Raw genomic sequence first — 57302 nt, 5'->3', positions numbered from 1 at the left:
AGTACCGCCAGGCGATCATCGACGGCGGGGTGAAGATCGTCGAGATCGCCGGCGGCAATCCGGCCACCCACCTGCCGTTCCTCAAAGACGCGGGCATCAAGGTGCTGCACAAGTGCACCAGCGTCAAGCACGCCCTCAAGGCACAGCAGGTCGGTGTCGACGGTGTGAGTATCGACGGCTTCGAATGCGCCGGTCACCCCGGCGAGAACGACACCCCCGGCCTGGTCCTCATCCCGGCCGCGGCTCGTGAGCTCGAGATCCCGATGATCGCCTCCGGCGGGATCGCCGACGCGCGCGGCCTGGTCGCGGCCATGGCGCTCGGCGCCGACGGTGTGAACATGGGCACGAGGTTCCTGTGCACCGTGGAGTCACCCATCGCGCACGCCGTGAAGGAGAAGATCGTGGCCAACACCGAGCTCGACACGAAGCTGATCTTCCGCACCATGCACAACACCGCCCGGGTGGCCGACAACGCCGTGAGTCGCCAGGTGGTCGAGATCGAGCGTGGTGGCGGCACTTTCGCCGATGTGCGTGACCTGGTCGCCGGTGCGCGCGGGCGCAAGGTCTACGAGGAGGGCGACCTCGACGCGGGCATCTGGAGCGTCGGACAATGCCAGGGTCTCATCCACGACATCCCCACCTGCGCCGACCTGATCGACCGGATGGTGCGCGAGGCCGAGCAACTGATCGCGGACCGCCTGGCCGGCTCGATCGTCGAGGCGGTGGCCCGATGAGCGCGAGCGTTCTCAGCACCGAGGAACACGGCGTCCTGCGGATCACGATCGACCGCCAGGCGCGGATGAACGCCATCGATCTGGCGACCATGACCGAGCTGTGCGACCTGGTCACCGCGGCCGCGACGACGCCGTCGGTGCGGGTCATCGTGCTGACGGGGGCGGGGGCGGCGTTCTGCACCGGTGCGGATCTCGCCGCGGCCAGCGCGGCGGGTGGCAACGAGGCGTCCCCGGAGGTGGTGATGGATCGCGCCAACGACTTGATCCGGGCCATCGTCGATTCGCCGCTGCCGGTGATCGCGCAGGTCAACGGTCCCGCCGCCGGTGTCGGCACGTCCATCGCCTTGGCCGCCGACCTCATCTACGCCGCCGAGGAGGCCTACCTGCTGCTGCCGTTCACCTCCATCGGGCTGATGCCCGACGGTGGCGCGACGGCCGTGGTCGCGGCATCCATGGGCCGCGCCCGCGCCGCCGAATTCGCCCTGCTCGGCGCCCGGTTGCCCGCTACCGAGGCCGCCACCGCGGGCCTCATCACCCGCGCGATTCCGTCAGAAGAGCTCGGCGCACACGTAGAAACCGTCGCCGCCAAGCTCGCCGCCGGACCGCGGCGGGCGCTGCAACTCACCAAGGCCGCGCTCAACGCGGCCACCCTCGCCGGACTGGATGCCGCCCTGTCCAGGGAGAAGACCGGCCAGTCCGAACTGCTCACCTCCGCCGATTTCCTCGAGGGAATGACCGCGATGCTCACCCGCCGGGCGCCACGATTCGACGGCGCCGTCCACCCCATCACCGATCCGGCCTGAGTCCGGCGTTCCGCAGGAGACGAGATGTCAACCGCTACCGAACCGATGCGCTCGCGACGCAATCACTGGATGAACCAGATCGCGATCCACGCCACCACGATTCCCGATTCGCCCGCGCTGCGGTTCCTCGGTAAGACGACCACCTGGGGCGAACTGCACGACCGGGTGCAACGCCTTGCCGACGCGCTCGCACGCCGAGGTGTCGGCCAGGGCGACCGGGTGATGATCCTGATGCTCAACAACGCCGAGTACATCGAGTCGGTGTTCGCGATCAACACTCTCGGCGCCATCGCGGTGCCGGTGAACTTCCGCCTCACCCCGCCCGAGATCGTCTACCAGGTCACCGACAGCGGTGCGCGCACGATCATCACCGATGCGGTGCTCGCCCCGCTGGTCGGCGCCGTCGCCGCGCAGACCGACGCGCTGGCCACCCGCATCGTGGTCGGCGGCATCACCGGTGACGGCGTCCTCGGCTACGACGACCTGCTGGCCGAACAGGGCGACCCGCACGAGCCGATCGATGTCCCCGAAGACAGTGCCGCGCTGATCATGTACACCTCGGGTACCACCGGTAATCCCAAGGGCGCGGTGCTCACCCACCTGAACATGAACTCCCAGGCCCTCACCTGTATCCGGGCCATGCAGTACCGCGCCGACGACATCGCCTTCTGCGCCTCACCGCTGTTCCACATCGCCGGATTGGGCAGTGTCGCCGCGTGTTTCGTGCTCGGCGCGCTCACCGTGATCCACCCGCTCAAGGCCTTCGACGCCACCGAGGTGCTCGACGCCTGGGAGCGCGAACGGGCCACCTCGGTGTTCCTCGTGCCCGCCCAGTGGCAGATCGTGTGCGCCGATCCCACCGTGGCGCAGCGGGATCTGCGTTTGCGCGTGATCAGCTGGGGGGCCGCCCCCGCCTCCGACACCGTGCTGCGCGCGATGGCCGAGACGTTCCCGAATGCACTGAACGTCGCGGTGTTCGGACAGACGGAGATGTCACCGATCACCTGTGTGCTCGACGGCGAGGACGCGATCCGCAAACTCGGTTCGGTCGGCAAGCCGATCCCGACCATCGCCACCCGCATCGTCGACGACGAGATGAACGATGTCGGCCCCGGCGAGGTGGGCGAAATCGTCTATCGCGGACCGACCTTGATGCGCGAGTACTGGAACAACCCGCGGGCGACCGCCGACGCGTTCGCCGGCGGCTGGTTCCACTCGGGCGATCTGGTGCGCCGCGACGAGGAGGGCTTCGTCTACGTCGTCGACCGCAAGAAGGACATGATCATCTCCGGCGGCGAGAACATCTACTGCGCCGAGGTGGAGAACGTGCTGTTCGCCCATCCCCGCATCCGGGAGGCGGCGGTGATCGGCCGGGCCGACGACAAGTGGGGCGAGGTGCCCGTCGCCGTCGTGGTCACCGAGGACGACGGCGACATCACCCTCGCCGAGCTCGCCGACCACCTCGACGCGCACCTGGCCCGCTACAAACACCCCAAGGCGCTTGTCGTGATCGACGCCCTGCCGCGCAATGCGGGCGGCAAGGTCGTCAAGCACGAACTGCGGGCCCGGCACGGTTCGGCCCAGGCGGTCAGCGGCTGAGGAACTCGTCGATCGCCGGCCAGGTGATCTGCGCGGCGGTCGCACTGGCGAGCAATCCCAGGTGACCGCCGCGTACCTCGACGAATTCCACCTCCGCGTTCGGCAGCACGTCCAGGCCGCGCCGCACCGACGACGCCGGCACCACCGCGTCGCCGCGGCTGCCGAGCAGCAGCACGGGGCAGGTGACCTTGGCCAGTTCGATCACCAGATCCGAGCGCAGCCGGATGTAGCCCTCGGCGAGTTCGTTGCGCAGCACCAGGCTGCGGTGGATCTGCCAGTAGGAACGCCCCGGATAACCCGGCATCGAGGACATGAACCGCTCGGTCGCCTCGAGCCGGGCCAGCGCCTCGGTGTCGAGCGCGTTGCGGATCAGGTAGGCGGGCTTGGTGATCTCGCGGTCCAGTGCCTGCAACCGGAAGCCCAGACGCACGAATTCCTGCGGGATACCACCCATGATCCGGGTGGCCAGGGCCATCTCCTTGCCACCGGTCACCTTGGCGGCCAGGCGCATCGGCGCCAGCAGCGGGGTGCGGCGCTGGTCGATGGGGGCCGCGAGCGCGGTGATGGACGCGATCGGCAGGTCGGCGTTGGCGGCGGCGGTGAGCAGCGAGAAGACCCCGCCCAGCGACCAGCCGATGAGGTCTACCGGCCGGTCGTGTTCGGCGGCGACCCGTGCGACGGCCTCGGGCAGGATGTCGTCGATCCAGTCCTCGAGGCCGAGATTCCGGTCGGCGTAACCGAATTGGCCGTAATCGATCACGTACGGCTGTCGCCCCTGCTCGATCAGGTGGCGGACCAGGCTCTGACCGGGTCGCAGATCGAAGCACGCCGGGGTCACCGCCAGCGGCGGCACGAGCAGCACCGGATTTCCCCCGGCGTGGCCGGCCTCGTACCGCTTCAGATGGCGGTGCGGTCGCTCGTACACCGTCGTCGACGGGGTGGGCTCGCCGGATTCGAGCCCACCGCCGAACGAGACGGCCCACACATTCCGTACCGCGCGCGGTACATCGGTCACAATCCCCACCGATAACCCCTTATCTCACCGGCTGCCGTCGGCAGTCCCTACGGGCCAGTATCTTACCAGTGAGTAAGTTCAGGGTTCGGTCAGGCGGCGCGCTGGTCCCGCTTCGCCGGGTTCGCGAGCTCGCGCCCGGTCACCGCCTTGGTGATCGGGCGCGCGAACAGGACTCGCACCACAGCCCTGGCCAGGTCGGCGAGGCCGTGGCGACCCGCAGGGAGACCGAGAACGCTCAGCACGGTCCTGGTCTGTGAGGGTGTCACCGGCAGACCGGCGAAGCGGTCCGCCAGCCAGTTCAGGCTCAGCGGGGCCGAGCCGGCCAGCAGGCTCAGGTGCTCGCTGAGCCGGTCGCGCAGGTAGGTCACGTGCGCGCCGTTGGCCCGGTAGCGCTGCACGAGCGCGTCGATGTCGTCGACCGCGATGATCTGGTCGTGCACCGCTTGGGTCACCAGCAGCGGCGCCGCGGGTGCCCGGTCGCCCAGGGTGAGGTCGGCGAACATCTCGAGCATCGCCTCGAGGGCGAGCAGTTCGGTCATGGGCGCACCGGAGTGCCGGTCGATGCTGTACCTGGCCAGCCGCAGCACCGCACCCACCGTCGTCGACTCCGCCGCCTTGTCGAGCACCGCGCGGCCCTCGTCGGAGAAATAGGTGTCGACCAGTTCGGCGAACGCCGGATACACCCGCCGCAGCGCCGCGACCACCAATGTCGGCAAGCCAGCGTGCAAGCCGCCGTTGAGCCGGTGGAAGGTGGAGACGAGGTCACCGACCGGTGAGCCGAGTACCGCGCCCGCGATATCGAGTTCGGGCGCGTACGTGGGCGCCATCTCGGCGGCCCACGCCGAGGCGAGGCCACCTCCCGAGTAGCCCCACAAGCCCACCTGGGCGTCGGACGCGAGGCTGCCCGGTTCGAAGGCCAGGGCCGCGCGAATGCCGTCGAGGGCGCGGTAGCCCGGTTCGCGTGGCGCACCCCACGCGCCGAGCATGCCCTCATGGTCGGGCACCGACACCGCCCAGCCCCGGGACAACGCGTCGGCGAAGAGCAGCAGTTCGATGTGGGCACAGGTGCCGATCGCCCGCGAGCCACGACGCAGCGAGTAGGACGGAAAGGCGCGCGGCGCGATGGCGTCGATCGCGCACTGGAACGACACGAGTGGCGCGCCGTCGACGACACCGTCGGCCGGGGCGATCACCGTGGTGACGGCGGCCTCGGGTACGCCGTTGAGATCGTTGCTGCGATACAGCAGCTGCCAGGCCCGCGCCCGCAGCGGAATCAGCCCGAACGCCGCCAATTCCACCGGACGCCAGCGCAACAGCGTGCCCGGCGCCGATCTGTCGAATCCGTCGCGTGGCACATAGAACGGATCGGCGTCGGGCAGCAGCACCTCGGTGGGGGCAGCCCAGCTCTCCGGGATCACGCGGTGACCCGGCGGGCCGGTTCGCTGCGATAGCGCGAGACAGGGCCGTCGATGCCGAGCGCCCGCCACACCAGTTTGGCGACGGGGTTCATCAGGCCGATGTCGGTGGCCAGCGCGCGCACGTCGGTGAACACGTCACGCTTGGTGTGCCGGGATTCGGTGCTACCCCAGTACGCCTCGCGCATCACCTCGCCCGGAACGTGGAACTTGTCCACGAATTCCTTCGGCGGGGTGGCGATCATCGACAGCATCACCCGCATCACGACGGGGAACAGCACCGAGAGCAGCGACCGGGTGGCCGGATGCATCGCGGGCACGTTCTTGCGCAGATACTCGTGCGCGAAGGAGATGTGGCGCGCCTCCTCCGCGACATGGATCTGCATCACCCGATGCACCATCGGATGCAGGTCGAAACCCCCGCGCAGCAACGACTTCTGCAGGTGATCGATCGGCTCCTCACCGCCGAGCACCAGGGTGAAGAACAACTCGGGGAAATACTTCACCGCGGGCCAGATGACCATCGTCAGCTTCCGGTCGATCGGGCCCATGCCGATCACATCGCGATAGCCGATGCGGTTGATCATCTCCTGGAACATCATCGTGTGGTTGCACTCTTCGGCAGCCTCGTGCGTGACGTACCGGAATTCCGGATCACCGTTCGGTACCGAGATCAGGTACTGCATGAGGCCACGGATGAGCAGCTGCTCGAAGTCGATACCGACCTTGGCGATGCCCGCCTGCCGCCACATACCCATGGCGATCTGGAGTTCCTCGGGCTGGGCCCGGTACCAGGGGTGGCGACCCAACGGATCCTCGGTGGGCATGATCCAGCGGCGGTCGTCGGAATGCACCGCCATTTCCGGTGCGTCCCAATCGATGTCGACATAGGGATCGAAGTGCTTGCTCACCGATCCCTCGGACAAGCCCTGCAGAATATCGTGGTAAGTGGACAACGTCATCGGTGTCTCCTAGCGGTGGTTCCACTGCTCAGTTTAGTGGTACCGGCGGTTCCATTCAAGTGTAAATGGAACTTCGTGTCACATATACCTTGGCGCGCCGTCACCGGATGCGGAATAGGGGCGAATCACTTTCGGTACCAACACTTTCCGACCGCGAAATACGCACTGATAAGGTGTGTGCGGATTCGCCGGAAGCGCAGCACAGCGGGACGGGGACAGGCCGCACTCGCACGGTTGCACCACCGGCAACAGTCTCGCCGGAGGGACCGGCGAGGTTCCGGCCACCAGGCTCTTCGGCCGGTGAGACGACAAAGGAACCGATGACCCCGACAATCGCGGTGTTCTTGTTCGGTATCGCAACATTGGTGTTGCTCGGCGCTGTCGCGGTGGCTCTGGTCGCGCTGCGCAACGAGCGTCACGTCCGCGCCCGGCTGTCCTCGGCCGAACGCGAGCTCTACGCGCACGACGAGGCGATGACACGCCTGATCGAGGCGACCCTGCCGAGGATCACCGAAGCGATCCGCCGCCACGACGAACCCGACGTCACCGCCGAGGTCCCCGCCCAGCTGCGGGACTCGCCGTTCGCGCACAAGATCGCCCGGATCGCGGCCGAGCACGCCGACGATCTCGCCCTGGTGCGCGAGGAAACCCGCCTCACCGTGGAACACGAGGCGCAGGAACGCGCCGACGACCGGGTGGAGGCCGTCCGCGCGGAGACCCGCGCGCAGGTCGCCGCGGAAGCCCGGGCCGCGACGGGCAACGCGGTGCGCGCCTTCGGCACCACCGTGGTGAGCCTGGGTGCCGATGTGGGCCAGGTGGTCAGCAACGCGCTGCGCGAGAACCGCAACGACGAGGTGTACGGCACCCTGAGCCGCATCGACCACACCGTGCAGCAGATGATCCGGCAGGCGCAGTCCTACGTGCTCGTCTCCGGCGGCCTGCCCGGCAGGCGCTGGCCGCAACAGACCGTCGACGATGTGGTCGCGGGCGCGACCAGCCGGGTCCGCGACTACCTGCGGGTGCGGGCGGGACATTGCGACCGGGTGGTCATCAGCCGCGCCGTCGAGCCACTGGTGCACACCGTGGCCACCCTGCTCGACAACGCCCTGCGCTACTCGCCGCCTTCGTCGTTCGTCGATGTCGCCTTCCAGCAGGGGCACCACGGCGTCACCCTGATCATCGACGACGCGGGCGTGCGGATGAGCCAGGAACAGATGGAGGAGGCGCGCCAGATCCTGTCGGGCGAGCGCGTGATCGACATCAACGCACTCGGACCATCACCGAAGATCGGCTTTCCCGGTGTGGCGGCGCTGGCACGACGCTACGGCTTCGCGGCCTACGTCGACGGTCCCAACGTCTACGGCGGCACCCGCGCGATGGTCTTCATCCCCTCCGCGCTGCTCGTCGACAAGTCCGAAACCCGCTCGAACGAACTCGAGCAGGCCGATGCCGCACCGGAACCCGTTGTGCGAGAGGATGTTTCCGAGCCACGGGAAGTCGAGGCGGTGGCTGTGGCGGCCCCACCCGAACACACGGCACCCGACACGACCCCCGGCGGTTTACCCAAACGCACGCGACGAGTCGTTGCCCCCGCCACCGGCCGGGCCGCGGGCGCGGAATCGCCCGGCAGGCCGGAACTGGTCACCGCCTGGCACAGCGGATCCCGGCACGGTCGCGCCGCGGCCGAACGTTCCATCGACGGACAGGACAGCTGATGAGCACTTCCCTCACCGACAGCACCAACCGCCTGGCTTGGCTGTTGGACGATCTGGAGCTCGACGGCGTGCGGTTCGCGGTCCTGTTATCCGACGACGGTCTACGGGTGGCCCACTCGCCCGGTATCAGCAAGGACGAGGCCGAACGGTTCGCCGCCGCGGCCTCCGGGTTGCGCTCGCTCGGCAAGGCACTCGGCGAGTTCTGCGGTGGTTTCGCGAATACGGTGCGCCAGAACATGACCGAATACGACGAGGGGATGATCCTGATCACCGCTGCCGGGGCAGGCACCCTGCTCGGTGTCGCGACGACGGCGGATGTCGATCTCGGACTCGTCGCGCACCGGATGAACGATCTGGCCGAACGGGTCGGGCGCGAGCTGGGTGCCGCGCCCCGGCGCGACGAGTTCCGTCGATCGGAGACGTCGCTGTGACGCTCGAGACCTCCTTCGGCCTCACCCCGATCTCCCCCGACTCGAACAGCGGGCAGGCCAGGGTGGCGTTGTACTCGGAGGAGTTCGCGGCCGACCCGCAGAGCTCCTACCGCGACATGCGGCGCCGCTTCGGCTCGCTGGTCCCGGTCGATCTGGTGCCCGGCGTGCCCGCGACCCTGGTGATCGGCTATCGCACCGCCGTCCAGATCCTCAACGATCCCGACCACTTCCCCGCCGACGCCCGCATGTGGGAACGCACCGTGCCCGAAGACTGCCCGGTGCTGCCGATGATGCGCTACCGCCCCAATGCCCTGCGCACCGCGGGCGCCGAGCACGCCCGCTACCGGCAGGCCACCGTGGCCAGCCTGGCCGGGGTCGACCTGTACCGGTTGCAGCGCACCGTCGAGCAGTTCGCGATCCCCCTGATCAACACGTTCTGCGGCGACGGCAGTGCGGAACTGCTGAGTCAGTACGCCTTCCCGCTCGCCTTCGCGGCTCTGAACTCGATGCTCGGTGTCCCCGAGGACATCGGCGCCCGAGCGGCCGCGGGTATGGCGGCGATCTTCGAAGGCGGCGCGAGCGCGGCGCAGGGCGGTCAGATGCTCGAGGACGCGCTGTACGAACAGATCCGGCACAAACAGCTCGACCCCGGTGACGATGTCACCACCCGCCTGGTGCAGCACCCGGCCCGGCTCAACGACGAGGAGCTGATGAACCAGCTGCTCACCATGTACGGCGCGGGTATCGAGCCGATGTTGAACCTGATCCTCAACACGGTGCGGCTGATCCTCACCGATCAGCGCTTCGCCGGCAGCATCCTCGGTGGCAGCCTGTCGACGCGCGACGCGCTCGACGAGGTGCTCTACACCGATCCGCCGATGGCGAACCACTGCATCACCTACCCGCGTCAGCCGATTCTGGTCGAAGGGGTGTGGCTGCCCGCGCATCAGCCGGTGCTCATCAGCATGGCGGCCTGCAACACCGATCCGGCCATCGGCACGGGCGAGTTCCTCGACAACCGCGCCCACCTGGCCTGGAGCACCGGCCCGCACGGCTGCCCCGCCAAATCTCCCGCCTATCTGATCGTCCAGGAGGCCATCGATCAACTGCTCGATGCGCTGCCCGAGATGAAACTCGCGGTGCCCGAGTCGGAGCTGACGTGGCGTCCCGGTCCCTTCCACCGGGCGCTGACGGCGCTGCCTGTCACATTCCCGGAAACCGCGCCGATGCCGATCTTGAACTGACCGGTCGCCGGTAGAAGAAATCTGCAGTGATGACTGTAGACATTTTGGTGGAGCAGTTGTACAGTCGCTGATGTACACGAGCTTCGACATAACCGGCAGTCACAGGAGGTGGTGGTCACTGAGCAGTCACTTACCAGTCCCGCGTCCCGGAGAGTGTCGGGGTGCGGAGTGAATGTGAAGTCAATCCCTCGTTTGTAGATCCCAGGCCCGGCGCCCAACGCGCCGGGCCTGCCGGTATCGACCGAGAGGCGCAGTGCAGCACGTGAACACCCACGACGGCATCAGTGCCGCCGACCGACTCGAAGACGACGACTACCCCGCCTACAGCATGGGTCGAGCTGCCGAAATCCTCGGCGTCACCCAGTCGTTCCTGCGCGCCCTCGACGCCGCCGAACTGCTGACTCCACAGCGCTCCGCGGGCGGCCATCGCCGCTACTCCCGGTATCAGCTGCGCATCGCGGCGCGAGTACGCGAACTCGTCGACGCGGGCAACACCCTCGAATCGTCCTGTCGCATCGTGATTCTCGAAGACCAGCTCGCCGAGGCCCATCGGATCAACGCCGATCTGCGCGAGGCGCTCGACAACCGTCCCATCGACAGCTGACAGCGTGCGCGCCGATTCCCGAGTGCACCCGATCTGCGACCGGTATGTGGACGATTTCGCCGCCGCGGACCCGGTGACAGCGACCCTGCTCGGCATCACCGGCCACGACGATCGGCTCACCGACTACTCCCCCGCCGGGTACGAAGCCCGCGCCGAACTCGCGCGCCGGGCCGTACATGCCATTGCCTCGACCACGCCCGCCGACGACGAGCGGGTGGCGGCGGCGGTGTTCGCCGAACGCATCGGCCTCGAGGTCGAGCTGCACGATGCGGGTCTGCGGCTCGGCGCCCTGAATGTCATCGCCTCGCCGGTCCAGGATCTGCGCATGGCGTTCGACGTGATGGCCGACGCCACCGCCGAGGACTGGGCCGTGATCGGTGATCGCCTCGCCGCGGTTCCGGAGTGTGTCGCAGGCATGCGTGATTCCCTGCTCACCGCACAGCAGCAGGGTCGTGGCGCGGCGCTGCGGCAGGTCCTCGGCACGGCCGGACAGGTCGAGACGTGGGCAGCCGGGTTCTTCACCGCCTTCGCCGCGCCCGCCGCCCACGTGCCGGGCGCCCCGGATCTGTCCGGTGTCGCCGCGGCCGCCGACCGGGCATCGGGTGAGCTCGCCGGGTTCCTGCGGACCGAGCTCGCGCCACACGCTCCCCGGGCCGACGCGGTGGGCGCGGACACCTACCGGCTGTGGTCGCGGCACTTCACCGGTGCCGAGATCGACCCGGGTGCGGCATACGCCTGGGGATGGGCGGAATTCGGGCGCATCCATGACGAGATGGCGACCGTGGCCGACCGGATCGCACCGGGCGCCTCCCTCGCCGAAGCTGCCGCGGTCCTCGACGCCGACCCCCGGTACCACCTGCACGGGCACGCCGCCCTGGCCGGCTGGTTGCAGGAAACATCCGATGGGGCACTGAACGCGTTGCGCGGCGAACACTTCGAGATTCCTGACGAACTGATGGCCCTGGACTGCCGGATCGCGCCGCCGGGTGGCGGAGTCGGTGCCTACTACCTCGGCCCGAGCGAGGATTTCGGCAGGCCCGGCCGTATGTGGTGGTCGGTGGAAGCGGGCCGGGAGCGGTTCAGCACCTGGCGGGAGATCAGCACCGTCTACCACGAGGGTGCGCCGGGTCATCACCTCCAGGTCGCCACTGCCGTGCGGGAGGCGAAGTCGCTCAACAGGTTCCAGCGACTCATGTCGTTCGTGGACGGGCACGGCGAAGGATGGGCGCTCTACGCCGAGCGTCTCATGCAGGAATTGGGCTTTCTCGACGACGACGGCGCCTTGTTCGGCATGCTCTCCGAACAGCTCTTCCGCGCGGCTCGGGTCGTCCTCGACATCGGCATGCACCTCGAGCTGCCGATCCCGCCGGGCACCGGTTTCCACGACGGCCGATGCTGGACCCCGGACCTCGGCCGGGAATTCCTGCTCACGAGGACTCTCAAAGACGCCGCGACCGCCCGTGACGAGATCGACCGCTACCTGGGCTGGCCCGGCCAAGCCGCCGCCTACAAACTCGGCGAACAAGCCTGGCTCGCGGCCCGCGACGACGCCCGGCGCCGCGCGGGTGCGGAATTCGATCTGAAGCACTTCCACACCCGTGCCCTGAAGCTGGGCGGCATGGGGTTGGCCACCCTGCGCGCCCAGCTGGCCACGGCTTGATCGGAGCTATCCGAGAACGGGCGACAGATCGAGACCGGCCAGCCGCTGCTGGTCGGACAGGATGTCGATCGCGGTGATCCGGTCGTCGACGACGGTGAAGCCGATGACCGAGAACGGGTCGCCGTCCACGGTGTTCACCAGCCCGCAGCGGCCGTCGACCAGCGCCGGGTACACGGTGCACAGGGTGGCCATGCGCCGGAACGTCTCGGCCTGGCCCGCGACAGCGGCGGCACCCCGGATCACCCGCATCGCTTCGCCCGCGTCGGCCCGCAACACCACCTCGGGGTCGAGCAGGCGGAGCAGTTCGTCGAAATCGCCACCACGCGCGGCGGTGAGGAAGGCGTCGACGACGCGGCGCCTGCGCGTGACATCCGGGTCGGGGCCCGGCGTTGCGCCCTGTACTCGGCGGCGCGCCTGGCTGGCCAGTTTCTTCACCGTCTGTGGCGTGCGGTCGACGATGGGAGCGATCTGGTCGTAGGGCATGGCGAACATGTCGTGCAGTACGAAGGCGAGCCGTTCGGCGGGGCGCAGTGATTCGAGTACGACCAGCAGGGCCATGCCGATCGAGTCGGCGAGCACCACTTCCTGTTCCGGGTCGGCGGCGGTCTCGCTCGTGATCACCGGATCGGGCAGGTGGTCGTTGTCGAGCGGTTCTTCGCCGCGACTCTTCCGTGAGCGCAGCATGTCGAGGCAGACCCGTCCGACGACGGTGGTGAGCCAGCCACCGAGGTTGTCCACCTCGGTGGTGTCGGTGCGGGCCAGGCGCAGCCAGGCCTCCTGCACCGCGTCGTCGGCCTCGGTGAGCGAGCCGAGCATCCGGTAGGCGACCGCCCGCAGGTGGGCGCGGTTGTCCTCGAACTGTTCGGCCAGCAACTGTGCGTTCTGCACGGGTCCTCCTCGATGTCGTCCCACCGCTTTGACGAAAGCGGGACGCCGAGTGTGACCGTAGTGCCGTGACCAGCGTTTTTCTACGACCGGGTCACGTTCTGCCCGTGGCTTACGTCAGTGCGTCAGAACACGATCCGCCGCGGCAGGAAGCTGCGGCCGAAAGGAGAACATCATGGTCGAGGTGCACGGCTTCGTCGCCGAAGGATACGAACAGGTGCGGGCCGAATTCGCCGCCGTGGTGGCCGAGGAGGGTGACCCGGGCGCACAGTTGGCAGCGTTCGTGCGTGGTCGCCGGGTGGTCGACCTCTGGTCCGGGTCCGAGGTGTCCGGTACATCGCTGACCGGGTTGCATTCCACCAGCAAGGGCGCCGCCGCCCTGGTGATCGCGCTGCTGATCCAGGACGGTGTGCTCGATGTCGACCGGCCCGTCGCCGACTACTGGCCGCGGTTCGCCCGGTCGGGCAAGGAGCGGATCACGGTGCGCGACATGCTGGTTCACCGCTCGGGCGTGGTCGGGGTCGACGGTGGATTCACCGTCGCGGAACTGGCCGACGACCGGGTGATCGCCGAACGGCTCGTCGGGCAGCGGCCCTACTTCGAGCCGGGCACCGTGCACGGGTACGGCGGGTTCGTCACCTACGCCGTCGTCGGCGAGGTGGTGCGTGCCATCACCGGCGCCACGGTGCGGGAACTGTTCGAGCAGCGCATCCGCGCATCCTTCGACCTCGACATCCACCTCGGTCTGCCCGTCGAACTGGAGCACCGCTACCTGCCGATTCTGCCCTGGCGCGCCACACCGGAGGCCGAGGCGGCCTTCGCCGCGAATTCGCCTGCGCCGCAAAGCATCGCAGGCATCGCCTACAACCTCAATGCCCACGGCTTCACCGCCGCCGATGTGATGGCGCTGCCCAACGACAGCACCGTGCGCAGGCTCGGACAGGCCTCGGCGGGCGGGGTCGGCAGCGCGGCGGGTATCGCGGCGATGTACGCGGCGGCCACCACCGGGATCGACGGACGCGAACCACTGCTGTCGCTGGAGACCATCGCGACGGTGTCCACCATCCACTCCGGCGGTCGCGACCTGGTGCGCGGTGACAGCGCACCGTACGCGCTCGGTTTCGAAGCCAAGAGCCTGCTCACTCCGTTCCTCGGCGCCTACGCCATCGGGCACACCGGTTCCGCCGGATCGGACGGGTTCGCCGACCCGCACAGCGGCTTGACCTACGGCTACACCCGCCGTCGCGCCGCCTTCGCCTTCAACGCCCCCGAGAACGCCCGGCTCGCCGCCGTCCTCCACCGGGCCGCGACCCACGTCGCGGCCGCAGCCTGACCGATCGACCTTCCCACACAGGAGAACCCACTCATGACCACTCGCCTGACCCGCATCGCGAAATTCGCACGCTGGGTGCCCGTTGCCGCAGTCCTCGCCGAAACCGCCGTCGGCGCGTACTGGGATCTCGCCCGGATCTCCTACGTGCGCGAATCCTTCGACCATCTCGGCTACCCGATGTACTTCGCCACCGTCCTCGGTGTCGCGAAAACGGCCGCGCTGGCCACCATCCTCACGCCCGGCCACCCGCGCACGAAGGAATGGGCCTATGCCGGACTGGTCTTCGTCTACGGCGGTGCGGCGGCCTCGCACCTGGCCGTCGGCGACGGACCCGACAAATGGGCCATGCCCCTGTTCTTCACCGCCGCCACCTTCGCCGCCCGCGCCTGGCTGCCCACCGGTGGATCCACCACCGCGGCCCTGCGCTCCCTCACCGGCTCCCGAACCCGCATCGCCTGAGAATCACACCCACCGGAAAGGAAACCATCATGTCCGACCGTTCCCGCCTGCCCAACCCCCAGCAGCTCGTCCCCGCCCTCGCCGAGGTCGGCGCCGCACTGTTCAAAGCCGTCGGCAACGGGGCTGTGCCCCGCTCGACCATCAGCCTGATCCAGTTGCGCGCGGGCCAGATCGTCGGCAGCACGTATCTGACGGCCCTGCACACCGGAAACCTGCGCGCCGCAGGGGAATCCGAGGACCGCATCACCGCCGTTGCCACCTGGCGTGACGCACCGTCGTTCACCGAACCCGAACGGGCCGCACTCGCGCTCACCGAGGCCGTCCTGATCCCGGGGACGCACGGCGAACGGGTCACCGACGAGCTCTACACCGCCGCCGCGAAGCATTACGACGAGACGGCGCTGGCCACACTCGCCATGGCGGTCGGGCAGGTGAACTTCTTCGTCCCGCTCGCTCTCATCGGCAAGCCGCTGCCCGGCCGGCCGCCGGCCGAGCAGTGGACCCCCGTCACCGCCTGATCCGGCACCTCAGAACAGGCTGGTCTGCGCCGGTTCCGGGGTGACGCTGATCGCCGGATCGAGTTCGATCCGGCGCCCGACGAGGCGGGAGTCGTTGACCAACACCAGTTCAGCGGCTCCCGCCGGATCACGGCAGGCCAGGGTGTGGCCGTGGGCGGCCACCGCGTCGAACACGTATTCACCTGCCGCGGTGGTGATTTCGATCGGGTCGGGGAACCGGCCGCTGGCCTGGATGGTCGCGTAGAAGTCGCGGCCACCGGACCAGGCGATATCGGTGCGGACGATGTCGTCGGGCAGGGCGCTCGCCGCGTGCGCGGCGGCCTCGGCCACCCCTTCTTCCACCGCCGCCCACGGCCGCAGGGGGCGGGCGAGGATCCGTGTCTTGGTCACGCCCGGCACCGACTGCCGGAGTCCGGCCCGCTCGGTCACCACCCGCTCGAGTTCGCGCACATGCAACCCGTCGGGCGAATCGGTGATGAAGCGGGCGGCAAGCGCGCCCTGTTCGAACAGGCGACGGTGCCTGCGCACCGCCGAGGCCGTCCCGACCTTGGCCATCCCGTCACCGAAGTACGCGATGTAGAGGTGGTGCGGGCGGGCCATGTAATCGCGCACCTGTTCGGGCAGGGTGGCGAGCGGACCGCGATGACTGTGCACCACCGACCATCCCTCCCGGATCCGGCACCGTTCGCACTGGTGGCCGGTGTCGATCCGCGCCTCGTACGGGCAGGTCCGGCGCCCGGGTTCGCCGCCGAACGCACGGTAGCCGAGGCAGTAGCGGCCCTCGGTGACCCGGAACGCGAGCCGGGTGCCGACACCGGGCAGCAGGTCGACGGTGCCGTCCGCGCGCAGCAATTCGTAACACCATCGCCCCTGCTCGTCCCAGCGCGTGCCGCAGTACAGGGCGGTGGAGGTCATCCGGCGAATCTAGGCGATGGGCTCAGACGGCGTCGAGGAGGTCCTCGAGATGGATGGGAACATGGCGGACGCGCACTCCGGTGGCGTGGTAGATCGCGTTGCCGACGGCCGCCGCCGACCCGACGATGCCGATCTCCCCGATTCCCTTGCTGCCCATGGGATTCACGTGCGGGTCGTGTTCGTCGATCCAGCTGACGTCGATCTCGCCGATGTCGGCGTTGACCGGAATGTGGTAGCCGGCCAAGTCGTGGTTGACGACCTCGCCGAAACGGGTGTCGAAGACACTCTCCTCGTGCAAGGCCATGCCGATGCCCATGGTGATGCCACCGATGAACTGCGAGCGGGCCATGCGCGGGTTGATGATGCGGCCCGCGCCGAACACACTCACCACCCGGGGCACGCGGATCTCGGCGGTGTCGGTATCGACCCGCACCTCGACGAAATGCGCCCCGAACGCGTGCGTCGAAAAGTTCTCCCGCGCCGGGTCTTTCGAGGTTTCCACCGTCGTCTCTGCACCGTCGGCCGGGTTGTCGCCGTAGCGGCGGCGGAAGTCCTCGGCAGCGGCGACCACCGCCGATCCCCACGACGCCATGCCGCTCGAACCACCCGCGACGGTTCCGACGGGCAGTCGGGAATCGCCGATGCGCAGGTCGATGCGGTCGCCGGTGACACCGAGGGCATCGGCGGCGATCTGGCCGAGTGTCGTCCAGGTGCCGGTGCCGATGTCCATGGCGTCGATGGCCACCTCGTAGCGTCCGCCGGTGAAACGCACCCGGGCGCTGTTGCCCGGATTCACATCGGCCGGATAGGTGGCCGCCGCGACGCCCGAACCGACCAGCCAACGTCCGTCCCGCTGCGATCTCGGCGCCGGGTCGCGGTCGGCCCACCCGAATCGCCGCGCCCCCGTCTGAAGGCATTCGACCAGCCCACGACTGGAGAACGGACGCCCCGATTCCGGGTCGACCTCGGGTTCGTTGTGGATCCGCAGCGCGATCGGGTCCATACCGAGCGCGACGGCCAGCTCGTCCATCGCCGTTTCGGCCGCGTACATCCCGGGGCAGTGTCCCGGCGCCCGCATCCACGACGACACCGGCACGTCCAGCGCCGCGAACCGGTGGGTGGTTGCACGGGTACCGGCCGCGTACATCACCCGCGACACGATCGCGGTCTGTTCGGCGAATTCCTTGACCTTCGAAACCTGTTGGACCACATCGTGACTCAGTGCCGTCAAGGTCCCGTCGTGATGGGCGCCGAGCCGGATCCGCTGCACGCTCGGAGTGCGGTACCCGGCGAGGGAGAACAGCTGCTGGCGGGTGAGTGCCAGTTTCAGGGGCTTGCCGCCGGTGAACCGCGCAGCCATGGCCGCGAGCACGATATTGGCGTGCGGTTCGCCCTTCGACCCGAATCCACCACCGACGTACGGTGCGATGACGCGCACCTGTTCGGGTTCCAGCCCGAACAGCGGCGCCAGCGTGGAGCGCACCACGTGCGGGCCTTGGGTGGAGTCGTAGAGGACCAGCCCGTCCTCGGTCCAGTGCGCGATGGTGGCGTGCGGTTCCATCGGATTGTTGTGCACCATCGCGGTGGTGTAGGTGTGGTCGACTGTTACCGGGGCCAGCTCGAGCGCATGCTCGACATCGCCGATGGTGGTGTCGGTGGCGAAGCCGCCACTCACGTCCTCGGGTGCGTACAGGTCGTCGCGGTCGGCGTCGAAGACCACGTCGGCGGGGCTCTCGTCGTAGCTGACCCGCACCCGTGGGGCCGCCTCGCGCGCGACCTCGGGGCTGGTGGCGACAACCACCCCGATCAGCTGACCACGGAAGGCGACCTCGTCGTTCTGCAGGATGAACAGTTCGTTGTCGTCGTCGTCGGCCAGCCGTGGGGCGTTGAGATGGGTGAGCACCGCGACGACACCGTCCATCGTCTCGGCCTCGCGGGTATCGATCGCGCCGATCCGGCCGCGCGCGATGGTGGCCTGAATCGGGAAGGCGTGCAAGGCATCCCGGAGTGGATGTTCCATCGCATACGGCGCCCGGCCGCGCAGTTTGGCCGGTCCGTCGACACGGGTCGGGGAACTGCCGATCGCGGATGTCATCGCGCCCCCTGCTCGGTCAGGTCACGCAAGGTCGCGACGAGGACTTTGCGTGCCAGTGGGATCTTGAAGGCGTTGTGCCGTTGTGGACGTGCGGCCGCGAGTTCGGCGTCGGCGGCCTCGGCGAAGCTCGTCTCGGTGGCGGGGCGACCGCGCAGCGCGGCTTCGGCGGCGTGGGCGCGCCAGGGTTTGTGCGCGACACCGCCGAAAGCGATGCGGCAATCGCGAACCTGCCCGTCGGCGATATAGACGGCCGCGGCTACGGAAATCAGTGCGAAGGCGTAGGACGCCCGATCGCGCACCTTGCGGTAGGTGGAGTTGGCGGCCCAGTCGAGGGCGGGCAGGTCGACGGCGGTGATGAGGTCGCCGTGGGCGAGCACGGTGTCGCGTTCGGGTTCGGCACCGGGCAGTCGGTGCAGGTCGACCAGCGGGATCTCGCGTTCACCGTCGGCACCGAGTACCCGGACCGTCGCGTCCAGCGCGGTCATGGCCACTGCCATGTCGGAGGGGTGGGTGGCGAGGCACTGGTCCGAGGCACCGAGCACGGCTTGGTCGCGGTCGTATCCGCCGATCGCCGAACAACCGCTGCCGGGCGTGCGTTTGTTGCACGGCGTCGTCACGTCCTGGAAGTACGGGCAGCGGGTGCGTTGCAGCAGGTTTCCCGCGGTGGTCGCCAGATTGCGCAGCTGGGGTGACGCGCCTGCGAGCAGCGCGGCCGAGAGCATCGGGTAGCGGGCGCGGATGATCGGGTGGGCCGCGAGGTCGGCATTGCGCACCGTGGCCCCGACCCGCACCGCACCGTCCGGGCGTTCGGTGATGTCGTCGAACGGCAGCCTGCTCACGTCGACGAGCAGGCCGGGCGCGGTGATGCCGAGCTTGAGGTGATCGACGAGATTGGTTCCGGCGCCGAGGAATACGGCGTCCGGCTCGGCGAGCATCGTCGCCACCGCCTGCTCCGGCCCGATCGCACGTTCGTAGCCGAAGTCCCTCATCGGGCGGCCTCCGTGATCGCGGCGACGATATGCGGGTACGCACCGCACCGGCACAGGTTGCCGCTCATCCGCTCCCGGATCTCGTCGTCGGTGAGCTCGACCGGACCGGTGAGGTCGGCGGTGACATGGCTGGGTGCGCCCGCCTTCACTTCCTCGAGCATGCCGACAGCCGAGCAGATCTGGCCCGGTGTGCAGTAACCGCACTGGAAACCGTCGTGCTCGAGAAAAGCCTGCTGCACCGGATGCAGGTCGTCGCCGTCGGCGAGCCCGTCGGCGGTCACGATGGTCGCCCCGTCGTGCGCCACGGCCAGCGCCAGACACAGCGTGGCACGACGCCCGTCGAGCAACACCGTGCACGACCCGCACTGCCCGTGATCGCACCCCTTCTTCGGAGATGTCACACCGAGCTGTTCACGCAGGACGTCGAGCAACGTGGCCCGCGTATCGACACCGACCTCCCGCGTATGCCCGTCCACGGTCAAACTGATCTGCGCACGCATCGAACGGCCTCTCGTCGTGGGACACCGACCTCACCACCGACCACCGCGGCACGCCCCAACGGGCCCGCCACCAGCTGCTACCCGAACAGGTGTGCTCCAGCACACACCGCCACCGTAGCAAAGAGACACCCGCGGCCCGCTACACCCACCGCCGCACGTCGGCGTCGAGGTCGCGTGAAGCGCGCGTCGTCACCATCGCCTCGACACCAGACCGTAACGGCGCGTATCCGGCCGATCGCTCACATCCGTTGTGGTGCGGCGATTCCCAATTGACTCAATCCGAGTTCGAGCGTGCGAGCGGTGAGCCGGCACAGGGCGATCCGATTGGCTCGGATCGGTTCGGCGGCGGTGACGACGGGACAGGAGTCGTAGAACGCCGTGTACGCGCGGGCCAGGCCGTAGAGGTATCCGGCCAGCCTGTGCGGTTCCAGCGACTCGACGACCTCGTCGAGCACGGTTCCGTATCCGTCGAGCACCAAGGCGAGTTCCCGCTCTGCCGGCTCCAGGGGCACGCTGACATCGACTGCGGCATGGGCTGTCGCGCCCGCCCTGCGCAGGATCGAACAGATCCGAGCATGGGCATACTGCAGGTAGACACCAGTATTGCCGTTCAGCGAGGTCATCCGCACGGGGTCGAAGGAGTAGTCCTTGACTCGGGAAGTGGACAGGTCGGCGTATTTCACGGCACCGATACCGGCCTGCTCGGCGATGGTGTCGAGCTCGGTCGGGGACAATTCCGGGTTCTTCTCCGCGACGACGGCCCGCACACGTGCGACGGCCTCGTCCAGGAGGTCCATCAACCGAACTGTCCCACCAGCACGGGTTTTGAACGGCTTACCGTCCGGGCCGAGGATGGTTCCGTAGGCGACGTGGTCGACCTCGATGGTGTCGGTGAGCCAGCCGACGCGTCGTGCCGCTTCGAAAATCAGCTGGAAATGCAGCGCTTGACGGGAGTCGGTGACGTACAGCAATCGGTGTGCACGCAGGGCAGCGATGCGGTACCGGATGGTGGCCAGATCGGTGCTGTCGTAGCCGTAGCCACCGTCACGCTTGCGGACCATCAACACGGCGGGCTTGTCGTCGGGCCCGTCGACCTGCTCGGACAGGACAACGACCGCGCCCTCACTGTCGACAGCCACACCTTTGTCGACCAGTTCGGTCACCGTGTCGGCCAGCTGGTCGTTGTAGAACGATTCGCCGACGTAGTCGTCCGGTGTGAGCAGCACCCCGAGCCGGTCATAGATCGCGCCGAACGCCTTTTCCGACTCCGCCACGATTTCCCGCCACCGGTCGACGGTGCCGGGATCACCCGCTTGCAGGGCGACCACCCGCGTGCGTGCCCGGTCTGCGAACTCCGGGTCACCGTCGAATTGAGCGCGGGCAGCTTTGTACAGACTGTCGAGTGCGGATACCGAACTCGTCCGGTCGTCGAGTTCTTCAGTGTGCCACGGTGACTCGGGGTGCTCATCGATGTATTGGATGAGCATTCCGAACTGCGTGCCCCAGTCGCCCAAGTGGTTGGCCCGGATCACATCGGCACCGAGGAACCCGAAGACCCGAGCCAGGCTGTCCCCGATGATCGTGGTGCGCAGATGCCCCACATGCATCTCTTTCGCCACGTTCGGTGCCGAGTAGTCGATCACCACTCGGCGACCGTCCTCGGTGGCCGGGATGCCGAGCCGTTCGTCCACCAGTCGTGCCACGACGGATTCCCACACCGCGGCGTCGGACACGGTGATGTTCAGAAATCCTGGACCCGACACCTGCACGTCAGCGATCAGACCGTCGGTGCGATCGATGCCGGAAGCGATGTCGCTACCGAGCTGAGCCGGTGGCACCCCGAACCGCTTCGCCAGCGGCAACGCGGCATTGGACTGGTAATCGGCGCGGTCGGATCGTCGCACTACCGGGTCCGCTTCCGCCGTCTCCGGGCGGACTCGGGCGATCGCCTCCGACACAGCGGCAGCGACACGTCCGAGCAGCGGCACACAACCGGCAGAGCTCACCTTCGGTTCCTTTCGGAAGGGGATAGTGTGCGCCTATCCTCGCAGACTCTTCGGGCGCCGGTCCCCGACCAGGCAGCGAACGATCAGCTTGCAGAACATCGTCGAACTACCGCCTGGCAGAAGTCAGGCGACGAGTTCGGCGGTGCGGCGTTGGAGGTCGGCGAGGACGGCGCGCAGGGATTGTTCGGCGCGGATGCGTTGCCAGCCGAGCATGTCGTGGGGGCTGAATCTGGCTTCTTCGAAGAGGGTGACGAGTTCGTGGGCGGAGGAGTCCTGTAGGACGCCGGTGGTGAAGGCGCGGGCCAGGACCTCGTTGGGGGTGTCGGAGATGAGGGGGGCGGCGGCGCGGTCGGCGGACAGGCCGCGTTCCATGGCGGCGTAGCAGGCGATGATGGCCTCGCGGGTGTCCTGGCCGGGGGCGATCATGGCGGCCAGACCCATTTCGGCGGCCCGGGTGAGCGAATCCACTTCGGGCGCGGGCAGTTCGGTGTCGGGCGGGGGGACGTGGTCGGGGACGCGGCGCGCGGAACCGAACGCCGCGGCCAACCCGACCATCGCGATCGCCACGAGCAGCAGGGCGAGCGCGGTCGCGACCACCAGGGTGAGACCACTCAGATCCGGTGTGCTGAAAGGCGATTCGGGAGCAGTGGCATCGAGCGAGGTCGGACGGTCGCGTATCGGCGCGTCCTCGGGCGGCGTCTGCTCGGTCTTCGCGCCGGGCAGCAGGAACAGGGCGACGATCCCACCCGCGAACACCAGCGCCGAGGCGCCGACGGCGACCGGAAGGAGAACCGACAGCCGTCCGACCCGCAACCGTGGCAGCCCGCCACCGGTCTCGATCTGCGGCATCGCCAACGGCAAGCGGTGCTGACTGATCAGGACCCCGGCCGCCAGAATCACCACCGAGACGAGCAACAGCACCGGCATCACCGCGACCGTCAGCGCGGAGGGTCGCTCCCCCGCCACCGAGACGACCCCGGGAACCCGACCGCGCAGGGCGATGACGGCCCCGGTCATCAGGGCGATCACCAGCACCGATCGCAGGATCGGCAGCCAACTCGTCACACGCACACTCGGTCTTTCGCAGGCGAAATTCGGCCGGACAGCCGCCCTGAAACCTAGGACCCGCCCTCACCCGGAAAAACCGTTAACCGAAGTCATTGGAAGATTCACGACACTTCCCGCGCGACCCCATGCTCACCCACAGGAATCGACCGTCGGGCAGGCGCTAGTCCGGGGGTAGCTCGCCGCGCAGACGAGCACGAAGGACGGCGTTGGCGTCCTCGAGCTCGAGGATGCGACCGATCCCGGCGATGTTCACCCCCGCGGCGGCGAGCGCGACGATGCGCTGCAGGCGCGCCAGGTCGTTGCTGCTGTAGCGACGGGTACCGCCGTCGCTACGCGCCGGGGTGAGCAGCCCGTGTCGTTCGTAGAGCCTCAGCGTCTGCACACCGACCCCTGTCAGTTCTGCTGTCACCGAGATCCCGAACACGGCCTGCGCCGGGTCGGGTAGCGGGGATCCCGCGTGCGGATCCAGCGACATCTCACTCCTCCCTTGCACTCTCATGCCGAGAGTGCTAAAACAAATCTATGCCACATGGCATAGGTTACCTGACCTACGAGAGAGAAATGGAGTGAGTTGGAGGTGGCGACCATGCTGATGCGTACCGATCCTTTCCGCGATCTGGACCGTTTCACGCAGCAGGTGCTCGGCACTGCGGCCCGGCCGACGGTGATGCCGATGGACGCCTGGCGTGAGGGCGACGAGTTCGTCGTCGAATTCGACCTTCCCGGCATCGACCCGGGCTCGCTCGACCTGGATATCGAACGCAACGTTGTCACCGTGCGAGCGTCGCGGCCCGAACTCGACTCGAGCCGCGAGATGATCGCCGCGGAGCGCCCGCGCGGGGTGTTCAGCCGCCAGCTGTTTCTCGGCGAGGGCCTCGACACCGACAGCGTCCGCGCCGAATACACCGACGGTGTGCTGCGCCTGACGATCCCGGTGGCCGAGAAGGCCAAGCCGCGCAAGATCGAGATCGCACACTCCAACGGACACCAGCGCCAGGCCATCAACGCCTGACCTGTCCGGACGCTGCTCTGCGAGGAGGCGCGTCATGACCCCGCCGACACAGCGCGGACCCCCGCCGCAACGGCGAGAACGCCTCGAATGTGACGTCGCTCTTCCACCTCGGGGTGGGCCGGTCCGGCAGCCGGCCCACCCCTCGCCTACTGAGGCAGGCCACCGCATTTCGCCGTGGAACAAACGTCCCGGCCGAATTTCGTGATGGAAGCCACAAGTTAGCTGGCACTATTGCCAGCGACACAGCGAGCGACAGAAGATGGTCTTCTGACCAACCTGATGTCGAGGAATCGCCGTGTCGCACTTCGCTACCCGCCTCAACGAGCTCTTCCGCAATCCACCCGAGCAGGTCGCGGACCGGTGCACCAACCGCCAGGTCGCACGCTCGTTGCAGGCGGCGGGGCATCGCATTTCGGCACCGTATCTGTCGCAGCTACGGTCGGGCGGCCGCAGCAACCCTTCGTGGAGAACCGTTGCCGCACTGGCCGATTACTTCCAGGTGGAACCTGACTACTTCTTCGTCCGCGACCTGAACGGGTCGAGCGTCGACGACAGCACTCTGCTCGCGCGCTTGCAGCTCGACCGGCCACGCTTGTTCCTCGTGCAGACGATCGGTCTGTCCCGCGACTCGATCGACCTGCTCGTCACCATGGCCGAGCATCTGCGCGCGAGCGAGCGATTGCTGGATGTTCACTTCGACAGCTGAGCGCACCTGACCGCCGCCGCACCGAATCGGTGCGGCCGAGCGGCCGCTTTCCGGGCCCGACGTGGCATGATCACCACCGACCGCATCGGCCGCGGCAATGGCGCCGCACACCTGGAACCGGCTTCGCTATGAACCTCGACGACCACGCAGACGAGTGGGCTCGGCGCCTGGCCGAGCTCGGTCCGGTCTCGCGGGATTCGCTCGTCGAACAGGTCCGCCGCATAGTCGCCGAGCTCCGCGAGGCACCGCACGAGTCCGCGTTCGAAGCGGCCGAACAAGCCGCGCGAGCGATAGCCGACCTCGGCCTCACCGACCCGTCCGTCATCGCCGCGTCGGTTCCGGTACTACGTGCGGTCGCCGAATCGGCGAGACCGCGCGATCTCGCCCTCGGCGACGCGCTGCTCGGCGGATTCGGCACCGGTTTCGCGCGCGCCCTGTGCGCCGGGCCACCGCATGCCGAGGGCTATGAGATGGCCTTCCGCCACTCCTCGATCGGCATCTCCATCGGCGACGAGAACGGCATGATCCTCGACGCGAACCCGGCCTTCGAACGGCTCATCGGCCGCGATCTGGCCGAGCTGCGCAGCACGACCGGTTTCACCATGTTCCCGGCCGACCGGCAGACCGAGGTGCGCGAGCGGGTGATGCGCGCCCTCGACGACTCGGCGACCGGCAGCATCCAGATCGAAGGCCGATTCCCCCGCCAGGACGGGTCGATGGTGTGGACCTCCTGGACCGTCACCCGTTGCGCCTCGGCCGACGGCGAACGCCGGTACCTGCTCGGCTTCGGCGAGGACATCACCGAAAGACGCACGACCACAGAGCAATTGCAGTGGCAGGCGATGCACGACCCGCTCACCGCCCTGCCGAACCGGCGGTACCTGCTCGACCGGCTGCATACCGTGGTCGATGAGTCGGCTCCGGAGGCGCGGGCCGGGGTGTGCGCGCTGGATCTGGACAACTTCAAAGAGGTCAACGACTCGTTCGGCCACATCGTCGGCGACAAATTGCTCGCCGCCGTGTCGAACAGGCTGGAGTCGGCGGCCGCCGCACACGGGTGCGTACTGGCGCGTACCGGTGGCGACGAGTTCGTCGTCCTGGCCGAGCCACCGGCCGACCAGGACCTCCTCGACCGGCTGGTCGCCGCGCTGCACAAGGCGCTCAGCACCCCGGTCACCGTCGACACCGTGAGCATCGATGTGACGGTGAGCATCGGCGCGGTCCTCGTCACGCTGGCGGGCCAGGGGCCCGACCACCTGCTCACCCGCGCCGATCAGGCGCTCTACGCCGCGAAATACGCGGGCAGCTGAACGGTCCGAATCACTCCGGCGGTTCCGGCCTGCGGATCTCGTCGGGCACGGAACCACCGGCCACGTCGGCGGCGATGCCGAGCTCCTCTTCGTAGCCGACCCGCGGAGCGACCTCGTTGCCGTCCTGATCGAGTTCGACCGAGGACGACCCGGCCGCCTGCGGCGCGGAACCGGGAACCACATCGGGTTCCTCCTCGGCCAGGCGTTCGTCGAGCCCACGCGGGGTGGCCTCTTCGGCCGGTGTCATGCCGTATTTCGTGACGCCGGTCCAGTGCTCGGGCGGGTCCATGCCAGCCTCCAGCGGGTCTTCGCGCAGACGGTCCTCGTCGAGGTCCTCACTGCTGTTGAGCGCGGCCGGATCGGTTTCGACCGAGTCGGGCGCGCCGGTGTCCTGGGGCGGGTCGTAGGTGTCGTCTGGTTCGGTCATGCCGTGGCCCTACCCCGCCGACCGCGCCGCAAACGGTACCGGTGTGCCAAAACATTGCTGGAGCGGTCGCGGGCACGAACGCTACCGAGCACTCCATGCCATGAGACCACTGCTTCCACGCTCGGCGACACGATTTAGCTGGAAAATTGCGACACGCGGATCGGTCCCATCCCATCCGTCCGCAGGACCGAATACATGACGGATCACCGCCCGTCGCCGGGTGACGATCTTCGCGCGTCGCCGCCGACTCGCCCCACTCCCGCTGCCCCCGTTGATATTTCGAGCCCGAACGCGAGGAATTCTCGATGATCACCGACGCACAACCCGACCGCTGCCCCGAGATCGCTCCCCCGGAACCCACGCCCGCGCCGGAACCCGAACGCACCGATCTCACCCCTCTCGCACTGCCCGCACTCGGCACCTCGGTGGTGATGCTCGCTCTCGGCGCACTCGCGGTGTTCCCCCTCGGGCACTGGATGCACGACTACGGCATCGTGCTCGTGCTCACCGCCTACATGCTCTACATCGCCTGCTTCACCGCCCTGGCAGCGTGGGGATTCGCCCAGCTCAACCACCATCGGCTCGACGAGGACGAACCGGGGCTGTGACGCCCCCGCGGCGCCGTCGGCGACGTAACGGGCACAATGGTCGGGGTGAAACCCTGGCAACCCGGCACCGGCTCGGCATCCAACGGGCAACTGGTCGATGTCGACGATGTGCGCGCGCTGCGTGACCAGTTCGTCGACTTCATGCTCGGGTACAAGTTCGCGATCGACGAGGTCACCACCAAGATCAACATCCTGCGTGAGGACTTCAACAACACCCACGCCTACAACCCCATCGAGCACGTCGGCTCGCGGCTGAAGTCGCCCGAGAGCGTGCTCGAGAAGGTGCGGCGCAAGAACTACGCGATGAACCTGGCCGCCATCCGCGAGAATGTGCTCGACATCGCCGGGGTGCGGGTGGTGTGCAGCTTCATCTCCGATATCGCCACCATCCGGGACCTGCTGGTCAGCCAGGCCGACATCACCGTGCTCGAGGAACGCGACTACATCACCCACCGCAAACCCAACGGGTACCAGAGCCTGCACCTGATCGTGTCGATCCCGGTGTTTCGCGCCGGGCACACCCAGCGGGTTCCGGTGGAGATCCAGATCCGCACCATCGCCATGGATTTCTGGGCCAGCCTCGAGCACAAGATCTACTACAAATACCGGGGTGAGGTGCCGCCGAACCTGCGCAGCGACCTCGCCCAGGCAGCCGAGGCGGCCAACCAGCTCGACGAGAAGATGGAAGCGCTGCACCGCCAGGTCGATCGAGCCGCCGAGCCCAAAACCGCCGCCGGTGACGCCCTCGACCTCAGCATGCTCTATCACAGCCTCACCAGCAGGCCATTTCCCGGAGATCTCCGCGCCTAGCCCGTGAATCGCGCTAGGGTCGGCCGCAGGAGGAGTCGATCATGAGCGCATCGAAGGACCGCACGCCCAGTCAATGGGAGGAGATCGTCGCCGCCGACCCGTCGCATTCGGCTAGGTACGTGCAACGATTCCGCACCCTCGCGGCCGAGGGCACCGACATCGTCGGTGAGGCGCGGCTGGTCGACGCCATGCTCGGACGTGGCGCGCGCGTGCTCGACGCGGGCTGCGGACCCGGCCGGATCGGCGGCTACCTGCACGACGCGGGACACACGGTGGTCGGCGTCGATGTGGACCCGGTGCTCATCGACGCCGCGCGCGCCGATCACCCCGGCCCCACCTGGCTCGTCGGCGACCTCGCCGAACTGGATCTGCCCACCCGCGATTTCGACGCCATCGTCTGCGCGGGCAATGTGCTCACCTTCCTCGCGCCGTCCACCCGGATCGCGGTGCTCGAAGGGTTCGCCCGCCATCTCGCACCCGCGGGCCGCCTGATCACCGGCTTCGGCACCGAGCGCGGTTACGAGTTCGCCGATTTCCTCGACGACACCGAAAAAGCCGGTCTCACAACCGATCTCCTGCTTTCCACCTGGGATCTACGTCCCTTCCGCGACGACTCCGACTTCCTCGTCGCGGTGTTCTCACGAACCTGACCCGGAACTAATACTTGACTGATTCAAGAAAACGGGGAAGACTTCGTGGCGTGCCGACGGACCAGGAATTCCAGCAGATGCTGCGGGGAGTTTCACTGCGCGTCACGGCTCCGCGTGTCGCGGTGCTCGGCGCCGTCCACGAACATCCGCATGCCGATACCGATTCGGTGATCCGGGCGGTGCGCGCACGGCTGCCCGGTGTTTCCCACCAGGCCGTGTACGACTCGCTGCGCACCCTGACCGGCGCCGGACTGCTGCGCTGCATCCAGCCACGCGGTCTGGTCGCCCGATACGAGTCGCGCGTCGGCGACAACCATCACCACCTCATCTGCCGGGACTGCGGGGCGATCTTCGACGTCGACTGCCAGGTCGGCGAAGCACCCTGTCTCACCGCGGCCGACGACCACGGCTTCGCCATCGATGAAGCCGAGGTCATCTACTGGGGCCTGTGCCCCGACTGCGCGCACGCACCGTCCACCCCTAACGAGTAGTCCGCACCACCCGTCCAGGAAGGAATATCGTGACCTCCGATAGCCGCCCACCCACTCCTGACACCGAGACCTCGAGCGCCAGCGAGAGCGAGAACCCCGCGATCCCCTCGCCCGAGCCCAAGGCGCATCGCCCGCTGACCAATCAGGACTGGTGGCCCGAGCAGATCGACGTCTCGGTCCTGCACGCGCACTCGTCGAAGTCCAACCCGCTCGGCGAGGACTTCGACTACGCCAAGGAATTCGCCAAGCTCGACGTCGAAGCGCTCAAGGCCGACATCGCCGCGGTCCTCACCGATTCCCAGGACTGGTGGCCCGCCGACTACGGCAACTACGGCGGCCTGTTCATCCGGATGAGCTGGCATTCGGCCGGTACCTACCGGATCGCCGACGGCCGCGGTGGCGGCGGTCAGGGCGCGCAGCGTTTCGCCCCGCTCAACAGCTGGCCCGACAACGCCAATCTCGACAAGGCGCGCAGGCTGCTGTGGCCGGTGAAGCAGAAGTACGGCAACAAGATCTCCTGGGCCGACCTCCTGGTTTTCACGGGCAATGTCGCACTGGAGTCGATGGGCTTCAAGACCTTCGGCTTCGGCTTCGGCCGCCCCGATATCTGGGAGCCCGAAGAGATGTTCTGGGGCCCGGAAGACACCTGGCTCGGCGACGAACGCTACAGCGGTGACCGCGAGCTCTCCGGGCCGCTCGGTGCGGTGCAGATGGGCCTGATCTATGTGAATCCGGAAGGCCCCAACGGCAGGCCCGACCCGGTAGCGGCGGCCCGCGACATCCGCGAGACCTTCGGTCGGATGGCGATGAACGACGAGGAGACCGCCGCGTTGATCGTCGGCGGGCACAGCTTCGGCAAGACCCACGGCGCGGGTGACGCGAGCCTGGTTGGTCCCGAGCCCGAGGCCGCCCCGATCGAGCAGCAGGGTCTCGGCTGGAAGAGCTCCTTCGGCACCGGCAAGGGCAAGGACGCCATCACCAGTGGGCTCGAGGTGGTCTGGACCGCGACACCCACCCAATGGAGCAACGGCTTCCTGAAGAACCTGTACGGCTTCGAGTGGGAACTCACCAAGAGCCCCGCCGGCGCGTGGCAGTGGAAGCCGAAAGACGGTGCGGGCGAAGGACTCATCCCCGATCCGTTCGGCGGTCCGGCCCGCACGCCGACCATGCTCACCACCGACCTGGCCCTGCGCGAGGACCCGATCTACGGTGAGATCACCCGCCGCTGGCTCGATCATCCCGAGGAGCTGGCCGAGGCCTTCGCCAAGGCCTGGTACAAGCTGCTGCACCGCGACATGGGCCCGCTGAGCCGCTACCTCGGCCCGTGGGTGGCCGAGCCGCAGCTGTGGCAGGACCCGGTCCCGGCCGTCGACCACGAACTGGTCGACGACAACGACGTCGCGGCGCTCAAGCGCACCGTGCTCGACTCCGGCCTCACCGTCGCCCAGCTGGTCAAGACGGCGTGGGCGTCGGCAGCCAGCTTCCGCAGCACCGACAAGCGCGGCGGCGCCAACGGTGCCCGCATCCGGCTGGAACCGCAGCGCGACTGGGAGATCAACGAGCCGGCCGAGCTGGCCAAGGTGCTCGAGGTGCTCGAGCGCATCCAGCAGGACTTCAACGCCTCGGCCACCGGTGGCAAGAAGATCTCGCTGGCCGACCTGATCGTCCTCGCGGGATCCGCGGCGGTCGAGAAGGCCGCGCAGGACGCCGGTCACACGGTGACGGTTCCGTTCCACCCGGGACGCACCGACGCCACCCAGGAGTCCACCGACGTCGAGTCGTTCGCCGTGCTCGAGCCGCGCGCCGACGGTTTCCGCAATTACGTGCGTCCGGGTGAGAAGGCGCCGCTCGAGCGTCTGCTGCTCGACCGCGCGTACATGCTCGATGTGACCGCACCGCAGATGACGGTGCTGGTCGGCGGCTTGCGTGCGCTCGGCGCCAACCACGGTGGCAGCTCGCACGGTGTGTTCACCGATCGCCCGGGCGTGCTGTCCACCGACTTCTTCGTGAATCTGCTGGACCAGAACACGGAGTGGAAGCCCGCGGAGTCGGGCGAGAACGTCTACGAGGGCTTCGATCGCAAGACCGGAGCCAAGCGCTGGACGGCCACGGCCAACGACCTCGTGTTCGGCTCGCATTCGGTGCTGCGCGCGGTGTCGGAGGTGTACGCCCAGAGCGACGCGGGCGAGAAGTTCGTGCAGGACTTCGTCGACGCCTGGGTCAAGGTGGTCGACAACGACCGGTTCGACCTGCGCTGATCCCCGTCGACGGCCCGGAACCATCACGGTTCCGGGCCGTCGCCGTGTTCAGGCGGGGTGGCCCGGCTTCAGGTCGGCGACCGCGCTCAGGTGCAGAATCGCGTGGTCGGTGGACGGCGCTTCGGCCGCGACGGGTGCGAGCAGCACGCCGAGGTGGTCGCCGAGGTCGATGCGTTCGAGGATCTCCCCCGCGAACCAGCCGGCCGCGCTGGTGAGGATCGGTAGCTCGTGCGGACCGGTATCCCAGTCGCATCTGGCGAATTTGTCGGTGTCGTCCCCGGTCGTCGTGGCGAACAGCCTGGCCACCTCGAAATGCTGCGCCGCGATCAGATGTACGGCGAGATGTGTTGCCGTGGCCGCTGATTCGAAGGTGTGGTTGCTCTTGGACAACCCGACGAGGAACCGGCGCGGCTCGATACTCACCTGCGTGGCGAATCCGACGAGGCAGCCCGCGCGATGGCCGTGCGCACTGGTGGTGACGATCCAGACGGGCGCGTCCGCCGCCGAGATCACCGCGTCGAAGGAGTCCGTGGGGTCGGTGTCGCCTGACATGGGGACGAGTCTAGAACTCCTCGTCGCGGCCGCCGACACGCGGAATCCACACCGATCACCCCGCTAGCCGGATCCGGATGCCCGCCATGCGCTCGGAGCCTCCGCGCAGCGCACTGCCCGCCAGCCCGATCCGGGCGACCAGCCCGTACTTGCGCTTCATCAGACCGGTGAAGTGCGCACTCGCGCCGGGAGACAGCACCTCGGCGAAGCCGGGCACCGAGGCGCCGAGTGGCTTGCCGCGCCAGTCGCAGGAGCAGACCGTCACCCGACCGCTGTTGCGGATTCGCTTCACCTTTCCGGTGTCCGCCGCGCTCCACACCGCCAGCGTCTCTCCGTCGCGCATCACCAAGACCGGGGTGGGGACGGGCCTGCCGTCCCGGCGAAATGTGGTGAGCAGCAGATATTTACCGGTCGACAGGTCGTCGAGCATCGTGTCGATGTGTTCCATGCCATGATACTAACCAGTTAGTTAGTTTAGTGGTGTCGAGCCGCTCGAGGATCGGCAACAGGGAGGGAATCCACGTGATGCGATTCGTTTGGGCCTTTCTCGCGGGGTTCGTCTTGGGCACCCCCGCGATCCCCGTCGGCCTTTCGCTGTCCCTGCCCGGTCCGATCGCCCTGTTCGCGGTGCTACTGGGCGCGGGGTGCTGTGTCGTCTTCGCGGTCGTCGCCGTGGAGCGTGCCAGGCTGATCTGGCAGTCCTGGCGTGCCCGCCGGAAATCAGCTGCGCGCCAGGGTGATTCGACAACGGGCACCGACGGAGCAGCTTCGATCGGCGCGCTCGACGTGCGAGATCACGCGGCGAAGGGCCGACTGTCCGGCGCCGCAGGGCAACGGGCACGGCGCGTCCTGGCCCGGTTCGGCGTCCCGGGCTTCGGAATACTGGGGCCCGCTCTTTTCGGCACCTGGGGCTCGGCCCTGCTCGGCGCCGCGCTGGGAATACCTCGCCTGCGGCTCATCTGCTGGTTGATGGCCGGAGTCACCGTGTGGTGCACCGTGCTGCTGGTCGCCTCGGATGCGGTCCTGGTCTACTTCGGAATCGGATGACACGGCCGACAACCCACAGAACTACGATGACCCCATGTCCCGCGCCGAGGCCACCAAGGCACGCATCCTCCAGGCGGCCACCGAGGAGTTCGCGACATACGGCATCGCCGGAGCCCGGGTGGACCGGATCGCCAAGGCCGCGGCAGCCAACAAGAACCTCATCTACATCTATTTCTGCAGCAAAGATCAACTCTTCGACGCCGTCTTCGATGCCCACGTCACCCACGGCCTCGAGTCGGTCCCGTTCACCGCGGACGACCTCCCCGAGTACGCCGGGCGGCTCTTCGACTACTGCCGAGCCCATCCCGAGGTCATCCGGCTCGCCACCTGGCACCGCCTCGAGCGCGGCGATCAGAACCTCGCAGGCGCGACGCCGGCGCGCGAGGTGAAGCTGGAAGCGCTTGCCGCCGTGCAGAAGACGAACAACATCGGCTCCGGCTTCTCACCCGGCACATTGCTGACACTGGTCCTGAGCATCGCGCTCGCCTGGAATCCGGGCAATGCCGCCGGTGTGCCTGCTTCCGAAGCCGAGACCATCGACGACCGCCGCCGTGCCGTCATGGAGGCAGTGCGCCGACTCCTGTGACCCGCACAGGCAAAACCGTGGTGACCTAGGAGTCGTCGTCCTCTTCTTCGTCGTCCTCGTCCTCGTCGGGGTCGGCCAAGTCCACATCCAGATCGACCGAGAAGCCCGGAATCGGCAGCGGGTCGCCCGATTCGTGCATGGTGAGGTACTCGGCGCCGAGGCCGAGCCGGTGCAACAGGACCGTGGTGACGGTCGCGGCGGCGCGGGCATCGGTGGACACGTCGGACCAGCGGCGCAGCGCGGTGCCATCGGGGCGATCGGTGAAGCCGAGGGCTGCCAGGTGGTGGCGCGTGGCATCGGTGACCGCAGCGGACACGCGGATCTCGTTGGGAGACACAGTGAATCGCACCTGACGGTCGGGGGTCTGCTCGAGGTCGTAGAAGTCGAGCACCAGGGGTTGCGGGCCCGAGCCGAGGGCGCGCATCGCGAGATGGAGGCTGGTCACGAGATCGGTGAGCAGGCCACGCAGGTGCGCGAGGGTGTACACACTCCACACTTCGGCCCCGCGACCGGACGATCCCGCAGACCACGTGTAGTCGACCTCGTAGTCATCGGCGCTGGTGTACTCCAGGTCGTGCTCGTCGGCGGGAATCCAGTCGTCCTCGTCGAGGAATTCCGGGTAGTGGTATTGCGTTTTCCAGTTCCGCCATCGCCGGTTCCCGTCGACCTCGACCGACCGGATACCCAGCTCGAGGTCTCCATCGGCCGCCAGTTCGAGGGTGTACAGCGTCGGCCCGTCGACCCAGCCGACGTCGAGATCCTCCGAGAGGCCGCTGTACCAGCTGGGCTCACCCCACGCCGCCACCGCGCGATCGAGGTAGGTGCGGAACTGTTCGGGCTCGATCTTCGCTACGGGAACCGAGAACAGTCGGCACGGCTTGCTCTCGTCGTAGGGATCGTCGTCGCCGAAGGTGTGGGTGCCTGCGGGCATGTCGGGAACGTCGACCGAGCCGTCGCTCGCGAGTGTGCCGCCCATCGCACGACAGGCCCGTTCGATGTCGGTGCGCGTGCAGTCTCGGAAATCGGCGGCGCGCAGCCGCGCGAGCAGGTCGACCAAGCGGGTGTCGGGCAGGAGATCCATACCGAGCACAGTAGGGCGGGGTACCGACAATTGTTCGGTGTAAGCCGTTGCGGGGGTTGATGATCCGGCGTCACCCGCGAGTCTTTGCCACCACCGGTTACGGATCGGCGTGTCCGAGTTCGAATTGAAAATGATGTTCAGTAGCATGTGCGTTATGACGATCATTCATGAGCGCCGCGGGGGGCGTGCGGGGACCGGAACCTCGACCGGGGAACCGGCCGCGGCCGAGGCTGTATTCCTCGACGCGACGCTGGCGTTGCTCGAGCCCTTGGCGGTCGCACCGGGACAGGTTGTCGTCGATGTGGGGCCGGGAGCCGGATCGTCGACCGTCGCGTTGGCACGAACTGTCGGTGAGGCGGGGCGTGTATATGCGGTAGACCTCGATCCGGCGATGCTCGAGCTCACCATCGAGGCCGCGCGTGCGGCCGGGGTCGGCGACCGGGTCCGCGCGGTCCTGCACGATCTCGAGGACGGCGCACCTCCACTACCCGAACCGGCCGACGTGGTCTGGTCGTCCTGGTGTGTGCACCACGCGCACGACTGGGACACGGCCGTGCGGTCCCTCACCCGGCTGCTCCGCCCCGGCGGCGTCCTCGCCATCGCCGAGGGTGGTCTGCCCACCCGCTGCCTGCCGTGGGACATCGGCATCGGCAGGCCCGGCCTGGAGATTCGGCTCGACGAGGCGCACGATCAGCAGTTCACGCGCTGGTTCTTCGACCGCCCGGCAGCGGTGCGACCGCGCCGCGCGTGGACGGCGATCCTCGCCGACGCCGGTCTCCTCGACGTCACCGCCTCGACGGCACTGGTCGACCTGCCCGCTCCCCTGCCCACCGACGTCCGCCGGGTCGTACTGGACGAATTCGCCGCGCGGGTGCGCCGGGCGGCACCGTACCTCGACGACGCCGACACGGCGGTCTGGCAGCGACTCCTCGACCCGCACGACGAGCACTGGCTAGGAACCCGCGACGACCTCGCCCTCCTCAGCGCGCGCACCGCTTTCCGAGGCCGCACCCCCGCCTGACCCGGTCAACCCTGCAGCGCCTTTCGGGGTCGCATGCCGCACGACCCGCTCGACTACGCACTCCCCCACTGCTTTCGCGGCCGCGCCCCGTCCGACCCGCTAAACTGCTCACTCCTCGTCCCACTTCCGGGCCGCACTCGTGACCTGAGATCGCTCAGCTGCTCATTCCCTCGCACCGACGCACCACCTCGAGCACCCGGTCGATCTCGTCGGGGGTGTTGTAGACGTGCACGCTCACCCGTACGGCGTGGTCATCGGAATCACGACCCGCCTGGCAGTGCCCGTCGGCGCGCACCATGATTCCCTCGTCGGCGAGCACGAAGCCCAGGTCGTCGGAGCGCACCGCGCGATGCCGGAAGGTCACCAGTGCCTCGCGCCGCTGCACGGTCGATTCGGCGGTGAGACTGTCCTGACAGCCGAGCACCTGTACTCCAGGCAGCCGGGCCAACCCGTCGGTGAGTCGTAGGGTCAAAGCGCTTGTCCAGGCGCCGATCTCGGCCGTTCCGGCGGCATCGAGCCAATCGAAGGCGGCGGCCATGCTGACGATGCCCGCCGTATTCGGCGTCCCCTCCCACCCGCGTAGCGCGAAGCGCGGGCCACGCCGATTGCGCGCCCACACCGCCCCGATGCCGGGCAGTGCCAGCATCTTGTGCCCGGAGAACACCACGAAATCCACATCGAGGTCGGCGACCGACACCGGCCGGTGCCCCACGCTCTGCGCGGCGTCGAGACAGATCGGCACCTCGGGCCCCACCGCCTGGCGCACCCGGTGCACGTTCATATCGACACCGAAGACGTGATGCACGTGGGTGACGGCGACGAAGCGGGTGCGGTCGGTGACCACCGACGGCAGGGCCCGATGGTCGTAGTCACCGGAGGCCGGGTCGACCGGCATCGCGACGATGCGCACGCGAATACCGCCGCGCGCCAAATCGTCTCGCATATCGAGCCAGGGACGCAGATTGGCTTCGTGGTCACCGAACGGGACGATGATCTCGTCGCCGTCGAGGAGCTGATCGGCCAGCCAATCCTGCGCCACCGCCCGCAATCCGTGACTCGTGCCACCCACGAACTCCACCGAGGAACCGGTCATCTTGTCGCCCAAGGCAATTCGGATCCGCTCGCGGGCACGCTCGATGCGGCTGGTGGTCGCGGTCGCCCACGGATAGGAGCCGCGCCCGACATTGGCATTGCCGGTGGTGAGGAAATCGGTGACCGCGTCGAGTACCGCGGCCGGTTTCTGTGTCGTGGCCGCGCTGTCGAGATAGGCCACGTCGGGATTGCGCGTGAGAATCGGGAACTGGGCGCGTAGTCCGGCCTGCCAGTCTGCCAACCGGTGGAGAACGTCGTCGGTCATGGCTCAGTCCCTGACCAACGGTGCGGCCGCGTCGCGCCAGGCCACCACCCCACCGCGCAGACTCCGCGCGTCCCGGTGCCCCATCCGGGTGAGCAGGGCCGCGTAGCGCGCGGACTTCTCACCGACCGGGCACACGAGCAATACCGGTGTGCCCGCACCGAAGGGCAGCCCACCGTGGACGAGTTCGTCGAACAGCTCGTCGACGATATTGATCGAGCCCTCGATGTGGACGGCGCCGTAGGCGAAGGATCCGCGCAGGTCGACGACCACCGGCCGGTCCCGGGCGATCCACGCACGCGCCTGGTCCACGTCGACCGCTGCCACGGCGGCGATCTCGGCGTCGGTCACCGTGCTCACCGAATTCGGGCGCATCGGTTGCTCGAGCAGATCGGGCCTGCGCTTGCGCACATAGCTGAGATAGCTCTCCACCCGATCGCACACGATGAACACAGCCGTGCGCCGCTCGGTGAGCTCCGCGTCGACGGCCCGCAGATGACGCAGCGCCCCGAAGTAGGCGGCGCCCGCCGTCGGCCCGCCGAGGATCCCGCAGCGGCGGTTGAGGGTGAGCATGCCCTCGATCGCCTGCTGGGAGGTCACCGCGTCGATGGTGTCGTAGTTGTCCGGGTCGAACAGTCCGACTTCGTTGATCTCGTCGATATTGCGGATGCCGGGGATGAAATCGGACTTGTCGGCGACCAACCCGATCACCGACACCGCCGGATTGTGTTCGCGGAGCACACCTGCCACGCCCGTCGAGGATCCCGCGGTGCCGATACAGGCGACGAAGATGTCGGGGCCCGCGCCGTCGAGGTCCTTGATGATCTCCGGCGCGGTCCCGGTGCGGTGCGCGTCGAGGTTGCGGGTGTTGAAGTACTGATCGGTGTGTAGGTAGCCGCCGCCGTCCTCGGACAGCATCCGGTACATGCGGCTGAGCGGGTCTTCGGTGTCGGTCGGGTCAAGGCATTCGGTCTGGCCGGGCAGTTCCTCGATGCGGGCGCCGAGCAACAGCAGCAGCTCTTTGATCTCGGGCACCTTCATGCGGTTGGTGACGCTCTTGAACGGCAGTCCGTGCATCGCCGCGATCACCGCCAGCGCCTTGGCGGTGTTGCCGCTGGACAACTCGACCACGGCGTCACCCTGTTCCACGGCTCGGGACAGGCCGTCGCGCACCATGTTCCAGGCCGGGCGGTCCTTCACCGAACCGAACGGATTGAGCATCTCCATCTTCGCGTAGAGGTCGATATTGGTGAGCCCGTGCACGGCCGGATCGATCCGGACCAGCGGCGTGTCCCCGATGACGTCGAGAATGCTGTCGTACTTCATGCGCGGTTCCCTTCCACGGGCCAATACTGTTCATCCAGGCACCACGTCCACCCGCCCGCGCCGGGGCGGACCGCGATCGTGCGGGCGACCGGTTGCATCAGCGCGGAATCGGCCGCGAAATCCATGAAGTAGCCCGCCGTGTTCACGAACGCGAGCAGATCCCCCGGCACCGGAGTGCGCGCCAGGGTGACCTTGCGGCGGGTGATGAAGTCGTCTTCGAGACAGAGATTGCCCGTGAGATACACCCCCACCGGGTCACCGGGACGTTCGGGCAACAACACCGGATCCATCAGCACCGCATGGTGTTCGGCGCTGATGTCACGGGAATTCGCGGCCACCCGGACCAGGATTTCGCCCTCCTCGGTGGTGCGCACCTCCGAGACCAGGGCCAGGGTGAGGCCGCATTGGTCGGTCAGCGAACGACCCGGTTCGATGTGCAGGTCGTAGAGGTTTTCCAGGAGCAGGGTGGCCAATGTTCGGCCCAGCGAAGGCGACTCGCGGCTCAGCAGTTCGTCCAGGTAGTCCGCACCGGCGAGTTCGCGATGGGCGGGATAGAGGCCGAGGGTGCCGCGCAGCGTGCCCGCCTGTGCGCGCAGGCCGTAACCGTGGCTGTGCCAGGTCATGGGTGGGCGTGTGCCGAGCACCGCGTTGCCGAGTTCGGTGGTGTAGCGGTGCCATTCGGCACGGTCACGTAGGTAGCTCACGCCGAAACCGCCGCCGATATCGATCGCGGTAGGGGTGAATCCCCTGATCTGGGCTTCCCGCATGGCCAGCAGGCAGCCTTCGAGGGCCAGGGCCTTCTCGTCGAGGCCTGTGGTGTCGAGGTGGTAGGCCATCCCACGCAGGTCGAGGGCGTCGCGGTGCCGGTCGAGCAGGTCGAGGGTCGAGGGCAGTTCGCGGATGTGCAGGCCGAAACGGCTGCGTCTGCTGGCAATGGTCACCCCGGGCGAGTCGAACGTCGACAGCCGGATCATCACCCGCGTTCGCGGCAACCCCGAATCGGTGACCAGCCGGGCCAGCTCGGCGAGCTCCTCGCGGGAGTCGGCGTTGACGACCGCACCGACCCGTGCGGCGAGCCACAGGAATTCCCGGTCCTTGGGGCCGGTCGCCATGATGCGGTCGCCGGTGAATCCGCACTCGAGCGCGTGCCGCAGCTCCCCGAGCGAGGCCACGTCGATTCCGCACTCCCCCGCCGCCAGCGCCCGCACGATCGCGCTCGACCGGTTCGCCTTGTGCGCGAAGTAGATGTTTCCACTCAGCCGGTGCGCGCGGTACACGGCGCGGTAGCTCGCCGCGTTCTCCTCGAGTTGTTGTGGCACAACCACATTCAGTGGCGATCCGAGCGCGGCGACCAGCTCCGCGAGCTTGCCGGGCGTGTCGAGCACCGCGCGAAGCGACCCACCGATTCGCGGCGTCAAGACCAGGTCCGGTTCCACACTGCCCCCATCCGAGCCACGTTTGTTGACAACGATTTTCGCTAGGACATCATGTCCCCGACCCCTTTCCCACACAAGCCGGCGAGCGTCACTGCGCCACAACAGGTTCGATTTCCAGGGTAGCCACCACCGCCCGCAGGTGACCGGTTTCGCCTGTCCGATATGCGACACTGACCCGATGAGCGATGCCGACGCCGGTGCGGGCAGCTACGTCGAGAAGGGCGAGTTCCGCCGCGACACCAACTACATCACCACACGCATCACCGCCGACGGCCGCGACGGCTACCCCGTCGAACCCGGCCGCTACCGCTTGGTCGCGGCCCGGGCCTGCCCGTGGGCCAACCGCACCCTGATCGTGCGCCGCCTGCTCGGGCTCGAGCCGGTGCTGTCACTCGGCCTGTGCGGGCCCACCCACGACAAACTCAGCTGGACCTTCGACCTCGACCCCGGCGGCGTCGATCCGGTGCTCGGTATCCATCGCCTGCGTGACGCCTACCTGGCCCGGTTCCCGGACTATCCGCGCGGGATCACCGTGCCCGCGATGGTCGAGATCGCGACCGGGCAGGTGGTCACCAACGACTACGCCCAGATCACCCTCGACTTCTCCACCGAGTGGAGCGCCTATCACCGGCCGGGCGCGCCGCAGTTGTATCCCGAATCGCTGCGCGAGGAGATCGACGCGATCAACCGGGAAGTGTTCACCGAGATCAACAACGGCGTCTACCGCTGTGGTTTCGCCGGCGCACAGGACGCCTACGACGCGGCCTACGACCGGCTCTTCGCCGCGCTCGACCGGGTGAGCGAGCGGTTGCGCACCCAGCGCTACCTCGTCGGCGACACCATCACCGAAGCCGACGTGCGGCTGTTCACCACCCTGGCCCGCTTCGATCCGGTCTATCACGGGCACTTCAAGTGCAACCGCACCAAGCTCAGCGAGATGCCGGTGCTGTGGGCCTACGCCCGCGACCTGTTCCAGACACCCGGCTTCGGCGACACCATCGACTTCGGCCAGATCAAGGAGCACTACTACGTGGTGCACCGCGACATCAACCCCACCGGCGTCGTCCCGAAGGGCCCCGACCTGTCGAACTGGCTCACCGCGCATCATCGCGAGGAACTCGGCGGCCGCCCCTTCGGTGACGGCACCCCACCACCCCCACCGCATCCCGGCGAAGAGGTGCCCGCGATCACGGAGTGATCAGCCCCACGAATGAAAACGGCTGCGCCTGATTGCCTTTCCGAAACCGGGGTATGCGCCCAACGGGTCCAACGGACGGCCCACGGTCACCGACGCTGACCGAGCGATCTGTCTGGAAGGAACAACTGTGAGTCTCGCGGACAAGGCGAAGAACAAGGCCGAAGAGCTCGTCGGCAAGGCCAAGGAAGCGGCGGGCAAGTCGACCGACGACCGCTACCTCGAGCACGAGGGCAAGACCGATCAGACCAAGGCCAACATCAAGGACGCGGGCGAGAAGGTCAAGGACGCCTTCCGCCACTGACACCTGACACCCCGCGAAACGCCTCGAACCATTCGGTCCGGGGCGTTTCGCTCTGTCTGTCCCGCGCCGGGCGGGCATCGTCCTAAGGGAACGTTAGGAACCTCCGTCGTGGCTTCCGTGGGGGCTGTGACAGCCGACACAGTGGTCTGCGACGGCGCACTGCCGCGCCGAAAGAGGAGGTCCAAGGTGACAACGACACAGGTCGGTGGTGAGAAGCGGGTCGTCGCGAATGTGTTGCGCGGGTCGATCGGCAATCTGGTCGAGTGGTACGACTGGTACGTCTACGCCGCGTTCAGCGTGTACTTCGCGAAGGCGTTCTTTCCCGACGGCGACCCGACGGCCCAGTTGCTCTCGACGGCGGCGGTTTTCGCGGTCGGGTTCATCATGCGCCCGATCGGCGGGTGGGCGCTTGGCCGCTACGCCGACCGGTTCGGTCGACGCGCCGCGCTGACCCTGTCGGTCACCGTGATGGCCGCCGGGTCGCTGATGATCGCGGTGACCCCCGGCTTCGCGACCATCGGCATCGCGGCGCCCGTACTGCTGCTGCTGGCGCGGCTGCTGCAAGGACTCTCCGTCGGCGGCGAATACGCCACCAGCGCGACGTATCTGTCGGAGGTGGCCTCGCCGGGGCGGCGCGGTTTCTACTCCAGCTTCCAGTACGTGACCCTGGTCGCGGGCCAGCTCACCGCCCTCGGTGTGCAGATCGTGCTGCAGCAGGTGCTCTCCGCCGAGCAGATGTACAGCTGGGGCTGGCGCATTCCGTTCCTGATCGGCGCGGGTGGCGCCATCGTGGTGATGCTGTTGCGCCGCGGCATGGACGAGTCGGAGTCGTTCGAGGCCGCGACGAAAACCGCCGCCGCGACCCCGAGCAGCTCGCGCGGTTCGCTGCGGGTGCTGCTGCAATACCCGCGCGAATGCCTGCTGGTCGTCGGCCTGACCATGGGTGGCACCGTGGCGTTCTACACCTACACGACCTACATGCAGAAGTTCATGATCAACACCTCGGGCATCTCCAAGGACACCGTCGCCTGGATCAACTTCATCGCGCTGCTGGTCTTCGTGGTCCTGCAGCCGATCGCGGGCGGACTTTCCGACCGCATCGGACGCCGCAAGCTGCTCATCTTCTTCGGCGTCGCGGGCACCCTGCTGACAGTGCCGATCATGACCGCCCTCGCCCACACCGCCAACCCGCTGGCCGCCTTCGGCCTGATGATGCTCGCGTTGGTGATCGTCACCGGCTACACCTCGATCAACTCGATCGTGAAGGCCGAACTGTTCCCGACCAAGATCCGCGCGCTCGGCGTCGGCCTGCCGTACGCGCTGACCGTCGCCATCTTCGGTGGCACCGCCGAGATGATCGCGTTGGCGCTGAAGAAGGCGGACCTCGAGTCGCTGTACTTCTTCTACGTCGCCGGGTGTATCGGGATCTCGCTTGTCACGTACTACTTCATGCGGGAGACCTCGGCCGAGTCGACCATCGAAGCCGAACGCGAGGTCCACACCGACCCGGTGGAGCAGGAACGGGCGATGGCCGCCGTGCGTGGCTGACCGTGCGGTACACGCGCCGATCCAGGCCCTGTGGGAGGATCGGCGCGTGCGGCTTGCGGTGGTCGAAGACGACGACGGAGTGGGCGACGCCCTGGTGGAGGCGCTCACCGCACGCGGCTACCGCGCCGAGCGCATGCGCCGCGGCGCCGACCTGCTCATCGCCCACCGCGACTACGACGCCGTACTCCTCGACCTCGGCCTGCCGGACGCGGACGGACTGCAGGTGCTGCGGCAACTGCGCGAGGTAAGCGCCGTGCCGGTGCTGATCCTGACCGCCCGCAGCGACGAACGGTCCATCGTGCGGGGGCTACGCGGCGGGGCCGACGACTATGTGGTGAAACCACCGCGGATCGCGGAGCTGATGGCGCGGCTCGAGACGGTGCTGCGCCGGGCAGCCGCCGTCGCCAACCAGAGCAGAACCGAGGTCGTCACCGGGGATGTGCGCGTCGACCTGCGCGCCCGCACGGTCGAGGTCGGTGGATCGCCGATCTCGCTCACCCAGAAGGAATTCGAGCTGGTCGAGGCACTCGTGGAACGACCGGGTGCGGCGGTGAGCAGGCAGCAGCTGATGGACCGGATCTGGGGCGACGCGTTCGTCGCGGTGTCCCGCTCCCTCGATGTCCACATGACCGGGTTGCGCGCCAAACTGAACCGGCCGGGACTGATCACCACCATTCGCGGCTACGGGTATCGGTGGGGGCAGTGATCACCGGAGGACGCGCGTGCGCCGCCGGCTGCTGATCGTCCTCACCGTGTTCGCCGCGCTGGCGGTGCTGTCCTTCGCGGTGCCGCTGTCACTCACCGCCGCCACCAGCCGCACCCAACAGTTGGTGCTCGGCCGTTCCGGCGACGCCGACCGTTTCGCCACCCTCGCCGACGGAGCCGGTTCTCCCGACGGGGTGCGCGCGCTCGCCGACGAGGTGAACCGCTACCACGAGCTGTACGGCGAGAACGTGCTGGTCGTCGACGCGCGGGGCGCGCCGATCGTCAATGCCGGTGTGGTGGTGACCGATTCGCGCATCAGTGCGGCGCTGGCGGCGGCGCGACGCAACCAGCGGCCCCAGCACCAGGATCGGCTCACGCCGTGGAGCGCGCCCGTCTTGCTCGTCGCGCGTCCCGTCGGCACCGGTGTCCAGGTGAACGGGGCCGTCGTGATCGAGGCGTCGACCGCCGCGGCGCGTGCCGCGATCGCCAGGACCTGGGCTGTCATCGCGGTCGGCGGGTTGGTCGCGATGATCGGGTTCATGCTGTTGGCGCTCGTCCTGAGTCGATGGGTGCTGCGTCCTTTGGCCGCGATGTCGGGCGCCGTCGCCGAGCTCACGGCCACCCTGCCCAAGCCACGCGGGCGCGCACCGATCACCAGGAACTACGGCGGTCCGCCCGAGGTCCGCGCGCTGGCCGAGTCGGTCGACGCCATGGCCACCGCGGTCGGTGACTCCGCCGACGCACAACGTCAACTCGTCGCCGACACCGCGCATGCCATGCGTAACCCACTGGCAGCCTTGATGATTCGGCTCGATTCACTCGAGTACGCCGTGCCCGCGACCGCGTCGGCAACCTTTCGTGGTGCTACCGCGGAAGTGGAACGGTTGACCGCGCTGCTGGACGACCTGCTCGAGCTTGCCGTCGCGGAAACACCTGCGTCGTTCGGGACCGCGGCGTCCGAGGAAGAACAGTGCGATCCGGCACAGGTTGTCGCCGACCGCATCGATGCCTGGGTGTCGGCGTTCCAGGAGGCGGGCATTCAATTGGCGGCCCTCCCGCGGACGTCGGCCGTCCAACCGTCGGATTCGAGTGCTGCGTACGGTGGGACCAACGTGGCCGTTGCTCGCGCTTCGTCGTCGGAAGGCAGTGGCGCGAGCAGCTCGGCCGCGGCGCACGTTCCGCCGCCGGACGACAGCGGCGCGATCAACTCGACCGCAGCGCACGTTCCACCGCCTGACGACAGCGGCACGCTGAACCCGACCGCGGCTCGGGTTTCAGCGCCTGACGGCGGGGAGGTGACCGCGGCGATCAGTTCGGCGGCGCTGGCACAGATTCTCGATGTGGCGCTGAGCAATTCCTGCCGATACGCGGGTGCCGGAGCGCACACCCACGTCACCATCGAGGCCGAGCCGGGCTGGGTGACGGTGCGGGTCGCCGACGACGGGATCGGTGTCGCACCGGAGGAACTCGCCAAACTCACCACCCGCTTCTTCCGCGGCACCACAGCTGTCCCGGGCGGCACCGGGCTCGGACTCTCGATCGCGCAGGCATTGGCCAGAGCCCACGGTGGCGAACTGGCTGTGGAGGCGGTACAGCCGCACGGACTCGCCGTGGCAATCCGGCTACCGGCGGTGCTTCGATGAGCGGCGCCGTGCTGAGCAGGCACTGTCCGATGCGGGCGGTGACCCGATGAGCGGCGCGGTACCGATGACGCGTCGTCGGATGCTCGCGCTGACCGCGCTCGCCTCGGCGGCGCTCTTCGGCTGCGGCACGGGCGACCGGTCGACAGTGCGCTTGGCCTCCGGCGAGGACGGCGGCTTCTATTTCGCCTTCGCCCGGCTGCTGGCAGACGCGGCCGCGAACGAAACCGACCACGTCCGGATCGAGCCGGTGGAAACCGCAGGCTCCCAACAGAATCTGCGGATGATCGCCGATGGCGAGGTCGAAACCGCACTGGCGCTGGCGGATTCGGTGGGCGACTTCGCCGGACGGGTACTGGCACTGGGCCGCGTGTACGAGAACTACCTGCAGTTGGCGGTCCACGCCGACAGCGGAATCGAGCAGGTGGCCGACCTGCGTGGCCGACGAGTCAACCTCGGCGCGGCCGGTTCGGGTGCCGCACTGACCGGTGCACGCCTCCTGGCCACGGCAGGCCTCGACCCGACCGTCGATGTGGTGACTGAACATCGTCCCCTGCGTGAGGCCGTCCGGGCATTGACCGACGGTGACATCGACGCCTTGCTGTGGGCAGGCGGCGTACCGACCGCCGCCCTCACCGTGCCCGATCCCATGCGACTGCTCGACCTCGGTGCCCTGGTCGCACCCATGCGCGCGGAGTACGGCCCCGTCTACGACCACGTCGCCATCCCCGCCGACGCCTACCCGGGCAGCCCCGCCGTCCACACGATCGGTGTCACCAACCTGCTCCTCGCCACCGCGACCCTGCCCGACGAAACAGCCGCCGCCATCGTCGAACTCCTCCTCTGGCACGCCGATGCCCTGGTCCCCGCCGAGGCCGCGGGCACCCAATTCCTCGACGGCCGTTTCCTCATCGGCACCGGCACCGTCCCCCTGCATCCTGGCGCCGCCGAGGTCTACCGCCGCTGGCACGGCTGATCGGTTCCCGCTTAGTCCGGCGCGGGCGCCACCCTCTCCCACCTGGGACACCACAACCACGGCCTGAGCGAACGAGGGCCGCGTACCCGAATTCCTCGACAGCCACGACGACCTCTTGCTACAGTCCCAGACAGCAAAACTACGCACGCGTAGAAATACGACTACGCGCATGTAGGAACTTCGCCGGTAGTGGTCGAGCAAGTCCACCACCGCAGTGACAAAAGAGGCGGTCGCGATGGGCTCGAAATCCCTATCCACCAGTGCAACAACAGATTTCGACCTCATCATCACCTTCTGCCTCGACTGGTGGCGCGACCATCCGCGACGCTCGATCGAGACCGCGGGACGGCAGGTCACCATGGCAGGGCAAGCCATCACAGAGCTGGTGCGAGCACTCATCCGTCGCCGCTTCCCGCTGGCGGAGTTCCTCCGGCAGAGCTCCTTCATGGCAACTGTCTCAGCCACACCGACACTGCTCGTAGCAGTCCCCATCGCCGCGATCGTCTCGATCCAGATCGGTTCCCTGGTCAGCCAAGTCGGCGCCACCACCTTCATCGGAGCCGTCAACGGCCTCGGCATCATCCGGCAGGGCGCACCACTGGTGACTTCGCTGATGATCGCGGGCGCGGTCGGCTCCTCGATCTGCGCAGATCTCGGCTCCCGCACGATCCGCGAGGAGATCGACGCGATGCGGGTGATGGGTGTCGATCCGGTGCGCAGGCTCGTCGCACCACGATTGCTGGCGGCGGTGCTGGTGAGCATGCTGCTGTGCGGGTTCGTCGTGTTCATCGGATTCGCCACCGGCTACCTGTTCAACATCTTCGTCCAGGACGGCACGCCCGGCTCCTACCTCAGCACGTTCGCCTCGTTCGCCGTCGCGAGCGACCTGCTGGTCGCGCTGGTGAAGGCGGCGGTGTTCGGCGCACTCACCGCGATCATCGCCTGTGACTGCGGCCTGAACACCAAGGGTGGCCCGGGCGGGGTCGCCGACGCGGTGAACTCCGCGGTGGTCAGTTCGGCGATCGTGCTCTTCGCGGCCAATATCGCGCTCACTCAGATCTACAACACGCTGCTGCCGTCCGAGGTGCTCTGAGATGTCGAATTACACACCGCCCCTGCTCCGTCCGCTCCAGGCGGCGAGATCGGCGACAACGCGTGTCGTCGAGGCGGACGTGCGGCTGGGCCACCAGGGTGTCGTCTTCGCACAAGCGTTGCTCGCCGTTCCGTTCGCGCTGCGGCACTACCGCAGGGAAGTCACGCGGCTGATCATCGATGTCACCTGGGGCAACGGCGCGCTGGTCGTCGGCGGCGGCACGGTCGGGGTGATCGTGATCCTGTGCGGTTTCGGCGGCGTCACCGTCGGCATGGAATCGCACACGGCGCTCGATCTGTTGACGATGAGCCCGCTCACCGGCGCGATCTCGGGATTCGCCACCACCAGGGAGCTGGCCCCACTCCTGGCGACCATCGTTTTCGCCGCCCAGGCGGGTTGCCGGTTCACCGCGCAGATCGGGTCGATGCGAATCGCGGAGGAGATCGACGCCCTCGAGTCGATGGCCATCCGCCCCCTCCCCTACCTGATCAGCACTCGCATGCTGGCCGCCGCCGTCGCGATTCTGCCGCTGTACGCCATCGGCATGGCCACCGCCTACCTCACTGCCAAGATCACCGCGTTCTTCCTCGGCGGCAACGGCATCGGCACCTACGACCACTACTTCCACCAGTTCCTCGACCCGGGCGACCTCGTCTACTCCGTGCTCAAGGCGGTCGCGTTCGTCCTCGTCGCCACGTTCGTCCAGTGCTACTTCGGCTACATCGCCGCCGGCGGGCCGGAAGGCGTCGGAGTCGCGGCCGGGCGGGCGATCAAGGTGACGATCATCGTCGTCGTCTTCCTGAATCTGCTTCTCACACTCGCGATCTGGGGCGTCGACTCCGGCATCCGGATCTCGGGATAGGGAGAACCGACATGTATCCGGATCCCAGTGGGCGCGGCTGGTCGCGTCGGAGACTCGGTGTGGCCGGGGTGGCGATGACGCTGAGCCTGTCCGGGGTGGTCGCGTTGCTCGGCCTGCGGTACACCGGCCACTTCGAGGACACCATCGCGGTGACCGCCCTGATGACGAGCACCGGCGACGGGCTGCCCGCGCGCGCCGATGTGCGCTTTCGCGGGTTGTTGGTCGGCTCGGTGTCGGCGGTGGAGATCGCCGAGCAGGGCCTTCGTCAACGCGTCGACCTGGCGCTGGAACCGGGCGCCGCCGCGGCGATCCCGACATCGGTGACGGCGCGGGTCGTGCCCGCCAATATCTTCGGCGTCACGGCGCTCGAGCTCGTGGACAACGGCCCGGCCGCGACATCCTTGCGTGCCGGTGCGGTGATCGAGCACGACACCAGCCGGGCCACGGTGGCCCTGCAGACGACGCTGACCACCCTGCGCGATGTGCTCGACCGCGTGCGACCCGCGACACTCGCGCGGGTGCTCGCCACGCTGGCCGAAGCACTCGACGGTGATGTCCGGCTGCCGGGTTCCACGATCGAACGCCTCGATCAATGGATCAGCGAGGTCCGCGCCCTGCCCGGCATCGGTGAACTGCTCGGGGATCTCGGTACGGCCACCGCCGCGGTGAACCGGTCGGCGCCCGAACTCGCCGACGCCCTGGGCAAATCGGTCCAGACGGCGCAGACCATCACCGCGCGCCGCAATCAGGTCATCGAATTGCTGACCTCGGCGGGTGCGGCCACCGACGCGACCCAGGCGCTCTTCGTCCGCAACCCCGACGCGGGCAAGGAACTCGTGGTCGGACTGGACGAGACCTTCGGTGCCCTCGCCGACGATCCGGCGGCTATTACCGAAACCGTCACCGCACTGGGGGATTCGCTCAGCCGGCTCGCCACCGCATTCCACTGGGGCCCGAGCAAGCAGATGCAGTGGGACGTCACGGTCTCGTTCACCCCGTTCCGCCAGTACACAGCGGCCGACTGCCCCCGCTACGGCAACCAGGCCGGTCCGCGCTGCGCCACCGGAGCGATCCCGGATTCGCCTGCAGCACAGTCTTTCCCACCGCAACTGATACCCGGTCACCTTCCCTCCGCCGGACCCGCACCGATACCGGCGGCGCCCGGCCTCCCGGCCTTGCCGCCCATCCCCGGCCTGTCGCTGCCCGGTCCGGCAATTCCCGGCCTCACCGCACCCGCGAGTTCCCCGCCGCCCGCCGGACCGATCGCCCTGACCGGTCCCGCCGCGGTGGCCGGGTTCCTCGGTGCGCGTCCTAACGCCGCACAGCTGCTTCTGCTCGGCTCCGCACTTACCGGCGCGACCGTCACAGTCGCGCCGAAGCCCTCGGGAGGACACTGAAATGCGCGGGCGCACCTACTATCTCGGCCTGAGCTTCTTCGTCGCACTGTCCGTGATCGCTACTTACACGATCTGGTCGACGCTGCAGCGGTCGGTGCCCGGTGACACCCACCGCTACAGCGCGACCTTCACCGACGTCCTGGGTCTACGCACCGGCGACGACGTGCGGATCGCCGGGGTGCGGGTCGGCCGGGTGGACGCGATCGACCTGGTCGACCGCAGGCACGCCAGGGTGACTCTGTCCGTGCAATCGCGTCAGCGGCTGAGCACCACCACGAAAGCGCTGATCCGCTATCAGAATCTGATCGGCCAGCGCTATGTGGCGCTCGCCATGGGGGAATCACCGGGCGAACCGTTGCCAGCGGACGGCGCGATTCCCTTGGAACGCACCGAATCCTCCTTCGACGTCTCGACCATGCTGTCGGGCTTCGAGCCGTTGTTCAGCCTGCTGCAACCCGACGATGTGAATTCCCTGTCGGAAACCCTCGTGCAGGCACTGCAAGGCGACGGAGTGTCGTTGTCCGCGTTGATCACCCAGGCCGCCGCACTGGCCACCACCTTCGCCGAGCGCGACGAGATCCTCGGTGCGGTGATCAGCAACCTCGACGATGTGATCACCAGTCTGGCCCATCGCAGTGGCGAGCTGGAAACGTTGATCACCCAGTCGCGCGCCCTGGTCAGCGGGCTCTACGACCAGGGCGCGGTGCTCAGCGGAGCGGTCACGAACATCGCCGAATCGACCACGAAGCTCACCGATCTCATCGCTCGCGTCGCCCCGGGAATGGCCCAGGCACAGCGACAAGCGAGCGAGGGCGTGGCGCTGCTGCTCACCAATGGCGCCCGCTTGGACCAAGCGGCCGTCGAACTTCCGCTGATCATGTCCGGGCTCGCCAGGGTCAGCGGCAACGGCACCTACGTCAACACCTATGTCTGCAGCCTGGATGTCTCGCTGTGGGGCGTGCTGTTCCCCCGCGGCGTGGTCTCCCAGGTCGGCGGCAACGCGCACTCGGAGGTCTGCCGATGATCGAAAACTTGCTCCAGCTCGTCCGCACAACCTTGGGCGACGCGTTCGGCAACCGCAACTTCTCGCTCGGCATCGCGGCCGGGGTGACGGTGATCGTGGTGGTCCTCGGGTCCGCGCTGCTGTCGCGCGCGCACCTGGGCGAGGCGACCCTGCGGGCGGAATTCGCCCAGGCGGCCGGTCTTCGCGTGGGCAACAGCGTCGATGTGGCCGGGATCGAAGTCGGCACGGTCAGCTCGGTGCGACTGGAACGCGACCGGGTGCTGGTGACGATGCGCCTGCGCTCCGACCTCGCCGTCGCCCATGACGCGAAGGCGGCGATCAAGATGTCGACCATTCTCGGCAAGATGCACGTCGAGCTCGACCCGGGAACCGACGGCGAGCTGCCGGATGGCCGTATCCCGTTGTCTGCCACCGCCGTTCCCTACAACCTGGCCAAGGTCGTGAACGATCCGGCCTACCGCAATTCCTTCGAGCATCTCGAACGACTCGACCCGAACGCGTTGCGCGCGAGTCTGGACGCGGTGAGCACCCAGCTGGGCGATTCACCGCACCTCACCGCGCAGGCACTCGACAGCGTCGGCGCGCTGGCCCGGGTGATCGCTTCCCGACGCGACGAGGTGGACCGACTGCTCGACAGCATGGACCAGGTGTCGGGCCTGATCGCCGACAACCAGAACAGCGTGCTCGTGCTGTTGACCAGAGGCGAGGCGATCGGCGCCGCCGTCAGTCGCCGCCGCGACCTGATCAAAGACCTGCTCGACAATATCGCCGCCACCTCGAAGACCCTGCAGGACATGGGCATCGAGGACGGTGGGCGACTCGGACCGCTCGTCCACAGCCTGAACACGATGTCGCAGGGCTTGGAGAAGAACCGCGATCACCTCGCCGCGCTGTATCAGGTGATGCCGGTAGCCGTTCGCCAATTCAACAACACGTTCGCGCAGGGACCCTACGGCGACATCTACATGCCGTGGCTGTTCCCGGACAACTGGCTGTGCCTGGCCGGCGCCGTCGAAGGGTGCGAGTAGATGCGAAGACTGTTCCGATGCCTCGCGCTGGTGATCGTCACCGGGATCGGCGGCGGCTGTTCCTCGATTCCGGTGTCGCTACGCCCAGGTGCCGTTCACCTCACCGCCGATTTCGAAGGCGCCGCAGGCCTTTTCGTCGGCAACGACGTCGCGGCGCTCGGTGTCCCGATCGGACGGGTCGACGCCATCACACCCAGAGGCGCGTTCGTCGAGGTCGCGATGACCATCGAGCCGGGAACCGAACTGCCCGCCGACGTCACGGCGGCGCTGATCTCCCCGCAGCTCATCACCAACCGCCACGTCGAGTTGACCCCGGCCCACACCGGCGACGGACCGACCCTGGCCGACGGCGCCCACATTCCCCTTTCCAGGACGAGGACCCCGGTCGAACTCGACCGTATCCTGCGCAACTTCGAACAGCTCGGCCAAGCGTTGAAGGGCGACAACACGAACGGCCCGATGGCCAGCCGGGTGTTGTTCCCGATGCTCGACGGCAACGGCGATCGAATCCGCGAGACCCTCGACGCGCTGGCGACGACATTCGACGTGACGCTGGCCAACCGCGACCAGATCTCGCGCACCATCGTCGAACTCAACGACCTCACCACGATGATCGCCGGAAACGACCAGACCGTGCGCGATTTCAGCGGTCGGCTCACCGAACTCGTCACCCTGCTCTCCGAACAGGCTCCAGGTTTGGCGGCGGTACTCACCCAGGTGAACGATTTCATCGCCAACACCTCCACCGTCCTGGCCGACAACCGCACCCCACTCACCGACGCGGTGAACCGGTTGGTCGCCATCACCGGTCAGATGCGGGAGAACGCCCGTGGACTCACCGAGATCATCGACGTGACGCCCCTGATGGCCGACAATTTCGCCCGCGCGGTCGACCCCGGCCAGCGGGCCCTGCGGCTGCACCTGCTCACCGACAAGTCATTGCTCGACAACGAAGCTCTCTCGCTGCTGTGCGCGCCGTTGGCCCTGCGCTCCGACGGCTGCCGGACCGGCAAACTCATGGATTTCGGCCCGGACTTCGGTCTGACCGCCGCACTGCTCGGGCTCACCGGATGAGCCGGACCGCCCGCCTCACCGTCGCCGCGCTCACCGCGATCGGCGTTTCCTCGTGCGCGGTCACCGTCGACAACGTGCCGCTGCCCCGCCCCGGCGTCGACGGACCTTCCTACCGCTTGCACGCGGTGTTCGACGACGCGCTCAACTTGCCCGAGCGAGCGCGGGTCAAGTCGAGCGGCAACGACATCGGGGTGGTGACCCGGATCGCGACGACGAACTTCCTCGCCGAGGTCGAACTCGAAGTTCGCCGCGACATCGCGCTTCCGCAGGGCACCCGCGCGGAACTGCGGCAACCGACTCCCCTTGGCGACATCCACGTCGCCATCGTGTTGCCCCAGCATCGCCCCGACGCCCCGCTCCTCACCGACGGTGACGTCATCGACCGCGAGCACACCTCGGCGGGTGCCTCGGTGGAGGAGCTGATGAGCGCGATGGCGATGCTGCTCGACGGCGGCGCGATGAATCAGGTCGCGCGCATCACCTCCGAGCTGAATGCCATCGTCGGCGGACGTGGTCCCCAGCTGTCGCATCTGCTCACCGAACTCACCGCCACGCTCACCGCGCTGAATCGGCGCACCGGGCAGATCGATGCGGTTCTGCACGGACTCGACGGGCTCACCACAACCCTGCGGACCCGCAAGGCCGAACTCGGTCAGGCCGCCGACACCTTCCCGGATCTGATCGGGGTGATCGCCGAGAACAACCGTGCCATCACCGATCTCACCACAAAGGTGTCGACGGTGACCACCGCGCTCGGCGACTTCACCTCAACCACCGGCCCGCAGTTCCTGAGCTTGTTCGACAGCGTGCAGGAATTGATGACCGGCTTCACCCGAATGGGAGACGACCTGGCCACCACATTGGACCGGCTCAACGCGGTGGCGCCGGTGGCGCGGGCATCCATGCGCGGATCGAGTCTCGCTGTCGCGGCGCGTATCTCGTATCTCGACCTCGGCGCCCTCACCGACACCGAGGGCAGCCGGTTGCCCGACGGCACCGACGTCACCGCCTTCGTCGGCAGCCTCGCCCAGGTGCTGGCGCGGGTACTCGGCCGCCTGCAAGGGGGTCACCGATGATCGGGTGGGCCGCTGCTGTTGTCGTCCGGTCGGCCCGCTGGGCGCACAGCCACAAGACCGCGGGGGCCATGATGGGTATGGTCGCCATGCTGGTGATCGGCTCGAGCTACATCGCCGTCGACGTGGTCGGCGTGCGACCGTTGCACACCACCTACACAGTGCACGTCCGGCTCGACAGTTCCGGCGGGCTGCTCCCGCACAGCAACGTCACTGTGCGCGGGGTCGAGGTCGGGTCGGTGCGCGCGATCCGCGTCGACGCGTCGGGCATCCTCGCGGAGATCGACATCGACAGTGCCACACGGATTCCCGTCGGCACGCCGGTGACGGTGGGTCGTCTGTCGGCCGCGGGCGAACAGTACCTCGATTTCCGGCCTGCCACCGGCGAGGCGCCCTACCTCGCCGACGGCGCGACCGTGCCCGCCGACCAGGTGAGCACGCCGGTGACGATCGACTCGTTCCTGGACAACACCGGCGCCCTCGTCGCCGGGATGAATCCGGGCCGGCTCACCGCGATCGTCGACGAACTCGACCGCGCGCTGCGTGGTGGCCCCGAGGTCCTGCGCAGGGTGATCAGCGGCCTGAGCCAGGCGACGGCCGGGCTCGCCGGCCTGCTGCCCCAGACCACCGAACTCATCCGCAACCTGAGCGTCATCGCCGACACCACCGCACATGCCCAGCCCGACCTCACCACCCTGGTTCGGGGTTCGAGCGCGCTGTTCGACCAGATGAACGCCGCCGACCACGAAGTGCGCGAACTGCTCGAACAGGGACCGGGTCGGCTCGCCACCCTCGACGGTGTTCTCACCGAGACCGGCGACCCGCTGACCAGCCTGATCACCAATTTCGTTGCCATCACCCGCGCGGCCCGCCTGCGCACACCCGCCATGACGGCATTGTTCCCCGCTTTGCGCACCGCGGTGATCGCGCTGGGAATCTCCGCCCACGACAACGCCTTTCACACCATGGCCGACATCTGGCCACGCCCCACCTGTGAGTACGAGACCATCCCGGTCTCCCCCGTCGAGATCTCCGACGGACGCGGCCGGCTCTACAACTACTGCGTCACCGACCACCCCGAGCTGCAGATCCGCGGGTCGGCCAACGCGCCGCGCCCCGCCGGACCGGACAACGGCGCGGGCCCACCACCCGGAGTCACCGGCGACGAGTTGTCCGTCCCGTTGCCCGCCAACTGACTCCTACCCACTCAGAGGACCTTTCATGACGACCGAACCCGACAACCCACTCGCCGACGATCCGAGTCCGGAGAGCACCGATCCGGTGACCGAGTCCCGACGAAACAGCCTGCGCCGCATACTGGTTCCCGCAGCCGCGGTCACCACGATCAGCGCCGTCGCGGTCGCGGCGTTCCTCGCCGTGGACAACCACCGGATCCGCGCCCGCGAGCAGGCCCGGGACGCCGCGCTGCAGGCCGCCTGTGCCTACGCCCCCACCCTCGCCCGCTACGACGCCAAGGACCTCGACACCTATTTCGCCGCGGTGCTGGCGGGCGCCACCGGCGACTGGCGCACCGAATTCGACGCGACCAGCAAGGATCTGCGTGAGGTTCTCGTCCAGGGTCAGGTCGTCTCCACCGTCGGCAGCGTCACCTGTGCCATCGAATCCGCCGACGAGACCACGGCGCGGGCCGTAGCCGTCATCAATCAGACCATCACCAGCCTCGGCACCCGAGGCACACCCGCTCCCGGCCAGCTCTCGGTGAACATGTCGCTACGCAAGGACACCGACCGCTGGTTGGTCAGCGAAGTCAGTACTCCGATACTCACCCGATGAAGGAGGGCCACATGGCCTCGTTACGAACCTGGATTTCACTGCCGAAGGTGGAACCCGCCGAGGATTACGGCTTTTTCGGACCCGATTCCGTCGCATGGCGGGTGTGGAGTTATCCGACCGGATTGACGATCGGTTTCCAACGCGCGGTCGTCATCGAGGAACTCGATCCGAGCCTCATCGCGGCCGTCGACGCGACAAGCGCGATCTACACCCGCCCGCGCACTCGTTATGATCGCACGCTGCGCTATTTCGCCATGGTGATGTTCGCCGACAGTCGGTCGACGGTCAGCGCCGCCGATATCCTGGTCAAGATCCATTCCAAGGCCGTCGGGATCGATCCGGTGACCGGTCGACAGTACGACGCCAACGATCCGGATTCGCAACTGTGGATCCACCTGACCGCGTGGCATTCGCTCCTGATCGCCTACGAGAAGTTCGGCCCCGGCCGGCTCAGCGCGGCCGATGAATCGCAGTATTGGCACGAGTGCGCCCGTGCCGCGGAATTGCAGACCTGCGACCCGGCCGATATTCCCCGCACTCGCGAGGGCGTGGCCCAGTATTTCGACCGGATGCGCCCTCAGCTGATCGGATCCGACATCGCGAAGAAAGCGATGAATCATCTGCTCGACGCCGAGGTGATGCTGCCGCCCATGCCGATGTTGCTGCGGCCGATGTTCAAGGTCGTGGCGGCCTTCCTGCGACGCGGCACGCTGGCGACGATGCCGCGCTGGATGCGCGAGATGGCGGGCTTGCCGACCGGGCGGGTTCTCGACGCCCTCGTTGTGCCCTGGCTGAGCGCGGCGATGACCCTGGTCAGTTTCAACGCCCGGCTCGAACTGCTTCTGCTGCAACTCATCTCGCCGACGACGGTACCGGTGGCCGCGCCGATGCTGCTCGGCATACCGCCGAAGAACCCCGTGACGACCACACCACGGCAAGCCCAGCGCAAGTACGGATACGACATCCCCGCCCGAGCCCACCACACACTGCGCCAGAAGCAACGCGATCGCGTGTTGAGCAGGGGGCTACCGCCCTCGGAGGAAGGGCTCATCGAATCGCAGCCGATCCTCGGCGACATGGCCTGAACGAAGGAGATCACTCGTGTTCACGAAACTCATGGAACGCCGACTCAGTATCCGTCAGATGATGTATCTGGCCCTCGCCGGTGGCATTCCCTATGTTGCGATCGGGCTGGTCTGGTTGCTCGCGCATCGAGACCACCTCGGCGAGCTGTCCGGGCTCGACCGATTCTTCTCGATCCTCGGCCAGGTCATCGCCTGGCCGGTACTGCTCGTCGCCGACGTCGACCTGCGGTAGAAATCCGCGGCATCACCGCGACTCCGCGCCGGGCTCCTGCGGCAATGTCCGCACCATGGAACGGACCGTGGCGCGCAGCCGTTCGGGCGGAAAACGTTGCGGGTCGGACAGCACCATCCTGCCGAGCACCTCCGTGAAACCGAGCATGACGTGGGCGATCAGTTCCACATCGGCATCGTGAGGTCCGCCGCGCACGGCGAAGCCGGCGTTCAGCAGGTCTACGCACTGGTCGAGCAATTTGTCGCGGGCGGCACCGAGCAGTTCCCGGTAATCGGCCGGTGCCCCGTCGCTGTGCATGAGAATCAGGCGCCAGCGCGTCGGCGCCGCGGCCACCGATTCGAGAAAAGCCATCACCGCCCCGACATACTCGCGGTCGGGATCGGAGCCACGCAGATCACCCGGCATCGCCGCGAAAACCTGCGCCATCCCCCGGGAGTGTTCCCGGTGCAGCAGGTGGGCGACCAGCTCCGGCGCCGTCGGAAACATCGCGTACAGCACCGGTTTGGCGACGCCCGCTTCCTTGGCGACCGCCTGCATGGTCAGATTCGCAATACCTTCGCTACCGACCACCCGCAGCGCGGCGTCGAGCAGCTGCGTTCGACGCTCGTCCGGCGGCAGCCGAGGGCCGTTGCGGCGCTTCGGACGAA

General features: G+C 68.0%; 58 protein-coding genes (2 of these 58 only partly in view). 39 read left to right on the top strand and 19 right to left on the bottom strand.

All coding sequences use genetic code 11. From position 1 onward, the window contains the following. The 3 genes in view from LDL21_RS08415 to fadD5 are tightly spaced (at most 24 nt apart) and all read left to right on the top strand, a layout consistent with a single transcriptional unit that may run on beyond the window. A protein-coding gene (locus tag LDL21_RS08415; RefSeq protein WP_067488874.1) for an NAD(P)H-dependent flavin oxidoreductase crosses the window boundary here: on the top strand, positions 1–734 show its 3' portion. Its footprint begins 253 nt before the window's first position; 734 of the gene's 987 nt are visible here — the last part of the coding sequence; its start codon lies off the left edge, out of view; the stop codon is at positions 732–734. Then, complete coding sequence (locus tag LDL21_RS08410) at positions 731–1537, top strand: enoyl-CoA hydratase (protein ID WP_225279507.1); 807 nt, start codon at positions 731–733, stop codon at positions 1535–1537. The genes LDL21_RS08415 and LDL21_RS08410 overlap by 4 nt, the downstream gene beginning before the upstream one ends. 24 nt (positions 1538–1561) lie before the next feature. Next, positions 1562–3136, top strand: coding sequence for a fatty-acid--CoA ligase FadD5 (gene fadD5, locus LDL21_RS08405; RefSeq protein WP_225279506.1), 1575 nt, complete (start codon positions 1562–1564; stop codon positions 3134–3136). On the opposite strand, the gene LDL21_RS08400 is transcribed toward fadD5, so the two are convergent. From LDL21_RS08400 to LDL21_RS08390, 3 genes are all read right to left on the bottom strand, one after another. After that, on the bottom strand, positions 3126–4160 hold the full coding sequence (locus LDL21_RS08400; RefSeq protein WP_225279505.1) for an alpha/beta fold hydrolase: 1035 nt from the start codon (positions 4158–4160) through the stop codon (positions 3126–3128). The two genes, fadD5 and LDL21_RS08400, sit on opposite strands and share 11 nt — an antisense overlap. A gap of 80 nt (positions 4161–4240) precedes the next feature. Further along, the gene (locus LDL21_RS08395) at positions 4241–5569 is read right to left on the bottom strand and encodes a lipase family protein (protein ID WP_225279504.1); all 1329 of its coding nucleotides are present in this window, start codon (positions 5567–5569) and stop codon (positions 4241–4243) included. Then, the gene (locus LDL21_RS08390) at positions 5566–6528 is read right to left on the bottom strand and encodes an AurF N-oxygenase family protein (protein WP_225279503.1); all 963 of its coding nucleotides are present in this window, start codon (positions 6526–6528) and stop codon (positions 5566–5568) included. Before LDL21_RS08390 ends, LDL21_RS08395 begins: the two co-directional genes overlap by 4 nt. A gap of 320 nt (positions 6529–6848) precedes the next feature. On the opposite strand from LDL21_RS08390, the gene LDL21_RS08385 reads away from it, so the two are divergent. From LDL21_RS08385 to LDL21_RS08365, 5 genes are all read left to right on the top strand, one after another. Continuing rightward, on the top strand, positions 6849–8243 hold the full coding sequence (locus LDL21_RS08385; RefSeq protein ID WP_225279502.1) for a sensor histidine kinase: 1395 nt from the start codon (positions 6849–6851) through the stop codon (positions 8241–8243). Beyond that, positions 8243–8674, top strand: coding sequence for a roadblock/LC7 domain-containing protein (locus LDL21_RS08380; protein ID WP_181697353.1), 432 nt, complete (start codon positions 8243–8245; stop codon positions 8672–8674). The genes LDL21_RS08385 and LDL21_RS08380 overlap by 1 nt, the downstream gene beginning before the upstream one ends. Further along, positions 8671–9918 (top strand): cytochrome P450 family protein, encoded by a 1248-nt coding sequence (locus tag LDL21_RS08375; RefSeq protein ID WP_372462158.1) that lies wholly within the window; start codon positions 8671–8673, stop codon positions 9916–9918. Before LDL21_RS08380 ends, LDL21_RS08375 begins: the two co-directional genes overlap by 4 nt. 253 nt (positions 9919–10171) lie before the next feature. Then, positions 10172–10522: a helix-turn-helix domain-containing protein gene (locus LDL21_RS08370; RefSeq protein WP_372462157.1), complete on the top strand. Its 351-nt coding sequence runs from the start codon at positions 10172–10174 to the stop codon at positions 10520–10522. 4 nt (positions 10523–10526) lie between these two features. After that, a complete protein-coding gene (locus tag LDL21_RS08365; RefSeq protein ID WP_225279501.1) occupies positions 10527–12182 on the top strand; it encodes a DUF885 domain-containing protein in 1656 nt (551 codons plus the stop codon). 6 nt (positions 12183–12188) lie between these two features. Here the strand turns inward: LDL21_RS08365 and LDL21_RS08360 are convergent, their stop codons facing one another. Further along, positions 12189–13070 (bottom strand): sigma-70 family RNA polymerase sigma factor, encoded by an 882-nt coding sequence (locus LDL21_RS08360; RefSeq protein WP_225279500.1) that lies wholly within the window; start codon positions 13068–13070, stop codon positions 12189–12191. 172 nt (positions 13071–13242) lie between these two features. Between LDL21_RS08360 and LDL21_RS08355 the strand changes: the two genes are divergently transcribed. The 3 genes from LDL21_RS08355 to LDL21_RS08345 are packed head-to-tail and all read left to right on the top strand — an operon-like array spanning position 13243 to position 15377. Further along, positions 13243–14400: a serine hydrolase domain-containing protein gene (locus LDL21_RS08355; protein ID WP_225279499.1), complete on the top strand. Its 1158-nt coding sequence runs from the start codon at positions 13243–13245 to the stop codon at positions 14398–14400. Positions 14401–14433: 33 nt separating this feature from the next. After that, positions 14434–14859, top strand: coding sequence for a DoxX family protein (locus LDL21_RS08350; protein ID WP_225279498.1), 426 nt, complete (start codon positions 14434–14436; stop codon positions 14857–14859). Between the two features lie 29 nt (positions 14860–14888). Then, positions 14889–15377 carry a carboxymuconolactone decarboxylase family protein gene (locus LDL21_RS08345; RefSeq protein ID WP_225279497.1) on the top strand — a complete coding sequence of 163 codons (489 nt, stop codon included), beginning with the start codon at positions 14889–14891 and terminating at the stop codon, positions 15375–15377. Positions 15378–15386: 9 nt separating this feature from the next. Here the strand turns inward: LDL21_RS08345 and LDL21_RS08340 are convergent, their stop codons facing one another. The 7 genes from LDL21_RS08340 to LDL21_RS08310 form a co-directional block, all read right to left on the bottom strand. Then, a complete protein-coding gene (locus tag LDL21_RS08340) occupies positions 15387–16292 on the bottom strand; it encodes a DUF2797 domain-containing protein (RefSeq protein WP_181697347.1) in 906 nt (301 codons plus the stop codon). Positions 16293–16314: 22 nt separating this feature from the next. Beyond that, positions 16315–18387, bottom strand: a complete 2073-nt coding sequence (locus tag LDL21_RS08335) for a xanthine dehydrogenase family protein molybdopterin-binding subunit (protein WP_225279496.1) — start codon at positions 18385–18387, stop codon at positions 16315–16317. After that, positions 18384–19376, bottom strand: coding sequence for an FAD binding domain-containing protein (locus LDL21_RS08330; protein WP_225279495.1), 993 nt, complete (start codon positions 19374–19376; stop codon positions 18384–18386). Before LDL21_RS08330 ends, LDL21_RS08335 begins: the two co-directional genes overlap by 4 nt. Further along, positions 19373–19876, bottom strand: a complete 504-nt coding sequence (locus LDL21_RS08325) for a 2Fe-2S iron-sulfur cluster-binding protein (protein ID WP_181697344.1) — start codon at positions 19874–19876, stop codon at positions 19373–19375. Before LDL21_RS08325 ends, LDL21_RS08330 begins: the two co-directional genes overlap by 4 nt. 239 nt (positions 19877–20115) lie before the next feature. After that, positions 20116–21882 (bottom strand): arginine--tRNA ligase, encoded by a 1767-nt coding sequence (gene argS, locus LDL21_RS08320; protein ID WP_225279494.1) that lies wholly within the window; start codon positions 21880–21882, stop codon positions 20116–20118. A 123-nt stretch (positions 21883–22005) separates the two neighbouring features. Next, the gene (locus LDL21_RS08315) at positions 22006–22953 is read right to left on the bottom strand and encodes a DUF4129 domain-containing protein (RefSeq protein WP_225279493.1); all 948 of its coding nucleotides are present in this window, start codon (positions 22951–22953) and stop codon (positions 22006–22008) included. Positions 22954–23110: 157 nt separating this feature from the next. Beyond that, positions 23111–23425: a MerR family transcriptional regulator gene (locus LDL21_RS08310; RefSeq protein WP_181697341.1), complete on the bottom strand. Its 315-nt coding sequence runs from the start codon at positions 23423–23425 to the stop codon at positions 23111–23113. Positions 23426–23536: 111 nt separating this feature from the next. Between LDL21_RS08310 and LDL21_RS08305 the strand changes: the two genes are divergently transcribed. From LDL21_RS08305 to LDL21_RS08295, 3 genes are all read left to right on the top strand, one after another. Further along, the gene (locus tag LDL21_RS08305; RefSeq protein ID WP_181697340.1) at positions 23537–23962 is read left to right on the top strand and encodes an Hsp20/alpha crystallin family protein; all 426 of its coding nucleotides are present in this window, start codon (positions 23537–23539) and stop codon (positions 23960–23962) included. Between the two features lie 295 nt (positions 23963–24257). Continuing rightward, positions 24258–24668 carry a helix-turn-helix domain-containing protein gene (locus tag LDL21_RS08300; protein ID WP_181697339.1) on the top strand — a complete coding sequence of 137 codons (411 nt, stop codon included), beginning with the start codon at positions 24258–24260 and terminating at the stop codon, positions 24666–24668. Between the two features lie 128 nt (positions 24669–24796). Continuing rightward, positions 24797–25978: a sensor domain-containing diguanylate cyclase gene (locus tag LDL21_RS08295; protein WP_225279492.1), complete on the top strand. Its 1182-nt coding sequence runs from the start codon at positions 24797–24799 to the stop codon at positions 25976–25978. A gap of 10 nt (positions 25979–25988) precedes the next feature. Here LDL21_RS08295 and LDL21_RS08290 read toward each other — a convergent pair whose 3' ends face one another. After that, entirely contained in the window at positions 25989–26405 is a 417-nt protein-coding gene (locus LDL21_RS08290; protein WP_181697337.1) for a hypothetical protein, read from the bottom strand. 305 nt (positions 26406–26710) lie between these two features. On the opposite strand from LDL21_RS08290, the gene LDL21_RS08285 reads away from it, so the two are divergent. The 5 genes from LDL21_RS08285 to katG all read left to right on the top strand — a co-directional run bounded on the left by LDL21_RS08285 (position 26711) and on the right by katG (position 31222). Then, positions 26711–27013 carry a hypothetical protein gene (locus LDL21_RS08285; RefSeq protein WP_181697336.1) on the top strand — a complete coding sequence of 101 codons (303 nt, stop codon included), beginning with the start codon at positions 26711–26713 and terminating at the stop codon, positions 27011–27013. Positions 27014–27049: 36 nt separating this feature from the next. Continuing rightward, positions 27050–27823 (top strand): GTP pyrophosphokinase, encoded by a 774-nt coding sequence (locus tag LDL21_RS08280; RefSeq protein ID WP_181697335.1) that lies wholly within the window; start codon positions 27050–27052, stop codon positions 27821–27823. Positions 27824–27864: 41 nt separating this feature from the next. Then, positions 27865–28473, top strand: coding sequence for a class I SAM-dependent methyltransferase (locus tag LDL21_RS08275; protein WP_225279491.1), 609 nt, complete (start codon positions 27865–27867; stop codon positions 28471–28473). 77 nt (positions 28474–28550) lie between these two features. Continuing rightward, positions 28551–28964, top strand: a complete 414-nt coding sequence (locus tag LDL21_RS08270) for a Fur family transcriptional regulator (protein WP_181697459.1) — start codon at positions 28551–28553, stop codon at positions 28962–28964. A 29-nt stretch (positions 28965–28993) separates the two neighbouring features. Next, positions 28994–31222 carry a catalase/peroxidase HPI gene (katG, locus tag LDL21_RS08265; protein WP_181697333.1) on the top strand — a complete coding sequence of 743 codons (2229 nt, stop codon included), beginning with the start codon at positions 28994–28996 and terminating at the stop codon, positions 31220–31222. 48 nt (positions 31223–31270) lie between these two features. Here the strand turns inward: katG and LDL21_RS08260 are convergent, their stop codons facing one another. Beyond that, positions 31271–31774: a flavin reductase family protein gene (locus tag LDL21_RS08260; RefSeq protein ID WP_225279490.1), complete on the bottom strand. Its 504-nt coding sequence runs from the start codon at positions 31772–31774 to the stop codon at positions 31271–31273. 55 nt (positions 31775–31829) lie between these two features. Then, on the bottom strand, positions 31830–32222 hold the full coding sequence (locus LDL21_RS08255) for a PPOX class F420-dependent oxidoreductase (protein ID WP_225279489.1): 393 nt from the start codon (positions 32220–32222) through the stop codon (positions 31830–31832). Positions 32223–32299: 77 nt separating this feature from the next. On the opposite strand from LDL21_RS08255, the gene LDL21_RS08250 reads away from it, so the two are divergent. After that, positions 32300–32821 (top strand): hypothetical protein, encoded by a 522-nt coding sequence (locus LDL21_RS08250; protein ID WP_225279488.1) that lies wholly within the window; start codon positions 32300–32302, stop codon positions 32819–32821. 34 nt (positions 32822–32855) lie between these two features. Continuing rightward, positions 32856–33407: a TetR/AcrR family transcriptional regulator gene (locus LDL21_RS08245; protein WP_225279487.1), complete on the top strand. Its 552-nt coding sequence runs from the start codon at positions 32856–32858 to the stop codon at positions 33405–33407. A gap of 25 nt (positions 33408–33432) precedes the next feature. Here the strand turns inward: LDL21_RS08245 and LDL21_RS08240 are convergent, their stop codons facing one another. Then, a complete protein-coding gene (locus tag LDL21_RS08240; protein ID WP_225279486.1) occupies positions 33433–34488 on the bottom strand; it encodes a hypothetical protein in 1056 nt (351 codons plus the stop codon). A 154-nt stretch (positions 34489–34642) separates the two neighbouring features. On the opposite strand from LDL21_RS08240, the gene LDL21_RS08235 reads away from it, so the two are divergent. Further along, positions 34643–35509, top strand: coding sequence for a class I SAM-dependent methyltransferase (locus LDL21_RS08235; protein WP_225279485.1), 867 nt, complete (start codon positions 34643–34645; stop codon positions 35507–35509). A 154-nt stretch (positions 35510–35663) separates the two neighbouring features. On the opposite strand, the gene LDL21_RS08230 is transcribed toward LDL21_RS08235, so the two are convergent. From LDL21_RS08230 to LDL21_RS08220, 3 genes are read right to left on the bottom strand one after another with little or no spacing between them, the layout of a single operon-like run. Next, positions 35664–36866, bottom strand: coding sequence for an aminotransferase class V-fold PLP-dependent enzyme (locus LDL21_RS08230; RefSeq protein ID WP_225279484.1), 1203 nt, complete (start codon positions 36864–36866; stop codon positions 35664–35666). A 3-nt stretch (positions 36867–36869) separates the two neighbouring features. Beyond that, positions 36870–38189 (bottom strand): pyridoxal-phosphate dependent enzyme, encoded by a 1320-nt coding sequence (locus tag LDL21_RS08225; protein ID WP_225279483.1) that lies wholly within the window; start codon positions 38187–38189, stop codon positions 36870–36872. Further along, positions 38186–39625, bottom strand: coding sequence for a type III PLP-dependent enzyme domain-containing protein (locus tag LDL21_RS08220; protein WP_225279482.1), 1440 nt, complete (start codon positions 39623–39625; stop codon positions 38186–38188). Before LDL21_RS08220 ends, LDL21_RS08225 begins: the two co-directional genes overlap by 4 nt. Positions 39626–39803: 178 nt before the next feature. Between LDL21_RS08220 and LDL21_RS08215 the strand changes: the two genes are divergently transcribed. The 17 genes from LDL21_RS08215 (at position 39804) to LDL21_RS08135 (ending at position 56655) form a co-directional block, all read left to right on the top strand. Further along, positions 39804–40823 carry a glutathione S-transferase family protein gene (locus LDL21_RS08215; protein WP_225279481.1) on the top strand — a complete coding sequence of 340 codons (1020 nt, stop codon included), beginning with the start codon at positions 39804–39806 and terminating at the stop codon, positions 40821–40823. Between the two features lie 127 nt (positions 40824–40950). Beyond that, a complete protein-coding gene (locus tag LDL21_RS08210) occupies positions 40951–41124 on the top strand; it encodes a CsbD family protein (RefSeq protein WP_181697322.1) in 174 nt (57 codons plus the stop codon). 186 nt (positions 41125–41310) lie between these two features. Next, the gene (locus LDL21_RS08205) at positions 41311–42672 is read left to right on the top strand and encodes an MFS transporter (RefSeq protein WP_225279480.1); all 1362 of its coding nucleotides are present in this window, start codon (positions 41311–41313) and stop codon (positions 42670–42672) included. A 46-nt stretch (positions 42673–42718) separates the two neighbouring features. Next, positions 42719–43378, top strand: coding sequence for a response regulator transcription factor (locus LDL21_RS08200; RefSeq protein WP_181697458.1), 660 nt, complete (start codon positions 42719–42721; stop codon positions 43376–43378). Positions 43379–43394: 16 nt separating this feature from the next. Further along, positions 43395–45020, top strand: a complete 1626-nt coding sequence (locus LDL21_RS08195; RefSeq protein ID WP_225279479.1) for a sensor histidine kinase — start codon at positions 43395–43397, stop codon at positions 45018–45020. 46 nt (positions 45021–45066) lie between these two features. Next, the gene (locus tag LDL21_RS08190; RefSeq protein ID WP_225279478.1) at positions 45067–45993 is read left to right on the top strand and encodes a TAXI family TRAP transporter solute-binding subunit; all 927 of its coding nucleotides are present in this window, start codon (positions 45067–45069) and stop codon (positions 45991–45993) included. Positions 45994–46228: 235 nt separating this feature from the next. Further along, positions 46229–47086 carry an MlaE family ABC transporter permease gene (locus LDL21_RS08185; RefSeq protein ID WP_225279477.1) on the top strand — a complete coding sequence of 286 codons (858 nt, stop codon included), beginning with the start codon at positions 46229–46231 and terminating at the stop codon, positions 47084–47086. A 1-nt stretch (position 47087) separates the two neighbouring features. Beyond that, a complete protein-coding gene (locus LDL21_RS08180; RefSeq protein WP_225279476.1) occupies positions 47088–47948 on the top strand; it encodes an ABC transporter permease in 861 nt (286 codons plus the stop codon). Positions 47949–47959: 11 nt separating this feature from the next. Next, complete coding sequence (locus LDL21_RS08175; protein WP_225279475.1) at positions 47960–49345, top strand: MlaD family protein; 1386 nt, start codon at positions 47960–47962, stop codon at positions 49343–49345. Position 49346: 1 nt separating this feature from the next. Then, positions 49347–50369 carry an MCE family protein gene (locus LDL21_RS08170; protein WP_225279474.1) on the top strand — a complete coding sequence of 341 codons (1023 nt, stop codon included), beginning with the start codon at positions 49347–49349 and terminating at the stop codon, positions 50367–50369. After that, positions 50366–51397: an MlaD family protein gene (locus LDL21_RS08165; RefSeq protein ID WP_225279473.1), complete on the top strand. Its 1032-nt coding sequence runs from the start codon at positions 50366–50368 to the stop codon at positions 51395–51397. Before LDL21_RS08170 ends, LDL21_RS08165 begins: the two co-directional genes overlap by 4 nt. Next, on the top strand, positions 51398–52471 hold the full coding sequence (locus LDL21_RS08160; protein WP_225279472.1) for an MCE family protein: 1074 nt from the start codon (positions 51398–51400) through the stop codon (positions 52469–52471). After that, positions 52468–53547, top strand: coding sequence for an MCE family protein (locus tag LDL21_RS08155; RefSeq protein WP_225279471.1), 1080 nt, complete (start codon positions 52468–52470; stop codon positions 53545–53547). Before LDL21_RS08160 ends, LDL21_RS08155 begins: the two co-directional genes overlap by 4 nt. Then, positions 53544–54740: an MCE family protein gene (locus LDL21_RS08150; RefSeq protein WP_225279470.1), complete on the top strand. Its 1197-nt coding sequence runs from the start codon at positions 53544–53546 to the stop codon at positions 54738–54740. Before LDL21_RS08155 ends, LDL21_RS08150 begins: the two co-directional genes overlap by 4 nt. Positions 54741–54765: 25 nt before the next feature. Continuing rightward, a complete protein-coding gene (locus LDL21_RS08145; protein WP_225279469.1) occupies positions 54766–55338 on the top strand; it encodes an Rv1363c family protein in 573 nt (190 codons plus the stop codon). Positions 55339–55349: 11 nt separating this feature from the next. Further along, entirely contained in the window at positions 55350–56423 is a 1074-nt protein-coding gene (locus LDL21_RS08140) for an oxygenase MpaB family protein (protein ID WP_181697309.1), read from the top strand. Positions 56424–56439: 16 nt separating this feature from the next. Then, a complete protein-coding gene (locus LDL21_RS08135) occupies positions 56440–56655 on the top strand; it encodes a hypothetical protein (protein WP_225279468.1) in 216 nt (71 codons plus the stop codon). Positions 56656–56667: 12 nt separating this feature from the next. On the opposite strand, the gene LDL21_RS08130 is transcribed toward LDL21_RS08135, so the two are convergent. Further along, on the bottom strand, positions 56668–57302 hold the 3' portion of the coding sequence (locus LDL21_RS08130) for a TetR/AcrR family transcriptional regulator (RefSeq protein ID WP_225279467.1). It continues 22 nt past the right edge of the window; the window shows 635 of its 657 coding nt (coding positions 23–657); its start codon lies beyond the right edge, outside the window; the stop codon is at positions 56668–56670.

It is taken from the genome of Nocardia rosealba (genome assembly GCF_020216065.1).
GTDB classification, from domain to species: Bacteria; Actinomycetota; Actinomycetes; order Mycobacteriales; family Mycobacteriaceae; genus Nocardia; species Nocardia rosealba.
This window is presented reverse-complemented; position numbering and strand designations above follow the sequence as displayed.

Coding starts and splice junctions, on each gene's coding strand:
- LDL21_RS08280 (WP_181697335.1), top strand. CDS start 27,050: ATGGTCGGGGTGAAACCCTGGCAACCCGGCACCGGCTCGGCATCCAAC.
- LDL21_RS08410 (WP_225279507.1), top strand. CDS start 731: ATGAGCGCGAGCGTTCTCAGCACCGAGGAACACGGCGTCCTGCGGATC.
- LDL21_RS08245 (WP_225279487.1), top strand. CDS start 32,856: ATGTCCCGCGCCGAGGCCACCAAGGCACGCATCCTCCAGGCGGCCACC.
- LDL21_RS08275 (WP_225279491.1), top strand. CDS start 27,865: ATGAGCGCATCGAAGGACCGCACGCCCAGTCAATGGGAGGAGATCGTC.
- LDL21_RS08295 (WP_225279492.1), top strand. CDS start 24,797: ATGAACCTCGACGACCACGCAGACGAGTGGGCTCGGCGCCTGGCCGAG.
- LDL21_RS08255 (WP_225279489.1), bottom strand. CDS start 32,222: ATGGAACACATCGACACGATGCTCGACGACCTGTCGACCGGTAAATAT.
- LDL21_RS08345 (WP_225279497.1), top strand. CDS start 14,889: ATGTCCGACCGTTCCCGCCTGCCCAACCCCCAGCAGCTCGTCCCCGCC.
- LDL21_RS08235 (WP_225279485.1), top strand. CDS start 34,643: ATGACGATCATTCATGAGCGCCGCGGGGGGCGTGCGGGGACCGGAACC.
- LDL21_RS08170 (WP_225279474.1), top strand. CDS start 49,347: ATGCGCGGGCGCACCTACTATCTCGGCCTGAGCTTCTTCGTCGCACTG.
- LDL21_RS08140 (WP_181697309.1), top strand. CDS start 55,350: ATGGCCTCGTTACGAACCTGGATTTCACTGCCGAAGGTGGAACCCGCC.
- LDL21_RS08160 (WP_225279472.1), top strand. CDS start 51,398: ATGCGAAGACTGTTCCGATGCCTCGCGCTGGTGATCGTCACCGGGATC.
- LDL21_RS08250 (WP_225279488.1), top strand. CDS start 32,300: ATGCGATTCGTTTGGGCCTTTCTCGCGGGGTTCGTCTTGGGCACCCCC.
- LDL21_RS08145 (WP_225279469.1), top strand. CDS start 54,766: ATGACGACCGAACCCGACAACCCACTCGCCGACGATCCGAGTCCGGAG.
- LDL21_RS08335 (WP_225279496.1), bottom strand. CDS start 18,387: ATGACATCCGCGATCGGCAGTTCCCCGACCCGTGTCGACGGACCGGCC.
- LDL21_RS08380 (WP_181697353.1), top strand. CDS start 8,243: ATGAGCACTTCCCTCACCGACAGCACCAACCGCCTGGCTTGGCTGTTG.
- LDL21_RS08340 (WP_181697347.1), bottom strand. CDS start 16,292: ATGACCTCCACCGCCCTGTACTGCGGCACGCGCTGGGACGAGCAGGGG.
- LDL21_RS08350 (WP_225279498.1), top strand. CDS start 14,434: ATGACCACTCGCCTGACCCGCATCGCGAAATTCGCACGCTGGGTGCCC.
- LDL21_RS08155 (WP_225279471.1), top strand. CDS start 52,468: ATGAGCCGGACCGCCCGCCTCACCGTCGCCGCGCTCACCGCGATCGGC.
- LDL21_RS08270 (WP_181697459.1), top strand. CDS start 28,551: ATGCTGCGGGGAGTTTCACTGCGCGTCACGGCTCCGCGTGTCGCGGTG.
- LDL21_RS08180 (WP_225279476.1), top strand. CDS start 47,088: ATGTCGAATTACACACCGCCCCTGCTCCGTCCGCTCCAGGCGGCGAGA.
- LDL21_RS08285 (WP_181697336.1), top strand. CDS start 26,711: ATGATCACCGACGCACAACCCGACCGCTGCCCCGAGATCGCTCCCCCG.
- LDL21_RS08185 (WP_225279477.1), top strand. CDS start 46,229: ATGGGCTCGAAATCCCTATCCACCAGTGCAACAACAGATTTCGACCTC.
- LDL21_RS08225 (WP_225279483.1), bottom strand. CDS start 38,189: ATGAAGTACGACAGCATTCTCGACGTCATCGGGGACACGCCGCTGGTC.
- LDL21_RS08165 (WP_225279473.1), top strand. CDS start 50,366: ATGATCGAAAACTTGCTCCAGCTCGTCCGCACAACCTTGGGCGACGCG.
- fadD5 (WP_225279506.1), top strand. CDS start 1,562: ATGTCAACCGCTACCGAACCGATGCGCTCGCGACGCAATCACTGGATG.
- LDL21_RS08290 (WP_181697337.1), bottom strand. CDS start 26,405: ATGACCGAACCAGACGACACCTACGACCCGCCCCAGGACACCGGCGCG.
- LDL21_RS08190 (WP_225279478.1), top strand. CDS start 45,067: ATGAGCGGCGCGGTACCGATGACGCGTCGTCGGATGCTCGCGCTGACC.
- LDL21_RS08150 (WP_225279470.1), top strand. CDS start 53,544: ATGATCGGGTGGGCCGCTGCTGTTGTCGTCCGGTCGGCCCGCTGGGCG.
- LDL21_RS08240 (WP_225279486.1), bottom strand. CDS start 34,488: ATGGATCTCCTGCCCGACACCCGCTTGGTCGACCTGCTCGCGCGGCTG.
- LDL21_RS08385 (WP_225279502.1), top strand. CDS start 6,849: ATGACCCCGACAATCGCGGTGTTCTTGTTCGGTATCGCAACATTGGTG.
- LDL21_RS08355 (WP_225279499.1), top strand. CDS start 13,243: ATGGTCGAGGTGCACGGCTTCGTCGCCGAAGGATACGAACAGGTGCGG.
- LDL21_RS08310 (WP_181697341.1), bottom strand. CDS start 23,425: ATGTCGCTGGATCCGCACGCGGGATCCCCGCTACCCGACCCGGCGCAG.
- LDL21_RS08325 (WP_181697344.1), bottom strand. CDS start 19,876: ATGCGTGCGCAGATCAGTTTGACCGTGGACGGGCATACGCGGGAGGTC.
- LDL21_RS08175 (WP_225279475.1), top strand. CDS start 47,960: ATGTATCCGGATCCCAGTGGGCGCGGCTGGTCGCGTCGGAGACTCGGT.
- LDL21_RS08230 (WP_225279484.1), bottom strand. CDS start 36,866: ATGACCGACGACGTTCTCCACCGGTTGGCAGACTGGCAGGCCGGACTA.
- LDL21_RS08390 (WP_225279503.1), bottom strand. CDS start 6,528: ATGACGTTGTCCACTTACCACGATATTCTGCAGGGCTTGTCCGAGGGA.
- LDL21_RS08330 (WP_225279495.1), bottom strand. CDS start 19,376: ATGAGGGACTTCGGCTACGAACGTGCGATCGGGCCGGAGCAGGCGGTG.
- LDL21_RS08260 (WP_225279490.1), bottom strand. CDS start 31,774: ATGTCAGGCGACACCGACCCCACGGACTCCTTCGACGCGGTGATCTCG.
- LDL21_RS08305 (WP_181697340.1), top strand. CDS start 23,537: ATGCTGATGCGTACCGATCCTTTCCGCGATCTGGACCGTTTCACGCAG.
- LDL21_RS08215 (WP_225279481.1), top strand. CDS start 39,804: ATGAGCGATGCCGACGCCGGTGCGGGCAGCTACGTCGAGAAGGGCGAG.